57 protein-coding genes, 2 tRNA genes and 3 pseudogenes (2 of these 62 only partly in view) are annotated in these 55394 nt (G+C 69.4%); 33 read left to right on the top strand and 29 right to left on the bottom strand.

Annotated elements, in window-relative coordinates; genetic code table 11:
* The 3 genes from F4554_RS33520 to tsaA form a co-directional block, all read right to left on the bottom strand.
* Window positions 1–1089: the 5' portion of a CocE/NonD family hydrolase gene (locus tag F4554_RS33520; protein ID WP_179786959.1), read on the bottom strand. Its footprint begins 375 nt before the window's first position; 1089 of the gene's 1464 nt are visible here — the first part of the coding sequence; its start codon is at window positions 1087–1089; its stop codon lies beyond the left edge, outside the window.
* A 340-nt stretch (window positions 1090–1429) separates the two neighbouring features.
* Complete coding sequence (locus tag F4554_RS08980) at window positions 1430–2419, bottom strand: SDR family oxidoreductase (RefSeq protein ID WP_179786960.1); 990 nt, start codon at window positions 2417–2419, stop codon at window positions 1430–1432.
* 158 nt (window positions 2420–2577) lie between these two features.
* Window positions 2578–3012 (bottom strand): tRNA (N6-threonylcarbamoyladenosine(37)-N6)-methyltransferase TrmO, encoded by a 435-nt coding sequence (tsaA, locus tag F4554_RS08985; RefSeq protein WP_202889216.1) that lies wholly within the window; start codon window positions 3010–3012, stop codon window positions 2578–2580.
* A gap of 118 nt (window positions 3013–3130) precedes the next feature.
* Here tsaA and F4554_RS33965 point away from each other — a divergent pair, with 118 nt between their 5' ends.
* Together F4554_RS33965 and F4554_RS08995 are read left to right on the top strand one after the other, a co-directional pair.
* The gene (locus F4554_RS33965) at window positions 3131–3607 is read left to right on the top strand and encodes an RNA polymerase sigma factor (protein ID WP_179786961.1); all 477 of its coding nucleotides are present in this window, start codon (window positions 3131–3133) and stop codon (window positions 3605–3607) included.
* Window positions 3538–4023 carry a bifunctional nuclease domain-containing protein gene (locus tag F4554_RS08995; protein ID WP_179786962.1) on the top strand — a complete coding sequence of 162 codons (486 nt, stop codon included), beginning with the start codon at window positions 3538–3540 and terminating at the stop codon, window positions 4021–4023. The genes F4554_RS33965 and F4554_RS08995 overlap by 70 nt, the downstream gene beginning before the upstream one ends.
* A 30-nt stretch (window positions 4024–4053) precedes the next feature.
* Here the strand turns inward: F4554_RS08995 and F4554_RS09000 are convergent, their stop codons facing one another.
* Window positions 4054–4926 carry a class I SAM-dependent methyltransferase gene (locus F4554_RS09000; protein WP_179786963.1) on the bottom strand — a complete coding sequence of 291 codons (873 nt, stop codon included), beginning with the start codon at window positions 4924–4926 and terminating at the stop codon, window positions 4054–4056.
* Window positions 4927–4998: 72 nt separating this feature from the next.
* Here F4554_RS09000 and F4554_RS09005 point away from each other — a divergent pair, with 72 nt between their 5' ends.
* Window positions 4999–5505 carry a GNAT family N-acetyltransferase gene (locus tag F4554_RS09005; RefSeq protein WP_179786964.1) on the top strand — a complete coding sequence of 169 codons (507 nt, stop codon included), beginning with the start codon at window positions 4999–5001 and terminating at the stop codon, window positions 5503–5505.
* Window positions 5506–5545: 40 nt separating this feature from the next.
* Window positions 5546–6121 (top strand): GNAT family N-acetyltransferase, encoded by a 576-nt coding sequence (locus F4554_RS09010; protein WP_179786965.1) that lies wholly within the window; start codon window positions 5546–5548, stop codon window positions 6119–6121.
* Here the strand turns inward: F4554_RS09010 and F4554_RS09015 are convergent.
* Complete coding sequence (locus tag F4554_RS09015) at window positions 6073–6669, bottom strand: ArsR/SmtB family transcription factor (protein ID WP_179786966.1); 597 nt, start codon at window positions 6667–6669, stop codon at window positions 6073–6075. The genes F4554_RS09010 and F4554_RS09015 overlap by 49 nt on opposite strands.
* Window positions 6670–6739: 70 nt before the next feature.
* Here F4554_RS09015 and F4554_RS09020 point away from each other — a divergent pair, with 70 nt between their 5' ends.
* Entirely contained in the window at window positions 6740–7315 is a 576-nt protein-coding gene (locus F4554_RS09020; protein WP_179786967.1) for a dienelactone hydrolase family protein, read from the top strand.
* Window positions 7316–7436: 121 nt separating this feature from the next.
* Here F4554_RS09020 and F4554_RS09025 read toward each other — a convergent pair whose 3' ends face one another.
* Genes F4554_RS09025 through F4554_RS09035 form a run of 3 tightly spaced genes read right to left on the bottom strand, consistent with a single transcriptional unit; the run spans window position 7437 to window position 8601 of the window.
* Entirely contained in the window at window positions 7437–7658 is a 222-nt protein-coding gene (locus tag F4554_RS09025) for an HIT family protein (RefSeq protein ID WP_179786968.1), read from the bottom strand.
* A gap of 9 nt (window positions 7659–7667) precedes the next feature.
* On the bottom strand, window positions 7668–8129 hold the full coding sequence (locus F4554_RS09030) for an NUDIX domain-containing protein (RefSeq protein WP_179786969.1): 462 nt from the start codon (window positions 8127–8129) through the stop codon (window positions 7668–7670).
* 52 nt (window positions 8130–8181) lie between these two features.
* On the bottom strand, window positions 8182–8601 hold the full coding sequence (locus F4554_RS09035) for a DoxX family protein (protein WP_179786970.1): 420 nt from the start codon (window positions 8599–8601) through the stop codon (window positions 8182–8184).
* Window positions 8602–8692: 91 nt separating this feature from the next.
* Between F4554_RS09035 and F4554_RS09040 the strand changes: the two genes are divergently transcribed.
* The 4 genes from F4554_RS09040 (at window position 8693) to F4554_RS31465 (ending at window position 10801) form a co-directional block, all read left to right on the top strand.
* Window positions 8693–9310 carry a TetR/AcrR family transcriptional regulator gene (locus F4554_RS09040; RefSeq protein ID WP_179786971.1) on the top strand — a complete coding sequence of 206 codons (618 nt, stop codon included), beginning with the start codon at window positions 8693–8695 and terminating at the stop codon, window positions 9308–9310.
* Window positions 9311–9342: 32 nt separating this feature from the next.
* Window positions 9343–9942, top strand: coding sequence for a nucleotidyltransferase domain-containing protein (locus tag F4554_RS09045; RefSeq protein WP_238341249.1), 600 nt, complete (start codon window positions 9343–9345; stop codon window positions 9940–9942).
* Window positions 9943–10025: 83 nt separating this feature from the next.
* Complete coding sequence (locus F4554_RS09050; RefSeq protein WP_202889217.1) at window positions 10026–10646, top strand: class I SAM-dependent methyltransferase; 621 nt, start codon at window positions 10026–10028, stop codon at window positions 10644–10646.
* A complete protein-coding gene (locus F4554_RS31465; protein WP_202889218.1) occupies window positions 10643–10801 on the top strand; it encodes a hypothetical protein in 159 nt (52 codons plus the stop codon). The genes F4554_RS09050 and F4554_RS31465 overlap by 4 nt, the downstream gene beginning before the upstream one ends.
* Before the next feature lie 24 nt (window positions 10802–10825).
* Here F4554_RS31465 and F4554_RS09055 read toward each other — a convergent pair whose 3' ends face one another.
* Both F4554_RS09055 and selD read right to left on the bottom strand, forming a co-directional pair.
* Entirely contained in the window at window positions 10826–11968 is a 1143-nt protein-coding gene (locus F4554_RS09055; protein WP_179786972.1) for a permease, read from the bottom strand.
* A 27-nt stretch (window positions 11969–11995) separates the two neighbouring features.
* Window positions 11996–13033 (bottom strand): selenide, water dikinase SelD, encoded by a 1038-nt coding sequence (selD, locus tag F4554_RS09060; RefSeq protein WP_179786973.1) that lies wholly within the window; start codon window positions 13031–13033, stop codon window positions 11996–11998.
* A gap of 143 nt (window positions 13034–13176) precedes the next feature.
* Between selD and senA the strand changes: the two genes are divergently transcribed.
* Genes senA through F4554_RS09075 form a run of 3 tightly spaced genes read left to right on the top strand, consistent with a single transcriptional unit; the run spans window position 13177 to window position 15897 of the window.
* Window positions 13177–14547: a selenoneine synthase SenA gene (senA, locus tag F4554_RS09065; RefSeq protein ID WP_179786974.1), complete on the top strand. Its 1371-nt coding sequence runs from the start codon at window positions 13177–13179 to the stop codon at window positions 14545–14547.
* Window positions 14548–14563: 16 nt separating this feature from the next.
* Window positions 14564–15538: a selenoneine biosynthesis selenosugar synthase SenB gene (gene senB / locus F4554_RS09070; RefSeq protein ID WP_179786975.1), complete on the top strand. Its 975-nt coding sequence runs from the start codon at window positions 14564–14566 to the stop codon at window positions 15536–15538.
* Between the two features lie 53 nt (window positions 15539–15591).
* Entirely contained in the window at window positions 15592–15897 is a 306-nt protein-coding gene (locus F4554_RS09075) for an MFS transporter (protein ID WP_202889219.1), read from the top strand.
* Window positions 15898–16002: 105 nt separating this feature from the next.
* On the opposite strand, the gene F4554_RS09080 is transcribed toward F4554_RS09075, so the two are convergent.
* The 7 genes from F4554_RS09080 to F4554_RS09110 all read right to left on the bottom strand — a co-directional run bounded on the left by F4554_RS09080 (window position 16003) and on the right by F4554_RS09110 (window position 21841).
* Window positions 16003–17070 carry a cation diffusion facilitator family transporter gene (locus tag F4554_RS09080; RefSeq protein WP_179786976.1) on the bottom strand — a complete coding sequence of 356 codons (1068 nt, stop codon included), beginning with the start codon at window positions 17068–17070 and terminating at the stop codon, window positions 16003–16005.
* A 200-nt stretch (window positions 17071–17270) separates the two neighbouring features.
* A complete protein-coding gene (locus F4554_RS09085) occupies window positions 17271–18833 on the bottom strand; it encodes a multicopper oxidase family protein (protein ID WP_179786977.1) in 1563 nt (520 codons plus the stop codon).
* Between the two features lie 89 nt (window positions 18834–18922).
* On the bottom strand, window positions 18923–19417 hold the full coding sequence (locus F4554_RS09090) for a hypothetical protein (protein ID WP_179786978.1): 495 nt from the start codon (window positions 19415–19417) through the stop codon (window positions 18923–18925).
* Between the two features lie 112 nt (window positions 19418–19529).
* Window positions 19530–19808, bottom strand: coding sequence for a DUF305 domain-containing protein (locus F4554_RS33970; RefSeq protein ID WP_420360718.1), 279 nt, complete (start codon window positions 19806–19808; stop codon window positions 19530–19532).
* Between the two features lie 11 nt (window positions 19809–19819).
* Entirely contained in the window at window positions 19820–20455 is a 636-nt protein-coding gene (locus F4554_RS09100; RefSeq protein ID WP_179786979.1) for a class I SAM-dependent methyltransferase, read from the bottom strand.
* 78 nt (window positions 20456–20533) lie between these two features.
* Entirely contained in the window at window positions 20534–21472 is a 939-nt protein-coding gene (locus F4554_RS09105) for a M48 family metalloprotease (RefSeq protein ID WP_179786980.1), read from the bottom strand.
* Between the two features lie 3 nt (window positions 21473–21475).
* Window positions 21476–21841 carry a BlaI/MecI/CopY family transcriptional regulator gene (locus F4554_RS09110; RefSeq protein WP_202889222.1) on the bottom strand — a complete coding sequence of 122 codons (366 nt, stop codon included), beginning with the start codon at window positions 21839–21841 and terminating at the stop codon, window positions 21476–21478.
* A 113-nt stretch (window positions 21842–21954) separates the two neighbouring features.
* On the opposite strand from F4554_RS09110, the gene F4554_RS09115 reads away from it, so the two are divergent.
* The 9 genes and pseudogenes from F4554_RS09115 (at window position 21955) to F4554_RS09150 (ending at window position 29615) form a co-directional block, all read left to right on the top strand.
* On the top strand, window positions 21955–22632 hold the full coding sequence (locus F4554_RS09115; protein WP_179786981.1) for a phosphatase PAP2 family protein: 678 nt from the start codon (window positions 21955–21957) through the stop codon (window positions 22630–22632).
* Entirely contained in the window at window positions 22629–24029 is a 1401-nt protein-coding gene (locus tag F4554_RS09120) for a bifunctional DedA family/phosphatase PAP2 family protein (RefSeq protein ID WP_179786982.1), read from the top strand. Before F4554_RS09115 ends, F4554_RS09120 begins: the two co-directional genes overlap by 4 nt.
* Before the next feature lie 110 nt (window positions 24030–24139).
* Window positions 24140–24592, top strand: a complete 453-nt coding sequence (locus F4554_RS09125; RefSeq protein ID WP_179786983.1) for a GNAT family N-acetyltransferase — start codon at window positions 24140–24142, stop codon at window positions 24590–24592.
* 456 nt (window positions 24593–25048) lie between these two features.
* Window positions 25049–25291: pseudogene (locus F4554_RS33975) on the top strand (arylamine N-acetyltransferase); the annotation flags it as partial.
* 173 nt (window positions 25292–25464) lie between these two features.
* The gene (locus F4554_RS09130; RefSeq protein WP_179786984.1) at window positions 25465–26394 is read left to right on the top strand and encodes a phosphotransferase; all 930 of its coding nucleotides are present in this window, start codon (window positions 25465–25467) and stop codon (window positions 26392–26394) included.
* A 114-nt stretch (window positions 26395–26508) separates the two neighbouring features.
* A complete protein-coding gene (locus F4554_RS09135) occupies window positions 26509–27423 on the top strand; it encodes a phosphotransferase (protein WP_179786985.1) in 915 nt (304 codons plus the stop codon).
* 9 nt (window positions 27424–27432) lie between these two features.
* Window positions 27433–27942, top strand: a complete 510-nt coding sequence (locus F4554_RS09140) for a GNAT family N-acetyltransferase (RefSeq protein WP_179786986.1) — start codon at window positions 27433–27435, stop codon at window positions 27940–27942.
* A 247-nt stretch (window positions 27943–28189) separates the two neighbouring features.
* Window positions 28190–28567: a BlaI/MecI/CopY family transcriptional regulator gene (locus F4554_RS09145; RefSeq protein WP_179786987.1), complete on the top strand. Its 378-nt coding sequence runs from the start codon at window positions 28190–28192 to the stop codon at window positions 28565–28567.
* 1 nt (window position 28568) lies between these two features.
* Window positions 28569–29615 carry a M48 family metalloprotease gene (locus tag F4554_RS09150; RefSeq protein WP_179786988.1) on the top strand — a complete coding sequence of 349 codons (1047 nt, stop codon included), beginning with the start codon at window positions 28569–28571 and terminating at the stop codon, window positions 29613–29615.
* Window positions 29616–29683: 68 nt separating this feature from the next.
* Here the strand turns inward: F4554_RS09150 and F4554_RS09155 are convergent, their stop codons facing one another.
* Both F4554_RS09155 and F4554_RS09160 read right to left on the bottom strand, forming a co-directional pair.
* A complete protein-coding gene (locus F4554_RS09155) occupies window positions 29684–30331 on the bottom strand; it encodes a DedA family protein (RefSeq protein WP_179786989.1) in 648 nt (215 codons plus the stop codon).
* 50 nt (window positions 30332–30381) lie between these two features.
* On the bottom strand, window positions 30382–32478 hold the full coding sequence (locus F4554_RS09160; protein WP_179786990.1) for a glycosyltransferase family 2 protein: 2097 nt from the start codon (window positions 32476–32478) through the stop codon (window positions 30382–30384).
* A gap of 379 nt (window positions 32479–32857) precedes the next feature.
* On the opposite strand from F4554_RS09160, the gene F4554_RS32960 reads away from it, so the two are divergent.
* A complete protein-coding gene (locus F4554_RS32960) occupies window positions 32858–32992 on the top strand; it encodes a hypothetical protein (RefSeq protein ID WP_272955877.1) in 135 nt (44 codons plus the stop codon).
* Window positions 32993–34277: 1285 nt separating this feature from the next.
* Here the strand turns inward: F4554_RS32960 and F4554_RS32025 are convergent.
* Window positions 34278–34399: pseudogene (locus F4554_RS32025) on the bottom strand (transposase); the annotation flags it as partial.
* A gap of 682 nt (window positions 34400–35081) precedes the next feature.
* Between F4554_RS32025 and F4554_RS09165 the strand changes: the two are divergent.
* Window positions 35082–35540 carry a hypothetical protein gene (locus F4554_RS09165; protein ID WP_179786991.1) on the top strand — a complete coding sequence of 153 codons (459 nt, stop codon included), beginning with the start codon at window positions 35082–35084 and terminating at the stop codon, window positions 35538–35540.
* Between the two features lie 302 nt (window positions 35541–35842).
* On the opposite strand, the gene F4554_RS09170 is transcribed toward F4554_RS09165, so the two are convergent.
* Both F4554_RS09170 and F4554_RS09175 read right to left on the bottom strand, forming a co-directional pair.
* Complete coding sequence (locus tag F4554_RS09170) at window positions 35843–37306, bottom strand: DNA-3-methyladenine glycosylase 2 family protein (protein ID WP_238341251.1); 1464 nt, start codon at window positions 37304–37306, stop codon at window positions 35843–35845.
* Window positions 37303–38565 carry an MFS transporter gene (locus tag F4554_RS09175; RefSeq protein ID WP_179786992.1) on the bottom strand — a complete coding sequence of 421 codons (1263 nt, stop codon included), beginning with the start codon at window positions 38563–38565 and terminating at the stop codon, window positions 37303–37305. Before F4554_RS09175 ends, F4554_RS09170 begins: the two co-directional genes overlap by 4 nt.
* Window positions 38566–38967: 402 nt before the next feature.
* Between F4554_RS09175 and F4554_RS09180 the strand changes: the two genes are divergently transcribed.
* Window positions 38968–39867 (top strand): oxidoreductase, encoded by a 900-nt coding sequence (locus tag F4554_RS09180; protein ID WP_179786993.1) that lies wholly within the window; start codon window positions 38968–38970, stop codon window positions 39865–39867.
* 70 nt (window positions 39868–39937) lie between these two features.
* Here the strand turns inward: F4554_RS09180 and F4554_RS09185 are convergent, their stop codons facing one another.
* On the bottom strand, window positions 39938–40699 hold the full coding sequence (locus tag F4554_RS09185; RefSeq protein ID WP_179786994.1) for a hypothetical protein: 762 nt from the start codon (window positions 40697–40699) through the stop codon (window positions 39938–39940).
* A 391-nt stretch (window positions 40700–41090) separates the two neighbouring features.
* A pseudogene (locus tag F4554_RS09190) lies at window positions 41091–41959 on the bottom strand (IS5 family transposase).
* 75 nt (window positions 41960–42034) lie between these two features.
* On the opposite strand from F4554_RS09190, the gene F4554_RS31475 reads away from it, so the two are divergent.
* Together F4554_RS31475 and F4554_RS09200 are read left to right on the top strand one after the other, a co-directional pair.
* The gene (locus F4554_RS31475; RefSeq protein ID WP_202889223.1) at window positions 42035–42208 is read left to right on the top strand and encodes a hypothetical protein; all 174 of its coding nucleotides are present in this window, start codon (window positions 42035–42037) and stop codon (window positions 42206–42208) included.
* Between the two features lie 353 nt (window positions 42209–42561).
* A complete protein-coding gene (locus F4554_RS09200) occupies window positions 42562–43191 on the top strand; it encodes a hypothetical protein (RefSeq protein ID WP_179786995.1) in 630 nt (209 codons plus the stop codon).
* 308 nt (window positions 43192–43499) lie between these two features.
* On the opposite strand, the gene F4554_RS09205 is transcribed toward F4554_RS09200, so the two are convergent.
* Window positions 43500–43573 (bottom strand) — tRNA-Gly (locus tag F4554_RS09205).
* 218 nt (window positions 43574–43791) lie between these two features.
* On the opposite strand from F4554_RS09205, the gene F4554_RS09210 reads away from it, so the two are divergent.
* Window positions 43792–43865 (top strand) — tRNA-Pro (locus F4554_RS09210).
* A gap of 180 nt (window positions 43866–44045) precedes the next feature.
* Window positions 44046–45488, top strand: a complete 1443-nt coding sequence (tig, locus tag F4554_RS09215; RefSeq protein WP_179786996.1) for a trigger factor — start codon at window positions 44046–44048, stop codon at window positions 45486–45488.
* A 148-nt stretch (window positions 45489–45636) separates the two neighbouring features.
* On the opposite strand, the gene F4554_RS09220 is transcribed toward tig, so the two are convergent.
* Both F4554_RS09220 and F4554_RS09225 read right to left on the bottom strand, forming a co-directional pair.
* Window positions 45637–46980, bottom strand: coding sequence for an MFS transporter (locus F4554_RS09220; RefSeq protein ID WP_179786997.1), 1344 nt, complete (start codon window positions 46978–46980; stop codon window positions 45637–45639).
* Entirely contained in the window at window positions 46977–47732 is a 756-nt protein-coding gene (locus F4554_RS09225; RefSeq protein ID WP_179786998.1) for an ArsR/SmtB family transcription factor, read from the bottom strand. Before F4554_RS09225 ends, F4554_RS09220 begins: the two co-directional genes overlap by 4 nt.
* 228 nt (window positions 47733–47960) lie before the next feature.
* On the opposite strand from F4554_RS09225, the gene F4554_RS09230 reads away from it, so the two are divergent.
* The 5 genes from F4554_RS09230 (at window position 47961) to F4554_RS09250 (ending at window position 53133) form a co-directional block, all read left to right on the top strand.
* Entirely contained in the window at window positions 47961–48575 is a 615-nt protein-coding gene (locus F4554_RS09230) for an ATP-dependent Clp protease proteolytic subunit (RefSeq protein WP_179786999.1), read from the top strand.
* A 28-nt stretch (window positions 48576–48603) separates the two neighbouring features.
* Window positions 48604–49293, top strand: coding sequence for an ATP-dependent Clp protease proteolytic subunit (locus F4554_RS09235; RefSeq protein ID WP_238341253.1), 690 nt, complete (start codon window positions 48604–48606; stop codon window positions 49291–49293).
* Between the two features lie 412 nt (window positions 49294–49705).
* Window positions 49706–51007 (top strand): ATP-dependent Clp protease ATP-binding subunit ClpX, encoded by a 1302-nt coding sequence (gene clpX, locus F4554_RS09240; RefSeq protein ID WP_092656288.1) that lies wholly within the window; start codon window positions 49706–49708, stop codon window positions 51005–51007.
* Window positions 51008–51197: 190 nt separating this feature from the next.
* Window positions 51198–52193, top strand: a complete 996-nt coding sequence (locus F4554_RS09245) for a hypothetical protein (protein ID WP_179787000.1) — start codon at window positions 51198–51200, stop codon at window positions 52191–52193.
* A gap of 79 nt (window positions 52194–52272) precedes the next feature.
* Entirely contained in the window at window positions 52273–53133 is an 861-nt protein-coding gene (locus tag F4554_RS09250) for a PhzF family phenazine biosynthesis protein (RefSeq protein WP_179787001.1), read from the top strand.
* Here F4554_RS09250 and F4554_RS09255 read toward each other — a convergent pair.
* Both F4554_RS09255 and glgX read right to left on the bottom strand, forming a co-directional pair.
* Window positions 53122–53547: an RbsD/FucU family protein gene (locus F4554_RS09255; protein ID WP_179787002.1), complete on the bottom strand. Its 426-nt coding sequence runs from the start codon at window positions 53545–53547 to the stop codon at window positions 53122–53124. The genes F4554_RS09250 and F4554_RS09255 overlap by 12 nt on opposite strands.
* A gap of 122 nt (window positions 53548–53669) precedes the next feature.
* A protein-coding gene (gene glgX, locus F4554_RS09260; protein ID WP_337795936.1) for a glycogen debranching protein GlgX crosses the window boundary here: on the bottom strand, window positions 53670–55394 show its 3' portion. It continues 390 nt past the right edge of the window; 1725 of the gene's 2115 nt are visible here — the last part of the coding sequence; the start codon falls outside the window, past its right edge; it ends in the stop codon at window positions 53670–53672.

The following is a 55394-nucleotide window of genomic DNA, read 5'->3' on the forward strand; positions in this document are numbered from 1 at the left end:
GACGACCGCGCGGATCCGGCCGTCGTGCACCGACGCGGCCATCGCCGCCTCGCCACCCCGGCCCAGGCCGATCACCCCGATCTTGGACCGGCGTACGCCGTAGTGGTGGGCCAGAAACTTGACCCCGGCGTAGATGTCGCGTTCGCCGGTCCAGCCGAGGTCCATCGCGTCGCCCTCGCTCAGCCCGGTGCCACGCGGGTCGTACAGCAGGACGCCGTACCCGTGGTCGGCCAGCAGCGCCGCCTGCGGGAGGACGTTGGAGCGGGTCATGCCGGCGTCGGGTGCCAGGACGACCGCGGCGGAGTTGCGGGACGGGATGTACCACCCGCGCAGGAGCACGCCGTCGGAGGTGTGCAGCTCCACGTCGTCGTACACGAACCCCTTGTCGCCCGGGTCGAGCTTGTCCAGCAGCGCGGGCGGCGGGTTCACCGCGGCCACGCCGGCCACGACGGGCGGCAGCAGCAGCGCTGCCGCGACCACCGAGGTGACCAGGACGGGCAGCCGCAGCCACCGGCGCAGAGTTCTGCCGTACGCCAGAACGGACGCCAGCAGCAGCGGGAGCCCCACCACGACCAGGATCACCCCGGCCATCGCCCGCAACGACAGGCCGTCGGCGCTCGCGTGCGGCAGCCCGATCCCGAACCCGGCGGCCACATCAACCAGCCCGACCACGGCGGCCAGCCTGGCCCGCCGGCGCGGTGCACCACCACGCTGGGCACGCAGGACGAGCAGCGCGGCGGCCACGATCACCAGCAGGCGCGCCACCCGGCCGAGGAACGTGCCGCCCGGCGCGAGCACGATCAGCAAGCCGACGGCGGACACCTTCGTCGCCTGGGGGAGGAACCGCAGCGGGGGTTTCGGCTTCCGCCAGACCGGGCGGTGCCCGACCCAGCGGCCCAGCCGCCGGAGCACCCGCCGCCGGATGGGTGTGCGCTTCGGCCGCCCGGCGCGCCTGCCGCGGCGGGCGTGCCAGCGGTGCTTGTCGCTGCTGCCCGGCTTGCCGGCCTTGCCGCGCTTGCGGCGTTTCCAGCGCTCCCGGCGCGACGGGCGTTCGGGGAGTTCGGGGCGTTCAGGTGCGATGACCGCCACGTCCGGCCTCCTTGCGGCGCGATGCCGGGTAGGAGGCACCCACCGACGGGGCGTCGCACGGACCATGTGGGGCTTGGTTCGAGCCGAGCCCGCCTCGGTCGGTCGTGACCGGACCGTCCCCCTCGCGGTGGTCGCGTACCTGAGTCGCCGGTGGGTGCCAAACCCACGATGCGGTCCGGGGCGCGGACAGACCCAGGGGACAAAGGTCGTCCGGAGGACCGGTCCGTCCCGGCCGGCTCGGGACGAGGGTCACGCACACACGACTCACCCGGGTCGGATGTGGTGCCGACCCGGGTGAGGTGCTGGTGCTGGTGCTGCAGGTCTGAGCGGCGGTGCGCGCCTACTGGCCGGCGGCGGCGATCAGCTTGTCGAACGTCGCGTTGAGGTCGTCGTCGACCTGCCGGCGTTCGGGGTGGGCGTCGTACCACTCGACGATCTCGCGGGCCCCGGCCGAGAACGGGATCGTCGCCACGTAGTCGGGCACCAGCGCCTTGACCTTGCTGTTGTCGAAGATCACCGAGTGTGCCTTGTCGCCGAGCAGCGCGCCCTCCAGCGAGGGCTCGGCCGCCACGATCGTGTCGGACGCGACGTGGACCAGGTTCGCCTCGACGCCCAGGGCGGTGCCCATCGCGGTGTAGATCTGGTTCCAGGTCAGCGACTCGTCGGAGGTGATGTGGAAGCTGTCCCCGACGGCGGCCGGCTGTCCCAGCAGACCGACGAACGCCTTGGCGAAGTCGACGTGGTGTGTCAGCGCCCACAGCGAGGTGCCGTCACCGTGCACCACGACCGGCAGGCCGCGGCGCATCCGGTCCAGGTCGGTCCAGTTGCCGGTGAGCGGGATGGCGGTGCGGTCGTAGGTGTGGGACGGACGCACGATCGTGGCCGGGAAGCCGTTGTCGCGGTACGCCTCGACCAGGAGGTTCTCGCAGGCGATCTTGTTGCGGGAGTACTCCCAGTGCGGGTTGCGCAACGGCGTCGACTCCACGATCGGCAGCCGGGCCGGGGGAGTCTGGTACGCCGAGGCGGAGCTGATGAAGACGTACTGCCCGGTGCGGCCGGTGAACAGCTCCACGTCGGTGCGCACGTGGTCCGGGGTGAACGCGACGAAGTCGACCACCACGTCGAACTCACGGTCGCCGAGTGCCGCCCGTGCCGACTCGGGGTCGCGGATGTCGCCCTGAATCACCTCGGCGCCCTCGGGCACGGAGCGGATCGAGGTCGAGCCGCGGTTGAGGATGGTGAGGTCGACACCGGACTCGACGGCGCGGGCGCCGCACGCCGAACTGATGATGCCGGTACCGCCGATGAACAAGACCTTGAGCGACGTCATACGGTCGGAGACTCCTCTGCTCGCTCTGCTCGCGGGCCCCTGAGCGCCGGGGTGGCGTACGGGTCTGGCCCTGCCATCCTTCCACCGCGCGACCGGAGTCGCTTCGGCCGCTTCCGGTGCTGGTCGCCGGCGTCGCGGCTCTGCTCGGCGGTCGGCGGTCAGCGGTCGGTGCCCGGGTCGAGCACCGGCTTCAGGTCCAGGACCGGGGTGCCGTCCAGCGCCTCCAGGTCGGCCACCCGGATCCGGAGGCCGTCCACGGTAAGGATGCGCACCCGGTGCAGGCCGATCGGGTTCGGGCGGTCCGGTGAGCGGGTGCTGAAGACGCCGGTGAGCGGCCTGGTCCGGTCGTCGCGCGGATGGACGGCGAGGACGTCCCGGTCGGCGCGGTGCAGCCACGTGAGTACGAGGACGTCGGTGCCGGGCCGTAGATCGTGCAGGCCGTCCTTGACCTCTGGCACGAACACGAGGGTCGCCTCAGGTGCTCCCTCGTCACCCTGCTTGGGTGCGGTCGCCGGGTCCCGCAGCGGAGACTCCACCCGGCCGATCGGCCTCAAGTCGTACTGGGGACACTCCCCGCTCGTCTCCTGCTCCACCGGGTTGCCTTCCTGTGCTCGGCGCTCGAACCACCTGCGTTCTGCCGTATCGTGCCCGATTCCGGTCACCGGTCCCGCACGGAGCTAACCTGCGCGACCCCCAACCGCACTATGGGGCATGTCCCAGTCCGGTTCGGCAGTCGACGGGCCCGACGACGATCCCGGAGAGGATGTGGCGGACGCTGCGGACGACGTGCTGGTCGTCCGTGCGCGGGCAGGTGACAAGGCGGCGTTCGCCGCGCTCGTCCTTCGCCACGGCGACCAGGCGCGCCGGCTTGCCGAACGCGTGCTGAACGACCCCGACCTTGCCCGGGACGCGAGCCAGGAAGCGATCGTCGTGGCACTGGTGAGCCTTGGGCGACTTGCCAACCCGCGCAGCTTCGGGCCGTGGCTGGGTGGAATCGCGTTGAACGTCGCCCGTCGCTGGCTGCAGGAGTTCAGCAGAAGGCGCTGTCAAGGCGCGCTTGCACCAGGCGCGAGCCGCGCTCGCAGCCACTGTCCGAAACGTCGACACAGCCGCGTTGGGTGGACGTCTCCGTCGCCGGGATCCGGCGGCCCGACGGCGAGGACGCCGCCCTCAAGGTGCACGTCGTGATCCTGCAGGAGAACGGTGGCAGCAGGGAGCTTCCGATCGGCGTTCTCGCCAACGCTGCCGTCGCGCTGACCATGATCGTGGAGAGCGTGGAGATGCCACGCCCGATGACACACCAGTTCACCGCGAACCTGCTCGGCACGGCCGGCGCCCGGGTCACCGAGGTGCGGATCAACGAACTCGCCGGCGGCACCTTCTACGCGTCGGTGCTGCTGGACGGCCCGGCCGGGCAAGGCGAGGTTGACGCCCGGCCGAGCGACGCGTTGTGCCTGGCCTGCATCACGGGTGCGCCGATCCGCGTCGACGAGCGCGTCTTCGGCGAGTCGGAAACGACCGGCAGCAGCTATGAATGGCGCGCTTATCCGACCACCGAGTCCGACCTGGCCGAGGAGATCCGCCGCGCTTCGGGAGCGAAGTAGCCCGGGGTAGTGCCCGGGTAGTGCGGAACCTCAGGCGTGCAGGTGACCCCAGGTGACTCGTCCCTCGACACGTAGGTCGAGCCGGTCACCGACGCGGCCGATCTCGCCCGCCGCCACGAGGTCGTCGATCAGGTCGCGGATCGCCCGGTCGAACTCCGCCACCGTCGCCTCGCCCATGTGGGTGCGGGAGCCGCCCACCTGTGAATGCCGGGCCTCGACGAACTCCTCCACCGTCGGCCGCCAGACCTCGGGACCGCACGATCGCTCACCGAGCTTGGTGAAGTGGCCGTGGCGCTCCAGTTCGCCGGGCACGTCGCGCCGCCGGTAGTCGCGTACGGGGGAGTAGCGAGCGAAGATCTCACCCAGCCGGGAGCTCATCGCGGGCGGTCCGTCCCAGGAACGCTCGACCACGGCGAGCACGGCGTTCGGCGCCGACGCCCGGGCGAACCTCGGCAACGCGACGTCCCAGTCCATCCAGTGCAGGCTCTCGCCGGCGGTGATCAGGGCGTACGGCGGATCGAGTTCGGCGTCCTCGGCCGTGCCCCGACGCCAACACAGCTTGGGGTTGTCGCCTCCGGGAAGCTCCCGGCCACGCGCGAGCATGGCCGCCGACCTGTCCACGGCGTGGACCCGGTCGACCAGCGGTGCCAGCCGTCGCGCCAGCTCACCGGTCCCGCAGCCGATGTCGAGCACGGCCCGCGGATGGTCGCCGGCGAGGTCGGTCAGCTCGGCCAGCAGCCGGATCAGGTCGTCGGGGTAGGGCGGGCGCCGGTCGTAGACCTCGACGATCAGGCGGTCCTGGAACCACCCGCCGTAGTCCGCGCGACCGGTGCCCCCGGTTGTCCGGGCGCCACCAGGTTGAGTGCTGTCATTGCTGTTACCGCCGGCCGACTTCGTGGTCATGACTCTTTCTAGCAAGGGTCGTCCGGGAAGGCCCGTCCCTCGGCGTCGGCGGGCTGCCGTACGGTCACCGGCATGCCTACATGGACGATCAACCCGGAGTCGGTGGACGGGTCCTGGGTGGACGAGGCGATCCGGGAATACTTCACCGAGGTCGGCGCACGGATTCTCGGTCGCCCGGCCACCGACGACGAGTTGCGGACTGCCCTGGTCGACGACCCGCACCACGACCTGCGTCCTCCGCACGGCGAGTTCCTGGTCGCCCGGGATGAGGGTGGCGCACTCCTCGGCTACGCCGGGGTTCGGCTGCTCCCCGCCGTCCCTGGGGCCGCCGAGTTGAAGCGCATGTACGTACGCCCGGCCGGCCGCGGGGCGGGCGTGGGCCGGGGGCTGTTGCTGGCGGTGGAGACGACGGCCCGGAGGCTCGGCGCCGCCCGGATCGTGCTGGAGACGAACGACGAGCTTTCCGAAGCACGCTCGCTGTACGAGGCGCGCGGTTATCACGAAACCGTTCCGTACCAGGCGTCCCACGACGGCGCCGACCACTGGTACGCCAAGCCACTCGCGGCCGATCCTGGTTGAGCAGGCCTCGGATCCAATGGTCCCGGCCTACTCTCTGGGCATGGAGGATGTCGGGGACGTGGCCTTCCGGGTGGCCGACAGCCAGGTAGCGGCGGCCGTCACCCTGGTGTACGAGCGGGCGACCGCGCGCCGGCTCGGAGCAGTTGAGCCCGTTGTGGCCGACCGGCGGCTGGTGGAGGTGCTCCGCGCCCGGCTGGACGCCCCGCGCACTGTGGTGGTCGTCGGCGAACGCGCGGGTGAGACGGTGGCCTGCTGCTTCGGGAGTCCGCTGCGGTCGGCTGACGGCGTTCCGTCCGAGGCCGAGGCGCACGTCAGCCTGGTCGCGGTGGCGCCGCCGTACTGGGGCCTGGGGTACGGCCGGGCCGTGCTGGCCTTCGCCGAGCGAGCCCTGGCGGCTATCGGCTACGAGGGCGCGCAGCTCCACGTGCAGACCGCCAACACCAGGGCGCGGAAGCTGTACGAACGCTGTGGCTGGACGCTGCTCGGCCCGGGCGGACCGCACAACGACGGCCCGCAGGCCGTGTACGGCAAACGTCTTCGCGACGCCGGCGCCCCGGCGGACGTCGGTCAGTCCGCGTCCTCCTCGGTGTCGGACGCCGGCGGCAGGGTCGGGTAGTCGGGCATCGGATAGAGGCCGACGGTGAAGCCGTAGACCGTGTCTCCGGAGCGAGGCAGCCGGTCGAACTCGTGGATCACCTGGTCGACCCGGCGCCAGAACTCCTTCGCGCGCTCCTCCGGTATCCGCGCGCGCCGGATGAAGGAACGCATGCGGCCGTCCTCGTACGCCGCGGTCGACTCCTTCGCCGCGACCTCGAAGTCGTTGAGGTCGGGCGGAAACGTGCTGCCGTCGGGGGAGTGCCGGCCGAGGCCGACGTAGAACATCCGTGCGGTGCGGCCGTAGTAGCGCTCCTCGATGGCCCTGACGCGCCGCGTGCGTACGACGCGCAGCAGACCGGCTCGGGCCAGCAGGTTGACGTGGTGGGCGACCGTGCTCTTCGGCCGCTTCACCGCACCGGCCAACTCCGTCACGGTCGCGGCCCGCTCGTGCAGCAGGCCGAGCAGGGTCGTACGCAACGGGTCGCTGATCGCCCGCACCTGCTCGGCGGTGGTGAGCTCGAGCCGGTCGTCGAGGTCGTAGTCCGGGGCGGGGGTATTGCTCGACATGGTTCGATCAGACTAGCATCGTCGATCGTTCGAGATATTTGGATCATTCGTGTCGAAAGTGAGCAGAGCCATGGCAGAGGTCGTGCTGTTCCACCACGCGCAGGGACTGACCCAGGGAGTGGAAGGCTTCGCGGCCGAGCTGCGCCGGGCCGGCCACACGGTCCATGTGCCGGACCTCTACGAGGGACACACGTTCGAGACCCTCGAGGAGGGCCTGGCCTACGCGCGGCAGACCGGGTTCGGGACCGTCGGTGCGCGTGGACTCGCCGCGGCCGAGGAACTCGGCGACGGACTGGTCTACGCCGGCTTCTCGCTGGGCGTCATGCCGGCGCAGCAGCTGGCCCAGACCCGCGCCGGGGCCAAGGGAGCGCTGTTCTTCCACTCGTGCCTGCCGGCGGCGGAGTTCGGCGCGTGGCCGGCGGGCGTTCCCGCGCAGGTGCACGGAATGGAGGGCGACTCGTTCTTCGCCGACGACGGCGACCTCGACGCCGCACGTGAGCTGGTCGGCTCGGTCGACGGTGCCGAGCTGTTCCTGTACCCGGGCAAGGAGCATCTGTTCGCCGACTCCTCACTGCCGTCGTACGACCAGGCCGCCACCGAGCTCCTGACGCGCCGGGTTCTCGACTTCCTCGACCGGATCCACTGAGCTCGCGGTCTCTTCGCGAGATGCGCGGTCGGCGAGCTGACGCATCACGGTCAGCTCGCCCCGCTCATGCCAGGCGAGGCGTCGCAGGAGTTTGACAGCCGTCCAGGTTCCGCAGGACTCGTCAGTGCGGATCGGCATTGTCGAGCGCGGCGGCGAGTACGGTCGCCTGCCGGGTCAGTTCCTCAAGCTCTACAGGGCTTTCCGCTCTTCGGGGATACCTGTCGCCTGGGCGGCGGGGCACGACGTGGAAGTGCAGATGAGGCACCGACTGGCCGGGTCTGCCGTTGTTCTGAAGGACTGTCGTACCGGTCGCGCCGAACGCTTGTCGGACCGCGACTGGCATGTGTCAGTTCTACAGGTCGGTCGCCCATTCGTGGATGACCAGCGGATCGGCCAGGAGTGAATGCCAGGACGACAGGGACGCGGACTCCTGTAGGCGTTCGGCGAGGGGACGTGGCCGCAGGTCCGCGGCGAGCAGGAAGCCAGTCGGAAGCCACACCGCGCGGTAGCTTCCCGATTCGGAGTCGACCGGGCTGTTCATCTCCGGCCCGTCACCGGTGCCGAACCTACCGCCCACCGAACGGGCGAGGAAGTAGCGTTGTTCGCGGCCGTGGAAGTGTACGACGGCCACCAGTCCTTCGACGCGCACGTCGACGCCCAGCTCTTCGGCCGCCTCGCGTACGGCCGCGTCCACGTAGTCCTCGCCGGGCTCGACCTGACCGCCGGGCAACACGTGATACCGGCTGCCCGATCGCACCCGCTCCACGGCCGCGACGCACTCGTTCTCGACCAGGATCACTCCAGCGCGCGGCACGCGCTCATGGTAGGCGAGAGTCCTGGGGGTGATCAGCTGTCAGAGGCGGCTGTCAGAGGCGACGGTCGGACGGACGCAGGGCCCACGACAGCAGGGCCAGGCCGGCGAACGCGAACGGAACGATGAGGCCGCTGGACGGCTGGTGCATGGCGACGTTCGATGCGATCGCGCCGACCAGGTTGATCATGACGCCGGCGTACGCCCACTCCTTCAGCCGGGGCAGGCGAGGGGCCAGCAGCACCACGGCGGCGGCGATCTTTGCCGTACCCATGATCGTGGCGAGATAGCTCGGATAACCCAGCTCGATCATCACCGGGTAGAAGGGCGGCATCCGCAGCAGGTCCATCGCCCCGCCGATCGCGCATTCGCCGACCACGAGTGCGGTGGCGGACCAGTAGACCCCCGAACGCCAACGGACTCGGGTCCGGGGCAACGGACCCGCCGGCCGGGACGCGGTTGTTGTTCGACTCATCGAGGAACCTCCCGTCGGGACCCGTCAACTCATATCGATACGGACCCGTTCTCTTAAGATGGAACGGTACCGTCTCGATGGAGGTGAGGCAATGTCTTCGGCGAAGCCGGCTGCGACGAGATCGGGGGAGCCGATCTCGCGCGGCGCCGGCGCCCGTCAGCGGGTGCTGCGCGCCGCCCTGGAGGTACTCGACGAACACGGCCTGCCCGGCTTCACCATGGAGGCGGTGGCCCGGCGCGCGAACGCCGGCAAGGCCACGCTGTACCGCCACTGGCAAAGCGCCGGCGCCCTCCTGATCGACGCCATGGACGCGACGTTCCAGCCGTTTCCCGAGCCCGACACCGGCCGGGTCGAGACCGACGTCGCGGAGCTGCTCACCGCGTTCGTCAGGCTGCTGGAGGAGACGCCGTTCCCGCGGCTGCTCGCCGCATTCGTCGACGCCGCCGAACGCGACCCCGCCCTGGCCGCCCTGCACGCCGACCTGACCGAACGCCGCCGTCAACCGCTCCTTGCCGTACTCGACCGCGCCCGCGAGCGCGGCCAGCTGCCCGACCACCTCGACGCGGAGCTGGTCACCGACCTGCTCACCAGCCCGTTCTTCTACCGCCGGTTCGTCGCCCACCGGCCCATCCCGGAAGGGATGGTCGACGACGTGATCGCATGCGTCCTGCCGACCGGGTTCCCGTCGAGGCGCTCCAAATCATCGTGACGAACGTGCCGTGCCGATGGCAGGCTTCCCGCATGAGTACGGATCTTGGGCCGTGGGAGCCGATGTCGGTCGAGGAGGTCGCCGGGCTCTTCGACCGGCTGACGACGCCGTGGTGGATCGCGGGCGGCTACGCGATCGAGTTGTTCGTCGGGCGTACGTTCCGCTCGCACGGCGACATCGACGTACTCCTCCTGCGCCGCGATCAAGCGAAGGTGCACGAGGTCCTGCGAGGCTGGGACATCCACGCGGCGGACCCTCCCGGCACTCTGCGGCTGTGGCTCGCAGGGGAGACACTCCCCGAGTCGGTACATGACATCTGGTGCCGCGAACACCCGGACGGTCCGTGGCGCGTCCAGGTGATGCTGGACGTGGCGGACGGCGAGGAGTGGGTGTCCCGCCGCGATCCGCGAATCCGCCGGCCGATCGCCTCTCTCGGTCTTCGCTCCGCGGACGGTACGCCGTTCCTCGTACCGGAGGTGCAGCTGTTCTACAAGGCCAGGGGTGCGCGGCCGAAGGACGAGACCGACCGCGCCGCCGCTCTGCCCGCCCTGGATCCCGAGGCACGTCGGTGGCTGGACGACGCGCTCGCCCTCACCGCGCCGGATCATCCCTGGCGGGCAGGTCTCGTCTGAGCCGGAGGCAGGCCGGGTGAGACGAGACCCGGCCCGGTGCGAAAGCGGTTGCGGCCCTCGGGCCGTAGCGATTGGGTGTGGGGATGGGAAAGCGCGCGGCCGAGGAGCTGCCCGAGCACGTACGCCGCAACCGTGAGGTGTGGGACGCCGTCCTGAGCGAGGGGTTCGCCGCGCGGGCGCGCGAGCAGTGGGCCGCCGACCCGCACTGGGGCCTGTGGGCTACGCCGCAGACGGACCTTCCCGTACTCCCCGCCGACCTGGCGGGCAAGGACGTCATCGAGCTCGGCTGTGGCACGGGGTACGTGTCGTCATGGGTCGCTCGGGCCGGCGGAAGGCCGGTCGGGATCGACAACTCGGCGAAGCAGCTGGCGGCGGCGCGGGCGATGCAGGAGGAGTTCGGGATCGGTTTTCCGTTGCTGCACGGCAATGCCGAGCAGGTGCCCTACCCGGACGCGAGCTTCGACGTGGCGATCAGCGAGTACGGAGCCGCCGTGTGGTGCGACCCGTACCGCTGGATCCCGGAGGCGGCACGACTGCTTCGTCCCGGCGGCGAACTCGTCTTCATGCGCAACTCCGACCTGCTCATGCTGTGCCTTCCCGACGACGGCCCGGCCGGCACCCGCCTGCACCGGCCACAGTTCGGGCCGACCGGATCGACGACCCGGACGGCGCGGTGGAGTTCCACCTGTCGCACGGCCCGATGATCCGGCTGCTCCGCAAGTGCGGCCTGGAGGTCGAGGAGCTCGTCGAGGTCCAAGCGCCCGAGGACGCGTCCACCGCGTTCGACTACGTCGACCTGGCCTGGGCACGCCAGTGGCCGTGCGAAGAGGTGTGGAAGGCCCGTCGTACCGGCGTCTGACAACCGTGCCTTGACACCTCGGCGTTACAACGCCCAGAGGGCGAGACCCGTCCCGATGCCGACGACCACGACGGCGCCGAGCACGGCGAGCAGGACGCGTGCCGGGAACGAGCGCCGCAGCATGATGAGCGACGGCAGGCTGAGCGCCGGAAGCGTGACGAGCAGCGCCCCCACCGGTCCCGCGCCCATGCCGGCGTGGAGGAGTCCCTGGATGATCGGGATCTCACCGGCCGTGGGAATGACGAACAGCGCCCCGGCGACGGCGAGTGCGACCAGCGCGAGAACACCCCACTCGGCCAGATGCCCGCTGATCGGGAACATCCACGCGCGGACGGCACCGAGTCCCAGAACGATGACGAGGTACTCCGGCACGAGCGTGAGCGACAGCCTGCCGAACGTCCTTGCGAACCGGCCCAGCGCCGCACGTGGGGTCACGCTGGTGTCGGTCTCCTCGTCCGCCGACCAGGTGGGTTCCGCGGTCGGCTGCGGGCTCAACCGCGCGACCAGAGGCGGGACGAGGAAGACGAGGAGGATGCCCGCCACGATCCGCACGCCCACCCACTGCAGGGGCAGCACGACCGCCATGAAGACGAGCACCGCCGGATTGAGCGTGGGGTTGCCGATCCAGTACGCCAGCGCCGAACTGGTCGGCACGCCACGACGGCGAAGCGATGCCGTCACCGGGGCGGTGCAGCAGGTGCACATCATCGAGGGCATCGAGAGCAGTCCGCCGGCCAGCGACCCGCCGAGGCGTCGCGGCCCGCTGGTGAGCACCCGGACCAGCCACTGGCGCGGGAGGAACGCCTCCACCGCGGAGGCGATGACCAGCGCGGCGAGCAGCGCCATCCACACCGACTTGAAGTACGCCAGACCGAACGACCAGGCCGCGTGCCATGAAGGCGCCGGTGGCGTACCGGAGCCGTCGGTGACCGAGGAGGTGGCGTCCAGTTTGCCGGTGTGGAGCACCCCCGCCGTCTTGTGGACGTACGGCAACCACTTGGCCCACGTCAGTGCGATCACCAGGACGACCACGAAGACGGCCAGCCCGACCAGCATCCCCTTCCCCGAGGGACCCGACGGCGCGGACGCCTCGGACCGTCCGGTGTCGGGCGGGGATGGCGGCGCCGGCCGAACGTCCCTTCCCGCGGCCCTGGTGTGTTCGCTCATGCGTCCCCTCCAGCGGTGCTCCGGGTGTCACGGTCGTAGGCGCAGCCGCCCTGTTCCAGGTGTGGCGCGCCCCACGACGGCGCAGGTGTGCCCGGTGGACCCGAGCCGGTCGAGCACCTCGGGTACGGCCTCGGGTGCCACGCCGAAGAGGAGGCCACCGGAGGTCTGCGCGTCGGCGAGCAGGCTCACGGTCAGTTCGTCGGTGCTTCCAGGGTCCAGCCGGTCGCGGATCCACTCCAGGTTGCGCGCGGAACCCCCGGGCAGGTGACCTTCGGCGGCCAGGTCGCGCGCGCCGGGAAGCACCGGAACGGCGGCGGCGTCGAGGTCGACGTCGACCTCGGACGCCCGCGCCATCTGACCGAGGTGGCCGAGCAGGCCGAAGCCGGTCACGTCCGTACAACCGTTGGCTCCGGCGTCGAGCGCCACGGTCGAGGCGTCGGCGTTCGTACGGCTCATCGACGCCACCATCGCGGCCACCGCTTCGTCGGACGCCTCACCGGCCTTGGCCGCCGTCGAGATGACCCCGGTGCCGATGGGTTTGGTGAGGACGAGTACGTCGTTCGCGCGCAGGCCGGAGTTGCGCAGCACGCGGTCGGGATGCACCTCACCGACCACGCTCAGTCCGAACTTCGGCTGGGGGTCGTCCACCGTGTGACCGCCCGCGATCACGAAGCCGCACTCGTCGGCGACCTCGGCCGCGCCGGCGAGCACCTCGTCGAGCAGGTCGTGGGAGAGTTCGCCCGCGTTCCAGCAGACCAGGTTGAGCGCGAACAGCGGGCGGCCGCCCATCGCGTACACGTCGGACACCGAGTTGACCGCCGCGATCCGGCCCCAGACGCGGGCGTCGTCGACGATCGGGGTGATGAAGTCCGCGGTCGACACGAGGGCGCGGTTGTCGTCGAGTCGCCACACCGCGGCGTCGTCGCCTGTCTCGGTCCCCACGATCAGGTCGGGGTGACCGGCGTGTAGGTGGCGCAGGACCTGCGCCAGCTCGCCAGGAGCGAGTTTGCCAGCTCAACCAGCGCGGTGGCTGTAGCTGGTGAGCCGCCTCGGCTGCTGGTTCATCGCCGTCCCCTTCGGTAGGTTCGCTCCCGCAGCCTAACCACGACAGAGCCGTTCGGCCGAGACCTCGTGTCCCTCGTCGGCCGGAGTTGTCGGCCGGAGTTGTCGGACGGAGTTGTCGGACGGAGAGACCGGAGGAGCGCCTCGTGGGCGGTACGAAGGATGCGCGGTCGTCGACGGCGGAGGAGCTGGCCGGCTGGGTCAGGGACGCGAGCAGCCGGCTGGCCGAGCTGGTCGCCGACCTGTCCGACGAGCAGCTGATCGGACCGAAGATCCCGACGATCAACCCGCTGATCTGGGAGATCGGGCACATCACGTGGTTCATGGAGACCTTCGTGTTGCGGCGTGCCCTGGCAGAGCCGCCGATCTTCGACCACGCTGACGCGATCTGGGACTCCGGCACCATTCCGCACGACACCCGCTGGTCGCTGGTCCTTCCGTCGCGGAAGGAGACGCTCGCCTACATCGACGAGGTTGCCGAGCGGGTGGCGGACCGGCTGGGGCGGCCGGAGTCGACCGCGCAGCTGCGGTACATCACCAGGTACGCCGTACACCACCACGACATGCACACCGAGGCACTCACGTACACGCGGCAGACGCTCGGCTACCCGGCACCCACGCTGCCCGGGGCGGCGGTGCCGGGCGAGGTGCCCGACGCGCCGGGGGAGGACGGCCCACTGGCCGGCGACGCGCCGATCCCCGGTGGCCGGTTCCTCCTCGGCGCCGACCGGGACGAGGAGTTCGTCCACGACAACGAGAAGTGGGTCCATCCGGTCGACCTGGCGCCGTTCGCGCTGGCCAGGGCGGCGGTGCCCCAGGCCGAGTACGCCGCCTTCGTCGACGACGGCGGCTACCGGCGTCGCGAGGTGTGGGGTGACGACGGCTGGGCCTGGCGTCGTGGCGCCGACGCGGACACTCCGGTCTACTGGCGGCACGGCGCGAACGGCTGGGAGCGCCGCGACTTCGACCGCTGGGTCCCCCTGGAGCCGCACCGGCCGGTGAGCCACGTCTCCTGGTACGAGGCCGAGGCGTACTGCCGGTGGGCCGGTCGGCGGCTGCCCACCGAGGCGGAGTGGGAGGCCGCGGCGATCGGGCAGCCGGACGGGTCGGGCGGACTCTCTCCGCGCAAGCGGCGGCTTCCGTGGGGAGCCGGCGCGCCGGAGGCCGAGCACGCCAACCTGGACTGGCGCCACCTGGGCACCGCCGACGTCGGTGCCTACCCCGCGGGCGACAGCGCGTTCGGCTGCCGGCAGATGGTCGGCAACGTGTGGGAGTGGACGGCCTCCACGTTCGAGCCGTACCCGAACTTCGAGCAGGACCCCTACCGCGACAACTCCTGGCCGTGGTTCGGCAGCCGTAAGGTGCTGCGCGGCGGGGCCTGGGCCACCCGGTCGCGGTTCATCCGGGGGACGCTGCGCAACTACTTCACGCCCGACCGGCGCGACGTGCTCGCGGGGTTCCGGACCGCGGCCGCGGGCTCGGCAGGCTCGGCGGGCTCTGCTGACTCCGCGAGCTGACAGGCTGGGTGGACCGATGCGGATCTGCCTGGTCACCCCGGCTCCGCCATGCAGCTACCACGGCAACCGCGTCACCGCGCTGCGCTGGGCGGACCTCCTGCGCGGGCTCGGCCACTCCGTCCAGGTCACCCAGACCTACGACGGCACCCCGATCGACCTGCTGATCGCGCTGCACGCACGCAAGAGCGCCGATGCCGTACGACAGGTCCGGGCGCAGCACCCGGCCACTCCGGTCGTGCTCGCGCTCACCGGCACCGACCTGTATCCCGACCTGGAAAGCACCGGCGTCGACCCGGGAGTCCTCGCGGCGGCCGACCGGTTGGTCGTCCTCCAGTCGCTCGGGGTGGAGCAGATCCCCGAGCACCTGCGTGGGCGGGCCCGGGTCATCGAGCAGTCGGCGCAACCGCCTCCGCCCGAGAACCTTCCCTCGGACGAGAGCCACTTCACCGTCGCCGTTCTCGCGCACGTACGGCAGGTCAAGGATCCGCTCCTCGTCGCCGAGGCCGTACGCCTGCTTCCCGCCGGCTCCCGGATCCAGGCCCGGCACGCCGGTGCGGTCATCGAGCCCGAACTCGGCACCCGGGCCGAGGAGGAGACGCGGACGAACCCGCGTTACACCTGGCTGGGCGAACTCCCGCCTCCGGACGCCCAGCGGTTGCTCGCCCGCAGCCGCCTGCTGGTCTGTCCCTCGCGGCACGAGGGCGGGGCGAACGTGGTCTCGGAGGCGCTGGCTGCCGGTGTGCCGGTCGTCGCCTCGAGAATCCCTGGTACGCAAGGGATTCTCGGCGCTGACTATCCGGGCTACTTCCCGGTCGGCGACGCCGAGGCCCTTGCCGAGCTGTTGAGCCGGGTCGAACGCAACCGTGAAGGCTTCTACGACGACCTCGTACGGCACTGCGCGCGGCTGGCCGATCTCGCGTCACCGGCGCGGGAGCGAGAAGCGTGGGCCGCACTTCTGGCCGAGCTCGGCGGAGCGGCCACGCGCGGGTAGGTCGCCCCGGCTCCTACGACGGCCTGACCCGTTTCGGCGTACGGACGATGATCGTGGCCGGACTCACGCTGCTGGCCGTCGCGATGGGGTGGCTGTCGTTCGTCCGCCCCGACGGGAGTTTCTGGGTGGACGTCCTTCCCGCCAGCCTGCTCGCCGCGCTCGGTATGAGCCTCGCGTTCATCCCGTCGCTGGGGACCGCGATCTCGGCCGCGCCGCCGGAGGACGGCGGTCTGGCGTCCGGCATCGTCAACGTCAGCTACCAGGTCGGCTCCGCGCTCGGTCTCGCCGTCGTCACCATCCGGGGCAATCGGTCCGCGGCGCCGACGGACGCCGACCCCGCTGAGAAGGTCACCGCCTGACCAGCAGTCGCTTCACCGTTCGAGGGCCGGTGGCCGAAGCACGGTCACCGGCCCTGACCCGTCGGCGAAGTGGAGCGACCGGCTACGTGGCCACGCGGAGACAGGTCATTCGTGGTTGTGGTGCGCGGTACGGCTGTGCGCGAGCTGACCTTGCGGGCCGAGGGGATTGGTGCGGATGTTGGCGCGGGCGAGGCGTTGCACCGCGTGCAGCAGGCGGTGTTCGGCATCGTGGGCGATGCTGTGGGCGTCGACGACGCTCAGCCGTGCATCGACGGCGATGTCGATCTCGGCGTGGAGGGCATGTCCTACCCAGCGCAGACGTACGGTCTGAACCGCCGCGACGCCCGGAGTCTCGGCGGCCACCTGTTCGGTGAGGTGCACCAGGTCCGGGTCAACTCCGTCCAGCAGCCGGCCGAAGACCTCGCGGGCCGCACCCCACAACACGCTCACGATGGCGAGGGTGATCAGCAGGCCGACCACCGGGTCGGCCCACGACCATCCGGCCGCGATCCCTCCGGCGGACAGCAGGACGGCGAGGCTGGTGAACCCATCGGTGCGGGCGTGCAGACCGTCGGCGACCAGGGCGGCCGAACCGATCTGCCTGCCGACCTTGATGCGGTAGCGGGCGACGAGTTCGTTGCCGGCGAAACCGACCAAGCCGGCCAGAACGAGCCAGCTCAGGTTCGTGACCTGCCGCGGATGAGTCAGGCGGTCGACGGCCTCCCAGGCAGCGAGCCCGGCGGAGGCGGCGATGACGAGGACCACGACGAGCCCGGCCAGGTCTTCGGTGCGGCCGAGTCCGTAGGTGAACCGTCTGGTCGCGGCGCGGCGGCCCAGGAGGAACGCGATCGCGAGGGGAACCGCGGTCAGCGCGTCCGCTAAGTTGTGCAGGGTGTCGCCCAGCAGAGCCACCGAACTGGTCACACCGACCAGGACAGCCTGCGCGATCGCGGTGACCATCAGGGCGGCGAAGGAGATCCACAAGGCACGCATGCCTCGCTTACTGGCCTCCAGCGCCCCGTCGATCACGTCGGCGCTGTCATGACTGTGGGGTGTGACGACGTGGTGGAGCCTGGCGAGCCACGATCGAGACCCGTGTCCGCGCCCATGGCTGTCGTGCCCGTGCCCGTGCCCGTGTCCGTTGCCGTGGTTGCTGGTGGGAGCTGAGGTCACCCACCAAGGATCACACCCGATTCCGATTGCAGCACCCCCTGAACAGCCACGCCTGCGCAACCGCGAATCGTGTGCAGGACGCCTGCAACCGCGACTCCGGCCAGGCGCCGCGGCGGGGCCGCTCTCGGGCGACCGGGCCGCGACGGTTCGGTGCGATCCGTCGCGGCCCGGGTAGCCCTGAGTCCCCGTCCGGAGGGTTCCTACGTCCGGTATCCGAGGAGGGTCATCATGCCGGCCTCGGCGTGGTAGACGTTGTGGCAGTGCACCATCCAGATTCCTGGGTTGTCGGCGTCGAAGTCGACCGTGAGCGTCTTGTGGGGCAGGACGATCGCGGTGTCCTTGCGCAGGCCGTTGCCCAGGGCGAAGGTGTGGCCGTGCAGGTGGACCGGGTGCCACATGGTGGTGGTGTTGACGAAGTTGAGGCGTACGCGTTCGCCGGCCCGCACCGGGGTGACGTGTGACAGGTCGTAGGGCTCTTTGTCGAAGGCCCAGTCGTACTTCATCATCGAGCCGGTCAGCTTCAATGTCTGCGTACGGTCGGGGGCGCGGTTGGCGAGCCGAACGTCCTCGGCAGGTTTCAGCTCGCGGTAGGAAACCACGTGGCCGTCGAGTTCACGGGGACGGGTGCGTGCCGTCGGCGCGGACCCCGAGTTCGTACGTACGACCGCGAGCGCGGTGGCCTTCTTGCCCTCGGCCAGGGCGGCCAGCGGGAAGACGCCGGAGTCGAGGGTGACGAGGACGTCGTAGCGTTCGCCCATGCCCAGCAGGAGAGCATCCGTCTGCGTCGGCTTCACGGCGTACCCGTCGGTGTGGGTGACGGTCATCCGGTGTCCGCCGAGGGCGACCCGGAACGCGGTGTCCCCGGAGGCGTTGACGAACCGGATACGCAACCGGGTTCCCGGCTTGCCGCGATAGGACGCCGGTGCGCTGGGCAACCTGCCGTTGACAAGGAAGTGTGGGTAGCGCACGTCACCGGCGTCGCCACCGAGCAACGGACTCGTGGCCCCCATCATCATGTAGCCGCTGTCGCCGCTCATGCCCCCACCCATGCCGCGGCGGAGTTCGGCAAGGACCTGTTCGGGGGTTCCCGTGACGCCGTCGAGCCAGTCGTCGAGGACGACGATCCATTCGTCGTCGTAGTCGAGCGGCTCGTTCGGGTCGTCGACGATCAGTGGCGCGTACAGGCCGCGGTCCAGTTGGGGGCCGGTGTGGGGATGGAACCAGTACGTGCCAGGGTTCGCCGCGGTGAACTCGTAGGTGAAGTCCTTCCCAGCCGGAACGTTCTGCTGGGTGACACCGGGTACGCCGTCGGCGTCGTTACGCAGGGAAAGTCCGTGCCAGTGCACGGTGGTGGCGGCGGGGAGCCGGTTGGTCAGCCGAGCGCGGACCACCTCACCCGCCCTGACCCGGATCGGTTCGCCGGGGAGTTGGCCGTCGTAGGTCCAGGTGGTGACCGTCTTCCCGCCGAGGTCGATCTCACCGGCGGTGGCGGTCAGCCGGAAGTCGCGGATCCTGCCTGGCTTGCGGGCGGCCTCGGCTGCCCGGACCTGCGGGCCGTCCGGGTCGACGAATCCTGTCGGCAGGCGTCCGGATGGATGAGCGGTGGGGGTGGCGGCAGTGTCGTGGCCCATGGAGCCGTGGCCCATCGACTCGTGGTCCATGGAGCCGGCGGATCTGTTGTCGTCGCCGCAGGAGGCGAGCAGACCGGCGCCGGCGGTCACCAGCGCGGCGCGAAGAAGGGTGCGTCGATCAACGGGACGCATGGTGGTGTTACCTCACGATCGTGGAAGTACAGCGGTCTGGGAGTACGCCGAAGTCCGGCCACGACGAGATCGCGACCGGGTTGGCGTTCCTAGATCCGCTGCACCGACAGACCGGCGAGGTGAAGACCGACAGCAGGGCACCCGGGTGGTCCGCGTGTCCCGGATCCGCCGACGCCGATGCCGACGCGGCGCCGGGGCACCATGACCTCGTCCCGGCGAAGCCGCACCAGGCGTACCGCGATGATCAGGCCGAGCATCGTGAGTACGCCCAGGCAGACCGACAGCGGATCCAGCCCCATGCCGGGCCCGCCCGACTTGTGGGACGACACGGCGAGGTGCATGCCCGGGATGATCGAGGAAACGTTGCCGCCAACGGCGTTGGCAAGAGCCGTGTCGGCCGTCGCGAGGTCGACGTGCGTGGAGGAGTGGCTCGAGTGAGCGGAGTGAGCGGGTACGGCGTGAGCGCCCATCGCCGGAGCGTCGTGGGAGGAGGGGTGCCCGAGCGTGTGCATTCCCGCAACGCCGAGCGTGAGCAGGCCGAGAACGAGCAACCGCACGGCGGCGGAGCCCGACCTGCCGACCATCACGTTCTCCCTGCTCTCTCGGCCTTGCCCGCTTCACGGTAACTCACCCGACTGAGAGCTCGGTGGTCTACCTGACCGCCATCTCGGGCGCCGGGTCAGAGGTTCTTCAACATCACGCGCATCTGTTTGATCTCGGCGGTCTGGCTGGTGGCGATGTGCGCGGCCATGGTCCTCGCCGGTGGGTAGAGCCCTTGCGGAGTTCGACTTCGGCCATCTCGATCGCACCGGCGTGGTGGCGGATCATCATCTGCAGGAACATCCGGTCGAACCCGGTCCCGGAGGCGTGGCGCATCCCGTCCATGTCGTGTTCGTCCATCATGCCCGCCATGGCGGTGGCCCCCAGGACCAGCGCCTGATGCGGGCGCCGAACACCGCTCGGTGACCGGCTCACGGTGCATCCGGTTACCCAGGCGGCGCAGACCCGACACTTCCGGCGTTGGCTGCGGCCTTGCGTGCGGTCAGCTCGACGGCCGGGCTGTTCCTGCGGCGAGGGCGCAGGCTGAGTGTCACGCGGTCGAAGCCCGCTTCCTCTGCCGCATTCCGCAACTCCCCCGGTTGCCGGCCGAGGACGTGGCGATGGACCGTGAGCACGAGCCGCCCGTCGGGCCGCAGCACCCGCGCGAGCTCGGCGAATCCGTCGTGCACTTTCCAGAGCATGACGTTGTTGACGGAGATGACGACGTCGAGACTTGCCTCCGGGGCACCGGTGACCTCGGCGGTCCCGCCGCGAAGCTCGACGACGCCCTTCCGGAGCTCGTCGGCGCAGCGCGCTGCAGCCATGCGGCGCATCGTCTGGGAGGGATCGACGCCGAGCACGTGTCCGGTGGCCCCCACCGCAGCCGCTGCGAGCGCCAGTCCGACGCCCGGGCCGTGGCCGACCACCAGAACCCGTTCGCCCGGCTTCAGCTCACCGGAAGCGACCGCCCACCGCTCCTGTTCGGCGTTGCCGCGGGCCATGAGCCGGCCGCCGAGCCGGCCGAGAATTCCCCGCGGATGTCCGAACGCGGGATCCACGATGCGCATCAGCAGGTTGCCCATGTCCAGAGCCCACCACAACGCCGACCCGGGTGTGACAGAAAACCCCGGATACACGGGGAGAGTTCGATACGGCGTACGTCAGTGGTGTGGTGCCGACGTCGCGGTGGCTTGTTCGAAAAGGTGCTCGCCCTGGCGTTCGACGGTCGCTCCACCCACGGTCACCACGACCAGCAACGCGACGAGTGCGGCGACCCCGGCGCGGACGTGCCGGGTGGGCGGGTGGATGAGAGCCTGAACCCTGGTGGGTACGTCACCTCCGACCGCGGCGGTCGCGACACTGCCGGACCGTGCGGAGAAAGCCCGGGTGTGTGCCTGGCGGGTGAGGGCGGCACGTGCCAGGGCGCGGGCCACCAGGCGCCGGTCGGCCACCTCCGCGGCGGCGTCCTCGTCGGCCCAGCGCTCCACCGCATGGCGTACTGCCTTGGTCGTACGAGAGAGGAAGGGGTTCGCCGCGGCCGCGACGTCGGCGGCGAGGATCCACCAACTGTGCCGGTGCCGGACGTGGGACCGCTCGTGTGCCAGCAGAGCAGCTCGTTCGTCGTCGGTCAGCGTCGCCAGCATGCCGCGGGTCACGATGATCCGGCCCGCGGCCTCCGGTGTGGTGAACGCGTCCGGGACATCGCTGTCGACCACCACCACCGCGCCGGGTTCGCCGAGCCGGCCGCAGTCGCGGTGGATCCGCAGCAACGCGCGGGTTCGTGCGACCACCCGCAGGATCGTTCGTACGCACACCACAGCGAGGACGCCGAGGGCGACCTCGGCGACCGTTGGCGCGATCGGCGCCAGTGCTCGTAGTCGCTGTGGCGACCAGGGGCCGAGCTCGGCGATCTCCGCGTACTGTCCGATCCAGGTGAACGCCGTGACCGCGAGAACGAACCACGCCGCCGCGCTGACCGCCATCCCGGCGGGGACGAGCAGCCTGGTCGCCATGGCCGGGGGGAGGCTCCGAGCCAGCGCGGGCGCGGCCCAGCCGAACGTTCCGGCGCAGGCCAGGACGAGGAGTACCGAGGTGATCACCGGTCACTCCTGGTCGGTCGAGCGGAGCAGTTGGGTCAGCAGTTCCTCGTCTTCTGGAGAGAGGCTGCCGACGAACCGGGTGAGAACCGCACCGCGGTCGGTGTCTCCATCCAGCAGTCGTCTCATCTGGAACGCCGTCACCTGGGCCGGGTCGCGCACCAGCTGGTAGCCGTAGCCGCGCCCGACAGGAGAGCGGGTGACCCGTCCCTTGCGGTGGAGGCGGCCGAGCACGGTCGTGATCGTGTTGTACGCCAACGCGTCGCCGAGCCGCTCGCGGACCTGGCCCGCGGTCATCGGACCGTCGGACGGGTCGAGGGCGGCGAGGATCTCCTGTTCGAGATCGCCGTGCCCGCGTCGAGGCAAACTCACGTATCCTCCGTACCTACAAATGTTGTAGTAGTACTCTCCACCTACAAGGACTGTAGGTGACGCCAGGTGATCTCGAGGCCGCGGCCGCAAAACCAGGAGGAGAACGCCGTCATATGGGCACAGAGATGATTGCCTCCGCCGCCGGGCAACTACCGGACGATTCGGCGTGGTTCCGAGCCGTCAACGCCTTCTCCCGCGCGACGGGGTGGCTGCACGCGCCGGTCACCGCGTACGCGAAGTTCGGCGTGGTGTTGTTCGCCCTGCTGCTGCTGTGGGGATGGTGGAGCGCCCGCGGCACCGGCGACCTGAGCAAGGTCGCGGCGGCCCTGTGGGCGCCGGTGGGGACCCTGGTCGCCGTCGGGCTGAACCAGCCGATCGTGAACGGCGTACACGAGGCGCGTCCTTACACCGCGTTGCCGCACGTGCTGGTTCTGGTGTCCCGCAGCACCGACTCCTCGTTTCCCAGTGACCACGCGACGATGGCGGGCGCGGTGACGGCGGGCTTGTTCCTGGTGAGCCGCCGGCTCGGGCTGGTCAGCCTGGTCGCGGCCCTGGCGATGGCGTTCTCCCGGGTCTACGTGGGCGCTCACTATCCCGGTGACGTCCTCGCGGGGCTGGCGGTCGGAGCGGCCGCGGCACTCGTGGGCTTCGCGGTGTTCCGGCGGGTACTGGTGTGGCTGGTGGGGACGCTGGTGCGTACGCCGCTGCGTCCGTTGCTGACCGCGGCGCCGAGCGAGGAAGACGCGCCCCGCGGTCGCGTGACCCCGGATCAGCGCGTCAGCAGTTCATGATCGACACGGTCGCCTCGCACATCCTGGCGCTGCCCGCGTGGGTGGCGCTGGTGGTGGTGTTCGCGCTTCCCGCGTTGGAGTCGTCGGCGTTCGTGGGGTTCGTCTTTCCCGGCGAGATCGCGCTGATCCTCGGTGGCGTACTGGCGTTTGAGGGCCGGGTGAGCCTGGCCGCGGTGCTGGTCGCCGGGATCGGCGGCGCGGTGGTCGGGGACTCCGTCGGCTACCTGATCGGACGCCGGTACGGCCGGCGGCTGCTCGAAGGAACCCTGGGCCGGCTGGTCAACCACAAGCACTTTGACCGTGCGGAGCACTATCTCGCCGAGCGTGGAGGCAAGGCGGTGTTCCTGGGGCGCTTCACCGCCGCGTTGCGGGTGATGATTCCGGGGCTGTCGGGCATGTCGCGGATGCATTATCCGAAGTTCGCCGCCTTCAACGTCGCCGGCGGCCTCGCCTGGGGCGCCATGTGCGTACTGCTGGGCTACCTGGGCGGAAGCAGCTGGCGGCACGTGGAACACCTCGCGTCGCGCATCGGCTTGGGCGTCCTGGTCGTGGTCGTACTCCTGGCCCTGGCCGGTTACCTGCTCCGAAAGACGCGTGGTGACTGGTGGCTACGGCAGGGGGAGCGGATACGCGAGAGCCGGGCCGCCACGTGGGTGGTGAACCGGTTCCCCGGGCAGGTGGCCTGGATCGCTGCGCGGCTCGACCCGGGCTCCTCGACGGGGCTGGCGCTGACCGTCGCCGTGATCGTGGCCGTCGGGTCGACGTGGACGTTCCTCGGCGTCACCCAGGACGTCCTCGCCCACGAGGAACTCGCCACCATCGACCCCACCGTCCACGCCTGGGTTCTCCACCACCGCGTGGCCTGGCTGAACGACGTACTGCGGGTCGTCACGTGGCTTGGCTCCAACCTGGTACTGCTGCCTGGCCTGGTGATCGCGGCCGTCGTGTTGGTCCGTCGGCGCCGATCGTGGGGGCCGGCCATCACGATCGTCGCGGTCTACGGCTCCGCCGTGCTGGTCCACGCGGTTGTCCGGCAGTGGGCGCACCGAGCACGGCCGCCGGCTGCGGACTGGCTGTCCGGTGCCGGTGGCTGGTCCTATCCCTCCGGCCACACCATCCAGGCGACCGCGGCGTGGGGCATCGTCGCCATTCTCGCCATGGCTCACGTCTCGGTGCGCACCCGCGCTCTACTGGCTTCCGTCGCCGCGACCGTGGTGCTGTTGGTGTCCGCCAGCAGGATCTACCTCGGCGTGCACTGGCCCACCGACGTACTCGCCTCGCTGGCCCTCGGAGTCGGCCTGCTGAGTGTGTACGGCATCGTGCGCCTGGCGATGCTCGCCCGACGCGAAGTCGAACGAGAAGCCGAGCGAACAGGCGGGCAACTCGAACCCGCCTGAACCTTCCAGACGGACGCGAACCGCTGCTGCCGTACGACGGGCTGGGTTGGTGGCCGCGGGTCGCGTCAATTCTGTTGCCGGCACTCGCCGAACTAGCCATGGTGAGCCACATGATCTTCGCGATCAGGCCTGTCGAGCTGACCGACTACGACGACCTGCGCCCGCTGATGGACCCGCGTGACCCCGAGCCGAAGGCGCGGGAGGTGTTCGCCCAGCTCCTCGGAGACGACAGGTGGGCGATCATCGGGGCGTACCGCGACGACGTCGCTGTCGGATACGTTGCCGCCCAGGACTACGGACCACACCTCAGACATGGCGACTTCCATCGGACCGTCCGGATGCACGACCTGATCATCACCGAGTCCGAGCGCGGCAACGGTGCGGGTACGCAACTGCTGAACGCGGCGATCGAGTGGGCCAGAGGTCGCGCGCGGTACGTCGAGTGGCAGGCCCACGAAACTCGTTCCGCACCCTTCTACACCAAGCTCGGATACACCGGGCTCGCCTGCCCACAGCCGGACTACCCGACGTTCACAGTGGACCTGCGTCCTGAGCACCAATGACCGGACTCCGCGTGTCGTCGCCCAGCGCACCGCTGCAACGGTCACGACTGCAAGGCCATGCGACCGGGAAGACCTGGCTGCACCGCGTCGTCTGATTCGGGAGTGAGCACGTGAGGTTCCAAGCCTGGATGCAGATCTGGCCGACCGATACCTCCGTCACCTCGGCGTCCCGCGTCAGCACACGCCCTCACTTCAAGGGCTCACCGTCCTGCACCATGCACATCTGAATCGCGTGCCGTCGAACGGCAACCGGTCGCCGTCCCTGGGGCAGCCATCTCGTCGTACTCGTTCGGTCTCCGCAGGGGCCATGGCTCGCCGACGTGGGTCTGGGCGACGGCTTCTACGATCCCGTGCAACTGGCCGCCGCCGGCATGGTCGACCAGCCGCCGTTCTCCTACCGGGTCGAACACCTCGACGGACCTGTCTGGCGGTTCCGCCACGACCGGGCGCTCGTCGATCGCGGGATTCGACGTCGATGTTCAGCCCGTTCCGCTGGCGGAGTTCGAGCCGATGCACGAGTGGCTGTCGACCGCTGCCGACTCGTCGTTCGTACGGAAGTTCGTCGTCCAGGCGCGGCGAGCTGACCACACCCTTGTCCTGCGCGGCTGCGTCCTCACCCGGGTCGACGCCGGTGGGCGAACAGACCGGGACGTGCTGGAGGAAGAAGGCTGGTACGCCCTGCTGTGTGACGAGTTCGGCCTACGCCTCGATGCCGTCGAACCCGAAGCACGTCGCCGGCTGTGGCACCGGGTTCGCGCCTCCCACGACGCCTGGCAACGCGCGGGACGGCTGCTTCTCCTTGTTCGATTGCGCCTCCGGCAGCGGACCGAAACCTGTTGCATACGTTCGGCCACGCACGTGAGGATCGCGCGGTGGAGGATCTGCGCAAGGCTTTGGATGCTGCCCTTCCGGATGTCCGGGTGCTCACTGTCGGCCGGCGGGTCGAGGGATATGCGAACGACCGTTGGACTGTCGAGTCCGACGTCGGCCGCCTCCTGGTGAAGGTGCGCCGCATTCCCGAGGAGGATCCCCGTCAGGTCGAGGGACAGCTCCGTGCCCAACGCTGGCTGTCGGAGATCGGCTTCCCTACACCTGAGCTGCTGTGTGTGGTGTGGAAGTGCCCGCAGTTGGGTGGGAGACAGCTGTCGGTGCAGCGACATGTCGACGCCGTTGACGAGACCGGCGAGGTGCTCGAGGCGACGCCGGCCGACCGACGTGCGGCGTACTTCGAGGGGCTCGGCCGGGCTGTGGGCATGCTGCACAGCTTCGAGCTCCCGGAGTTCGGTGGGTGGCTCGACGACACCGGCACCCGCCACGACACATGGGCGGAGGCGATCCACCCCGGCGACGCGCTCCGGTCCGTCAGTGCGCACCCGTCGGTGGTCCCGCCGGACGCGCTCGCCGAAGCCGAACGCCGGATCGAGAACGGCCTTTCGGCACTGCCGGACATCAGGCCACGGCTCGTTCACCGTGACCTCCACGTCGACAACACTCTTCTCGGCCCGGGAGGCGGGTTCGGCGCGATCATCGACTTCGAGATGGTGCGCGAGTGGGACTTCCCGTACGACTTCAGCTGCCGCCTCGACGGGGTCCTCGACTTCTTCGCCGGCAGCAAGGAGCCGTTCATGGGCGCCTACAGAGAGGTCGCCGGAGAGTTGCCCGAATCGTTCGCCCTGAGGAACTGGCTGTACACCGGCATCTACCAGATCCTTGCGATCGAGGAGTTCATCGGCGGCAACGAGGGCTACGCCCGGATACCGCAGGCACTCCTGGCGTGGCTGGACAAGCGCGCCCCGGTTTAGGTTCTGCCCCACGGATCGAGGGGTGAGGTGTTCCCAGTCGTGGCTGCGGACGGCCCTCTTCCTCGTGGTGTCATCCTGGGTTTGCATGTCATGCCGCCAGAACGGGAGGTTGTCGTGGATCTGTGGAACGGCGAGGCCCTGGTGGACGCACCTGAGGTCACCGAGTTCCTTCACGAACAACTCGGGCGTGAACCCTCGCTCGCGGCGCTGTCGGAAGTCGAGTACCAGCCGCGGACGACCAACGAGATCGGCACGATCTTCCGGGCGGTCTGGGCACCCACGGGCGAGTCAGTCGTGGTCAAGCTGAACGCCACCCCGATCGAGCTTGACTGGATGCTCGAGGTCTCGCGACGTGCGCCCGAACTGGTGCCTCAGGTGTACGCCAGTGGCCGGCGTCTTGGCGCTGTGGACCTGGGTTGGCTCGTTCTGCGGCGAGCGCCGCATTGCATCGACTTCGGCTGCCCTGATGACTGCCGCGAGCTGATGTTCGCGGCGGCGCGCTTCCAACAGGTGGCATGCGACATCGACAAGGTGACCTACCCGCCGATCGATGCCGCGTTCTTCGAGTGGTGCATGCCCGAGGCGATCAAGGCTGCCTGCCCGGGACCGGCCGAGGAAGTCCTTGCCAGGTTGCATGACGACCTCAGGTGGGTGGACGAGCAATCACCTCGCGTCCGGTCTCACGGCGACGTGTACTTCGACAACGTGCTGTCGGAGATCCCGGGAGGCCCACTCCTCCTCATCGACCCGACTCCCCGGACCGCCAACTGGGCGTGGGATGCCGCCTACGCGCAGGTGCTGTCGGGCAAGGAGAGTACGCCTCGGCTGGTTCCGCTCCTTTCCGAGGCGCGACACTCGCTCGGTCTTCCCACCGGACACCCGGCGACTCTCGAGCGGCTGGAGACGATCCTTCTCGCGTGGTCGTCGATGCTCTGGTGGGGGATCAAGCCCGTACGGCGTACCGACCCGTGGTTCGCGAGGCGGGTCAGGCGGAACCTCGAACGCTGCGTCAGTGCGCCGCCTGGGTAAAGTCGGGCGATGCCCGAGCTGAAGCCTTTGAGTGCTCGCCATGCCCCGGCGGTGCTGGCGTTCGAACTGGTCAACCGCGCGTACTTCGCTGCCTTCGTCTCCGACCGTGGCGACGGCTACTACGAACAGTTCGCCGACAGATACACCGCTCTGCTTGCCGAACAGGAGGGCGGCACCTGCGCCTTCTACGTGCTTGTCGACGAGGACGGCTCGGTGCTCGGCCGGTTCAACCTGTACGACCTCCAGGACGGCACCGCCGACCTCGGCTACCGGGTCGCGGAGGATGTCGCCGGCCGCGGCGTGGCGACCGAGACCGTCCGGGAACTGTGCACGCTGGCTGCGGCGCGGCATGGGCTGCGTACGCTCAGAGCGGCCACCTCGCTCCAGAACGTCGCGTCCCAGAAGGTGCTGACCAAGGCCGGGTTCGTCCCGGTCGGGCCGGCCGATCCCGCCGACGTCGGTGGCAAGCCGGGCACGTGGTACCAGCGCGAGCTGGGTCGGCCGAGCAGCCCCCTCTGACCTGGGTTGTCCTTCGGCAGTCATCCATGGAAACGCTGCGGAGCCGGACACTCACTCAGCTTGAGCCTCCGCCGGCCCGACGGGGGGTGCGGGCCGGCGGAGGGGCCGGGACACTTTCCGCTTCCTGGTGTGGGAAGAAAGTCTCGGGCATCATTAGCCTTTGGCCATGAAGATAGTACTACAAGATTCGTAGTAGGTTCTGGCGGGAAGCTCGGACGACTGGAGGCCTGACTTGGCGGGATCGCAGATGCGTCCCCGCGGGGGACTGGAGCGCGAGGTGCTGGCGTGTCTTGCGGCGGCCGACGGGGCGTTGTCGGCGAACGAGGTGCTTGCCGACCTCGGCGGCGGTTTGGCGTACACAACCGTGATGACCACGCTGGGCAGGCTGCACGCCAAGGGGCTGCTGTCGCGGGAACTGGACGGTCGCGCCTACATCTACACGCTTGCCTCCGATCTCGGAACGGTCGACGAGGCGATGGCAGCGCACCGGATGCGTCGTGTTCTCGACAGTGGGGGCAACCACGCCGGTGTGCTGGCGCGGTTCGTCGAGGACCTCTCGCCGGAGGACGCCCGGGTGCTCGCCGACCTGTTGAGCCCGAAGTCCCGAGACGAACGCAAGGGCTGACGTGGATCACGCCGCCTACCTGCCGCTGATCGTCAGTGTCCTGCTCTGGCTCACCGGCGCCCGGCTCGGGCGATGGTTGCCGCCGCCGACAGCCGTTCGGTTGTTGACCGCGGCCGCGTTGGTGACGGCCTTGTCGACGGGCTTCGTCCTGGCCGTCGTGGCGTTCCTGGTGCTCGCCCGCATTCCGTTCGTGGCAGCTCTTGGGCACTGGTCGGTGGCGAAGCTCGGGCCGGGCGATCGGATACCCGCGGCGATCGGTGCGGCGGCTGGGGTCGTCGTGGTGGTCTTGCTCGCTGCCGCTGTCCGGCGCCTCGTCCTCGCCGGGCGCGACCTCGCCGTGGCCGCCATCACGTGCCGGCAGCTCGGGCCCGCGGCGGACGGGCTCGTGGTTGTTCAGGACGAACGACCCGACGCCTACACCCTGCCCTCTGGCCTCAGCGGCCGGGTCGTCGTCTCCACGGCCATGTTGCGTGCACTGCCCGCCGGTGAACGCCGGGTCCTTCTTGCGCACGAGGCGTCCCATCTGCGCCACCGGCATCACCTCTACGTCCAAACTGTCGAACTGGCTGCCGCCGCCAACCCGCTCCTACGCCCGCTGGCCGCCGCCGTCCGTGCCGCGATCGAGCGATGGGCGGACGAGGACGCCGCCGAAGAAGTCCGCGACCGCCGGCTGGCGGCCCGGGCACTGGCCCGGGCCGGACTTGCCCGCACCGGCTCACTACCGGGCATCGCGCTGGCCGCCGCGGCGTCAGCGGTCTCCGACCGTGCCCGCGCGTTGCTGAACGAGCCACCCAGACGCCGCCGGGGCCTCGCACTGGCGGTCGCCACCCTCACCGTCGTCGCCCTCGCTGCATCGGTGGAGACCGCCAAGGACACCGACCAGCAGTTCGAGATCGCCAAGGCCGCCTACATTCGTACACAACCCTTTTCCAGACACGCACCCTGCACGGGGGCCAAGGCACGCGTTGCCGACCCCCAGGACGTCCCGAGCTGGACGATCTCCGGGGTGAGCCACTCATGCAACAGCCGGTGGCCTCTCCCAACCTGACGGAACAGGGATCTGTGAGGCGGCGTCTCGATCACTCGAGGCTGGTCCTCGACGGTGTCGGGATCTGCTCACGTCCGGGTGCCGTCGGCGGAATGCGAGCGTGCGGCCGCGGGTCGGCGCGCCCGGCGGACCTCGAGCAGAACCGGCACCAGGGAGAGGACGACGATGACCGCGACGATCGGGAGCAGGTAGTGGTCGACGTTCGGGACCGAGGAGCCAAGCAGATAGCCCGCCACGGTGACGCCGATCGTCCAGACGGTGCCACCCAGCACCTGCCACGCGGTGAAGGTACGGGTGGAGACACCGACGGTCCCTGCGAGGGGGTTCATCACGGTGCGCACCAGCGGGATGAACCGTGCCAGCACCAGTGCCTTACCCGTCCCGTACCGGTCCAGGGCATGGCGTGCTCGCTCGACCGCCTGCCCCAACCTTGGACGGTCCGGCCGATCCAGCAGCCTGGGGCCGATCGTGCCTCCGATCCAGAACCCGGTCTGGGCGCCCAGCAGGGCTCCCGCAACCGCGGCGGGAAGCACCGTGGTCAGCGAGAGATGCGCTGCGGAAGTCGAAGCCGTGGCGCACAGCAGGCCGGCGGTGAACAACAGGGAATCGCCCGGCAGGAAGAACCCGACCAGTAGCCCGGTTTCGGCGAACAGCACCAGGAACACACCCAGCGCGCCCAGGCTGGCCAGCAGGCTGTGCGGATTCAGAAGGTTCATCCAGCTCCTCTCGGCTCACCGGCCCTGACTCGAGCCACGGCGATGTGGGCCTACTGCGCGGCGCTGCTCCTGGCCCAGCGCCGGACGCGACCCGCGAGTCGACGTCCGGTGAGGACCGATCGCTTCCACGCATCGCCACCCGGCGTTTTCGCTCCGGGGGTGCGCCGCGCCGGAAGGGACAGGGCTTCCACGGTTGGTACGCCGTCGGTCGTCGTGATGACCGTGGCCGGAAGTCGTACGAAGGCGGTGCCGGCGGTGAGGCGGACCTCCACCGACCAGCGCCCTGGATCAAGCTCACCGTGGTGGCGGGCCAACAGGATCGAGCCTGCGGCGGCGGTCGTCTCGGCAGGGGTGAGCGCTGCCGGGATGGTGACCACGGAACCGGCGACCGTGTTCTGCGTCAGTCGCAGGGCGCTGCTGCCGTTGACCGGCTGTGGCACGACGGCCGTGAGTGGGACGGAGATGTGCAGGTCCAGGCTGTTGTCGCCGTAGCCGATCTGCGGCAGCTCCCTCATGATGTGCAGGCTGTCGAGGCGGTTGGTGTGGTTCCCGACGTCGAGGGTGAGATTGCCCTTGTCGGTCCGGTAGGGCGTCACCACCGTGTCCGGGTTGGCGAGTACGGCGGGGACGCAGTGGTACGTGGCTGCGTCGGAACGGTGCGATCCCAACCGGGTTTCCTTCGTCCAGCCACAGCTGGTGAGGCGAACGAAGAGGTCCCAGGTTCCCGTCGGGAGCGGCCGTCCGCTCGCGGCAGTGGCGATGTCGACGGCGGCCTTCGCCTGGAACACCTGCCCGAAGACCGCACCCTGCTCCGCGACTGGGTGGCGGACGCAGTTGAAGGTGGTCGGGAGCAGGTATTCGGCCCTGGTGTCCCGGTCCCTGGCGAGTACGTCGACCTTGCTCTTCTGTAGCCGGGACGTGCAGTCCAGGTCGGCTTCGGTGAGCGCGGCCTGTCCGGCAGGCGACAGCGTGGAGTACACGCCGAGTGCGTCGCGGCCGTCGCGGTGGGCGAACGTGAGCAGCTCGCCACCGTTGCGTAGCTCCGCGGTCAGCGTCAGCTGGAGGGTGCCGGCCTGCCAGCCGACGTCGTCGAGCTGGGCCGCGGCGGCGATGTCGTTCTCCCAGTTGGCGAAGCTGACCAGGTCGTCCAGGAGGCCTGCTTGGGCGAGGCTGCCGATGACCCGGTGGGTGGGGGCGAGAGGCGCCGCGACGCCGGGCCCGAACCGTTCGGCGACCACCTTCCGGATCTCGTGCAGGAGGGGGCCGCGTTGGACGGCGGGGGTGTCGAGCAGTCGTTTGCCACGGAGCCGTTCCAACATCTCCACCCGATACCAGCGGCGGTAGAGGCGGTCGCGTAGCGGTCCGGGTTCGGTGTTGGCCTCGACGACGTCCAGAGCCTCGCGCAGAAAGCCGAAATAGCTCTCGGGCTCGAGGCGCTCGAACCCGGCGTTGGAGTCGTCGTCACGGCGCACGTGGTAGTAGCAGACATAGTCGCTGAGTACGGAGATGGTGTCGGCGGCGAAGTAGGCGGCGATCACGAAGACGTGGTCCTCGAGCCGGCGGCGGCCTTCGGGAAAGCGGAGACCGTGCTTGTCGAGAAACGACCTGCGGAAGAGCTTGTGTGGGGTGAGGCTGTCGATGAGCGGCGCGTCGGACAACGTCGCGGTCGGGTAGGTCTTGCGGAACAGTTCGCGGGGGACGCCACGTCCCTTGCCGACCATCTTGCCGACAACGATGTCGGAGTCGTTGGCCTTGGCAAACGCGTACATGCGGCGCAGTGCCTGCTGGCCGAGCAGGTCGTCGTTGTCGAGGAAGAAGACGTACTCGCCGTGGGCTGCCTCGATGCCGACGTTGCGTGGCTTGCCGGACCAGCCGGAGTTCGCCTGGTGGATCACCCGGATGAAGGGGTGTGTCGCGGCGAGGTCGTCCAGGCGGCGTGGGCTGCCGTCGGTGCTGCCGTCGTCGACGAAGATCACCTCGAAGTCCCCGGCCGGCATGTCCTGGTCCATCAGCGAGGCGATGCAGTCCTCCAGATAACGCCCCGGGTTGTACACCGGGACGATCACGCTCACCTTCACAGCAGCCTCCCGCGAGGGGACGGCCTCCGGTGTCGAGGGGCCAACGGCGGGCGATGTCTGGAATGTCATGTCGGACCCTCACTCATCTGGTTGCTGGTGGATCGGCGGGACCAAACCGGGTGCCGTGCGCGACGGTGACGGACCGAGTGCGGGTGAGCGGTCGGGCTGGGCAGGTTGATGCCCGTTCGAACATGCGTTTGCCCGCTTCGGGTACCTGGCTCACCTGCTCGTACTACTACTGTTGTGGTAGTTTCCAGAGACTACTACAGACTTTGTAGTTGACAAGCCGGAGTGTACGAAAGACGCGCTTGACGAGGCTTGACGATGACTGGGCTGCCCGATGGATGGCTTCACTGCAGGAGACCCGACGTGTCAGACCCGATCGCGCCAGACATGACCGGAGTGGCGGCCGACCACTGGGAATCAGGGCAGCGGAACTGCCACTGACATGTGGAACGACTTCGACAACATCCTCGAACTGATCATCGGCTTCACCGGTGGAGTCGCGGCCTTGTTGTTCCTGCTCGGCTGGATCGAGGATCGGCTCGAACGTGATCCGGGTCGACGCCGACGCTGGCGGTGAGATTCCGTCGTACGGGCATCTGGTCAGGAGGACGCCTCCGGCGAGCCGGCTCTGACCGGTGGTGGTGCGGGGGAGCGGGTGACGGGAATCGAACCCGCAGGACCAGCTTGCCTCTGGCGACGCTTTCGGCGCAGATTGGTCGTCCAAGTCTTCTGACTGCGGTGTCTGGCGCAGGCCGACGTCGCATCCGCGAAACAGGGCGGCAAGGTGCATGCCGCTGTGCGTGACCGCGCGAGGTTCGGTTACCTCGGCCCTGGCAGCGGTCGACCAAAGTGAATGAGTACTTGCCGCATCTGCTGCAAAGCTGCAGGTCGACAAGTGTGCTCCCCGCGTACGCGGGGGTGATCCGGCCGATGCCGCGCCGCTCGGCAAGTGCCGTGAGGATGGCAAGCGCCTTAGACGAGGGATGCTGCCGCGCGGCGTCGATAGGCCCATGCCAGCACCAGGAGCGATGGGCCCCAGAGGTTCAACGGGGCATAGCAAGCGGTGAAGACGGCCGTCCACGGTCCGCTCGTCATGCTGCCCGGACCATGACCTGTCCAGACCCTCCAGAAGCCCACTGTCCAGATCAACACGAGTGCCATCGATCCGAGCGCGGCGACGAAGAATACGGCCTTCGGGTGAACCCCTCGACCGCCGAAGTGGGGCACCCATTGCGGAATCTCGTTCCCCAACGGCTGGACAAGTCCGAACGCGGTGAGCGCGACGACCTCCGACAGCACACTGATCAGAGCGATGTAGACCGAGCTCCACCCATGCGAGACCCAGGGGTGGCCAGAGGCGTCCAGCTGGCCCATGGGAAACCCGAACGCCGCGGCCAGTCGCCAGAGACCGGAGGGGAGTACCAGGAAGGGAATCGCGTGTGCCAACCTTTTGGCCCATCGGGGCGCTGATCGCTGTGCAACGTCGTCACAGGTCCGAACCTGGTTCGAGCTGGTGGCTGTCGTCATTCCCTCACATTCGAGGATGCAACTTAGCCGGCCATCCCTCGGCCGAGGGGGACCTCGTCCCTCGATCGAGGGGGGCTTGCGCCTGGCACCGCAGCCGATCTTGGGGAATTCAGCTCGGCGCGGTCGACGCTGCGAGCACCCGATGGCCGAGCCGACCGTGGGCGTGGAGGAGTCCGAAAGCGTCAAGGCGGATGGGCTGTCCAGCCCGACAGGCAGCTACGCGTCGACCAGTCGCTCGAGGGTCGCCACGCCGGGCCGGAGTTCGTCTGGAGGTGACGTCCCGTGGAGTGGTGTAGCTCGTCGCGTGGTGCTCTGCGAGTGCGAGCAACAATGCCGTAGCGGCGGTGGCTGTCCTGCCATTCGTCGTGGGCCTCGATCAGCACGCAGCTCGAGAGCCGGAGGAGGGCGGCGGGGTTGGGAAGATCGCCACGACGTCGGTGCGTCTCTTGACCTCTCGACGAGAAGACCCAGGTCGAGCCGGTGCCTGCTCTGACCTGGGCCTTGTGGTGTGGAGCGGGTGACGGGAATCGAACCCGCATGACCAGCTTGGAAGATGCGGAAACGACCCTGGACGGGCGGCCTGGAGTGACCTCCGGTCACCTCGTGGAGCCGAGGTGTTGGCGTCGAAGCGCGGACGTGGAGGAAGCATGCGCGCAGTGCGATATTCGCTTGAACGAGAACACAGTGGAACGTTCTTAACGCCAACAGTGCTCGACTCTCGGCGGCTGGTAACGTGAAAAAGAAGATTGACTCATATCAAGATAACGGCAAGATTTCTGCCGGTGAACCGGGACGCCGACCGACAAAGAGAGAACTGGAGATTGCGCAATACTGCGGTTCTGGCGTTCGGTCGAGCTATTGGGTGCACCTCGATTGAACTCCCAAAATTCCGATGAGCGTTGGCACCTGGTGCGGCCAGGGCAACTATTGCCGTGGAGTGAGCAGCATCCGCTGTGCCGACAGCGCCTAAATAGAGACAAGGTGTGGAGACACACGGTCTATGGCGGCGTATTTCGTCTGGACCAGTTGCACGCCGCCCTAGAGCAGGCGTTCGGTCCGTCTGGGCCCGATGTGGATGAGCGTGTCCCGCGCGGAGAAGCGCACTCTTCGCCGTAATTGTGGGCGAGGATGGTCGGCTGTTGTTGGACACGTTGGTGTTATCAACTGCTGCGTGGGCGGTCGGGCGAGCGCATCGGCCAAGCTCAGGCGGAAGGTCTTGGCTGGAAGGCTTCGAGCAGGCCGCCAACCGATTCACCGACGCCGTGCGCGAGATACTGACTGCCACTGAGGACGACAAGGATGCTGCGAACCTCAGTGAGGACGAAAGACCGCTGACCAAACCGGTAAACGGCTCGGAATTGACCGCACTGGTTCGGTTGGCAGCTAATCAGCTTGGCATAGGGAATATCCTCAATCCTTCGGATCTTCGAGTCCACAGTGAGATCGTGAACCGTGAACAGGTCTCGGGTACAGCTTCAGGCTTCTTGAATAGTTTCTACATCGACGACCTTGCGAGGGTCGCGAACGCGGTGAAAGAAGGTGATAGGCCCGGGTGCCGACCGATCCCTTCCGCATATCCATACATGATGGGTTGTTGAACCAGCTGACCGGCTGGGTGCTGGAGACCGCTCTTGAGGAGGAGATGAGCGATCACCTCGGCTATGACAAGCACCAGGTGGCACTCCCGGCGAGCAGTCGCAGCTTCTCCGCCGGAGGAAACGACCGCCGCCGTGGCCGGTCTGATCGAGGTCCTTCCGTCGCCATGACCCCATCGTTCCTGACGGACATATCTGTGCCGGGAATCGTCATCGAAGGAAGATCCATCCTCGCCCCGAGAGGGCTACTTGCTCTGAACCACTGGACTCACCCAACCCTGACACCCAGGGATGCGCGGCCGCGGCTATCGGCCTCGTGCCAGCTGTGGATTGCCCGGCAGGACGGATGTCGACTCCGCTCGCCATAGCAGGTGCGCCCCGTAGCCGCGCCACGGTCGCCATTGGTTGGCTCGTCGCGTGAGGCCGGCTGCGTCGGCGGGTAGCTGGTGCGCCCCAGCGGCCGAGCGCAGGCTGTGGTCGGCGGCGGGGAAGGAGTCTGGATCACCGAGCGCGTGCAGCATGAGGTCCTCGACCTGGGCGGGACCGAGACCGGGTACGGCGAGCAGGCCGCGGCGGACCTCAACGCGGTCGGCGCCCTCGTCCAGGCGTAGCTCGCCGGTGGCGAGCTGCTGCGCCATCTCCCGCACCGTGCTCGCTCGGGCCGCGGGCATAGCGAGGTCGGCAGCGGCGATGGCTGCGGGGCCTGGAAACGTGTGGGTCAGTCCGCCGTCGGGGCCGGGCAGCGGCTCGGCGAGCGCCGCGACCAGGGTCTGCGCATGTGGGCCGAGCACGGTGCGCAGCGCGGTCTCTGCACCGTCCACTGTGCCTGGTAACCGCAACCCTGGCGTCGCCTCGGCAAGCGGCGCGAGGGCCGGATCTGTGGCCAGCACCGGAAGATAGCTGCCAGGATCGGCGTCGAGGTCGAGCAGGCGCCGGCAGCGGGCCACGGCGGAGCCCAGATCGGCCACGGTTGCCAGCCGGAGCGTCGCGTGCACATGGTCGGGCGTTGGGTGCAGCGTTACCGTGCCCGGGCCGCCGGGGAGCCGGAGCACCCGCCGGTACGCGCGGTGGGCGTACTCCTCGATGCCCGGCAGCGCGCGGGCCGCCAGCCATTCGACCACCCCGTGCGGGTCATACGGTTGCCGCAGAGCCAGCCGCAGTGTGAGGCCGCCTGGGTGCGGGGCGCCGCGGCGGCGCACGGCCGCGCGTAGTTGTGACGGTGTGGCGTCGAAGATCTCGCGGAGCGTGTCGTTGAACTGCCGGATGCTGGAAAAGCCGGCGGCGAAGGCGACCTCGCCGAACGGCATCCTGGTGGTCTCGACGAGTAGCCGTGCCTGGTAAGCCCGCTGGGAGCGAGCCAGCGCGAGCGGTGGGGCGCCGACCGCGTCCACCAGCAGGCGGTGCAGATGTCGGACGCTGACCGCGAGCTGCCGGGCCAACCCAGGCACGCCTTCGCGGTCGATGACGCCGTCGGCGATTAGCCGCATCGCCCGACCGACGACGTCGGCCCGGCTGTTCCACTCCGCCGATCCGGGCGCCGCGTCCGGGCGGCAGCGCTTGCAAGCGCGCAGCCCCGCGAGCTGAGCGGCAGCGGCGGTCCGGTAGAAGGTGACGTTGGCCGGCTTCGGGCAAACCGGCGAAGGGCAGCTCGGCCGGCAGTAGATCCCGGTGGTACGTACCCCGACAATGAACCAGCCGTCGAAGCGTGGATCGCGGCTGCGGGTGGCCTGGTAGCAGCTCTCGAAGTCGAGGTCCATCTCGGCGATCATGCCTGATCCCCGGCGCCGACCCTGTCGGGTGTCCTGCCGTCGGCGGCCCGATATCGCGCCCCAGCGGCGGCTAGGTCCCGGGCGAAGGCGAGGGCGGGCATCGCCATCAGCGCGCAGATCGCCAGCACAGTGGCGGCGACGCCGTCCCGCAGGGTCAGCGCAGCCAGCCCAGCGCCCAGCGGCGGAGTGGCCTGCATCAGCGTCCGCAGCACCGCGAACAACCGCCCGTGCACATCGGATGGGGCGGCAGCCATTCGTAGGGTCTGCGCCCAGGTGGTCATCGCTGCCGCGCAGCCGCCCAGCCCGACCAGGCCCACCACGGCAACCCACGGGGACGGGACCAGCACGGCGAGGACGGCCATCGCGGCCACGAGCGACGCCAACACCACCGAGCGCGTCAGCGACGGCCGCCAGGACCAGCGCAGCAGAACCAGCGCGGCGAGCAACTCGCCCCCTGTCACCGCGGCCACCAAGTAGCCGTACCCGCCAGCGCCGAGCCCGTACTCGACCGCCCGCTCCGGCAGCACCACCAGCAAGGCACCCTCGCCGATGTTGAACAACGCGAACATGAACGTGGTGTCGCGCAGCACCGGCTCGCGCACCATCAGCCGCAGCACCGGCCCAAGCCCACCGCCACGCCGGGACACCGTGGCCGGCCGGGTGACCGCCCGCGCCGGACCGGCGCCTATCCGCGTGCCGAGCAGGCACAGCGCGAAGATCACGTAGCTCAGTACGTCGAAGGCCACCACGTACCCGGCCCCGACCGTAGCCACCGCGACGCCGGCACCGACGGCGCCGACCAGGCCCGCGATCCCGAAGCTCACCGACTCCAGGGCGTTTGCGGCCATCAGCTGCCCTGGCGCCACCAGTTCGGGAATCAGCGCCGGGAACCCGGCCAGGCTGGTCATCTTCAGCAGCCCGTACACCCCAGCGACCATGTACAGCTGAACAGCGGTCAACCCGCCCCACACCGCAGCCAGCGGCACCGTGCCGAACACCGCCGCCCGCACCAGGCTGTCCCCGACGAGCAGCCACCGGCGGTCGTACCTGTCGAGGGCCCATCCGGCGACCAGCCCACCGACCGCCACCGGCGCTGTGTAGAGCACGGCAAGGATCGCCACGCTGCCGTGGGCCAAACCCAACGCGTATGCCACCAACGCGACCCAGCTCGCCGCATCTCCGGCCGCCGACACGGTGGCCCCGATCCACACCCGGCGGAACGCGGCGTTGCTCAGTGGGGACTCGCTCTTGTCGATCACGCGTCCATGCTTCAGGTACGCCGCCGGCCGACGCTGGCGGAAATCCGCCAACTCGGTCCAGCCGGCGCAGTCCAGATCATGGACCGGCATCGCGGCGCTATCAATGCACTTCGCTGCTTCGATGGGCTGGTGCTCAAGGGGTCCCCGCCCGGGGCTAGCGCCGTCAAGCCCGCCGAGCGGTGCCGCCCGCCTGGCCATCGAAAGCTGAAGCAGTTCAGGGTCTGTGGCAGTTCGAGCGTCCATAATGACAACCCGGAGTGCCTATTGGGAATTCCCGATCCCGCTGTGACATTTCTTCACTGCTCCGCATCTTCCCGCCACGGCTGTCCCCTGCGCATACTCCAGGACCGCCGCCCTCGAGGCATCGAAGGGCGACGGCCGATCGGATGGAGCTGATGGAAAATGACGTCGCACCCAGTCTTTGCGGCAGCCGCCGGCACGTGGCTGCTCGGTGACCTCAAGGTCAACAGGATCGGTTTCGGCGCCATGCGCCTGACCGGCAGCGGCGCCTTGCACCAGGGCACCCCCAGCGACCGCGGCCAGGCGATCGGCGTGCTGCGTCGCGCAGTCGAGCTCGGGGTGAACCACATCGACACCGCGGCCTTCTACTTCTCTCGGCTGCGCTTGGCCAATGAGCTGATCAACTCGGCGCTGGCGCCGTACCCGGACGATCTCGTCATCGCCACCAAGGTCGGCCCGTTCCGCGACGCCGCCGGCGAGTGGACCACCCCGGCGCGGCCCGACCAACTACGCGGCCAGGTGGAGGAGAACCTGCGTCAGCTCGGCCGCGACCACCTCGACGTGGTCAACCTGCGCCTCATGGGCCAGGACTCCATCAGCGAGCACTTCGGGGCCCTCGCCGAGGTGCGCGACGCGGGACTCGTCCGCCACCTCGGCATCTCCGACGCCCGCCCGGAACACCTTGCCGAAGCCCGGGCGATCGCACCGGTGGTATGCGTCCAGAACCGCTACAGCATCGACGCACCCGGCGAGGACGAGATGCTGCGCGCATGCGAGGAGCTCGGCATCGCGTTCGTACCCTTCTTCTCCATCGCCGGGAAGGGACGCATGGCGGGAGCCGCCCGGGCCGAGCACGACGAGGTCCACGCCGTGGCCCGTGCACACGGTGTCTCACCGGCACAGGTACGCCTGGCATGGATCCTGCAAAAGGGCGCCCATGTGCTGGCCATCCCTGGGACCGGTGACCCGGATCACCTCGTCGACAACGTGGCAGCGGGCGCGCTTCGGCTGACGGAGGAAGAACTTCAGCTCCTCGATGCGATTGGCCCCTCCGACTCCTGACGTCGGCCACGTCAACCGTGCCGCTCCGCGGCCAGCGAACGTCAGCTCGCGGAGGGGTGCTCGTCGTGGGTTATGGCGTGGGTGGACCGCAGATGCCGACGATGTTGAAGGATCGTGGTGCTGGTGTTCCGGAGGTGTCGAAGGTGGAGACGAGGATGTCTTTCGGGAAGCCCGACCGGGTGCCGTTGACGATGACGGTGCCGGGATCGGTGTTGCCAGCCAGAGTCGCGGTGAAGGTGCAGTTGCCGACGCTTCGGGTGAAGTGCACCGCGTAGGAGCCGGTGGCCAGGACGTCTGCGCCGGCGAGGTAACGGGCACCTGGGATGAAGGTGGCTTGGGTTGCTGGTATCCAGCCGCCGACGAGCTGGTCCTCCTGGATGTCTCGGGCGTCGTTTTGGGACTTCGTGTAGTAGGCGTCGTCATGGGTGTGGCCGCGGTAGTAGCCAGCGACATCGGCGATGACATGAACCGAGCCGGCGTGGTTATAGATCTGGACTTTGCCACCAGTACCAAGCTTGACGGTAGCCTGCGTTGCGGTCGTGGTGCCCGCCTGGAAGTTGCTGGTGCTGGTCGCCGGACGAGTTTGGCCGGCCGGCCACACGGTGAGGTAGCTATCGGCTGTCGACCCGGTGGCGGTGAGCGTGAGTACCACCGCGACCGCATCGGATGCGACTCCGCCCCGACCGCTGACCTGGAGGGTGATGGTCTGGGCTGGGCCGACCTTGCCGGTCGTGCCGCCGTCGCCGGTACGGGTGTCGAGAATGCGTGTGGGCGTTACTGGTTCGAAGATGGCCCGGTCACCCGCGCTGGTGGTGGCGCCGGCCAGCCCCATCCCGCCAGCTCCCAGAACAGCACCGCACAAGGCACCAACGACAAGGAATACCGCGCCTGATGTGCGGGCACGCCACGGCCGGTGAGCCATCATGGCTCCTTTCCGAATGACCTGCGCTAGGGGATGTACGCGAGATCAAACCGCAACAGCTGGAGCAAGTGGATGTGCCGACATCACCGAGTTGAGACCGGCCCGGAGAGTGTGCACGAGCACAGCAATCGGGAAGAGCGTTTTCCAACACTGCGTCCGGTTCCGGCCAGCTAAGCCAGAAGGTCGTCATCGGCACGATGGTCGGCGAAGGAGGCCGACTTCCGCGTCCACCCCCTCAACTAGTACGACAGCTGTAGATCGCGATCTACAGCTGTCGTACTAGGGCGTGTCCTGCGGATCTTCATCGCAGGAGCAGGATGAGGCAGGCGATAAGGACTTCGGAGCGGTAGTAGGCGGCCCGTTTGGCGTAGCGGGTGGCCAGACTGCGGAATTGTTTGAGGCGGTTGAAGCAGCGTTCGACCACGTTGCGGTTGCGGTAGAGCTCGGGGTCGAACGCTGGTGGGCGTCCGCCGGCTCGGCCGCGTTGTTTGCGGCGCTGGATCTGGTCGGCACGCTCGGGAATGGTGACCTTGATTCGCCTGTGCCGTAAGGCTTTGCGGGTGGAGGGATGGGAATAGGCCTTGTCGGCCAGCACCCGCCCAACCTGCACCCGCACCCCGTCGATGCGCAGGTCGGAGATCTCATCCAGCAGCGGCAGCAGTTGAGGGTTGTCACCCGCCTGACCGGGGGTGAGGATCACGCTGACCGGTAGCCCGGCGCCGTCGACGGCCAGGTGCAGTTTGCTGGTCAGCCCGCCCCGGGATCTGCCCAGGGCCTCTCCTGGCACGGCGAGGTTTTCGATCCAGTCCGCGCAGCCCCCTTTTTCCGGGCTCCAGCGGCATGCTGGTGTGCCCGGATGTGGGTGGAGTCCACACTGATCACCCACTCGACCTCACCGACGGAGTCGTCTTTGGTGACGACCTCGCTCATCAGCTTGTCCCAGGTGCCGTCCGCGGTCCATTTCCGTAACCGCTCATGGGCTGTCTTCCATGGCCCATAACGTTCTGGCAGGTCACGCCAGGGTGCCCCGGTACGCAACTTCCACAAGATGGCGTTGACCACCTGCCGATGCTCACGCCACCTGCCACCAGGTGCTCCCGCACCCGGCAACAACGGCTCTATCCGCGCCCACGCCCGGTCAGTAACCTCACCCCGTCCAACCACCCACACATCGTGACCGAACGATCACCCAAGATCCGCAGGACACGCCCTAGTCGGGCGAGCACTCGTGACCTGATGGTGCGCATGGGGCACGACTCCATGAGGGCAGCTCTGATCTATCAGCACGCGACGGCGGAGGCGGGCCAGTTCATCGCCGACGCCCTGGACGCGCAGATGATGACGGTCCGAGCTCTCTTGGAGGACCCACGCCGGCTCACCAATCCTGACTCGGGGGACACGGCTCGGGCGGAGGAGTAGGGGAGTTTGACAAGGTGCCCGCCGGTGATCGGTGACGGCAGGCCGTGTGCGGCCGCCCACGCCCCCCGCCGTACGAACATGGCCGGCAATGGGTTTCACGCGGGATCAGGAGCCATCGACGGAAGATGTGACGCTCCTGGGTGGGCGAGTTCGATACCGCCAGCTGGCGACGAACAGATATCTCTGTCTATCCCAGCGGCCACGCGCCGCGTCGCAGAACTCTGCGACGCCACACTGTCTGAGTCGCCGAGGAACTCCGGCTGGTACCCGTAGGCTGCGACCGATAGCCAGCACCCCCGGACTCAGGGCGACCCTGACCGGGGGTGTCGTCGCTTCTGGAGAGGACTTTGCAGATGGCCGAGTGGAGCGCCCTGAAGCGGTGGCAGGCTCACTTGGCTGGCCACTATGTCGGCGAGGACGGCCGGCCGCTGGAGTTGACCTACACCGGCGACCCCGAGCCCGGCACTGGAAAGATCCACATTCTCTGCAGCCCGCAGCCGTGGGCGGAAGGGGTGGGTTGGTTCGACCGCAAACACGTTCCGGACTTCCTGCTACGCCCGATGTGGTCTGCGACGTGGACGGCCGAGGGCAGGCGTGAGCTGATGCATTGCCCGGTTACCCATAAGCGCGGCGTGTATGAGTGGGCCGCTCGACAGCCGGCCGCCGAGGCTGTTGAACTCATCGAGCACACGTCGGAAGAAGTGCCGATCGAATTGCCGCCTCCGGTGAACCGGACCCCTGACCCGGGGTGCGGCATCCTGGAGATCACCTTCGACAAGGGCAAACCACACTGGCAAGGCGCCTGGTACGACGAGTACACGGGCCTGGCGACGAAGGTCTCCGACGACCTACGCGAGGTAGTCCAGTGGGCTCAGGCCCAGCCCGCCGAACGGAAGGTGTTCTACGACGTCGGCAGGTCGGGCCCCGTCGAGCTGGACAAGTTTGTTGCCAACCCCGACCGCTACCTACACGAGCCCTTCTGACATGCGTAGCCTCACGTGGCCTCGCTGGGGCGGCTCGCGCTTGGGTGACAAGCCAGGCGCAACGGTGACTCCGACCCGGGGCAGGGCAAGTCCCACTTCGTGGAAGCGGCTCGCGAGGTCCTCCCTGCTGGTTCCGCCCAGTGAGCCCGAGGACGGCTGCGTCGCGTCGGCCGGTAGGGCGCTTATGACGACCCGTGCACCTGAGGCGACAGCGCCGAATGGCCCGTAGGTGGCCCGATGGGCGACCAGAGGGAGATATGAGAAGGCCCAGGTCGAAGCCGAACCTGCTCTGACCTGGGTCTTCTCGGTGGAGCGGGTGACGGGAATCGAACCCGCATGACCAGCTTGGAAGGCTGGAGCTCTGCCATTGAGCTACACCCGCGTGTGCCGGCCCATGTTCCCATGACCCCGCACAGACCGGCTCGGTGACTCACCCGTCGTGGTCCGTGGACTAAACTCCGGGCGGCACCGCGAAAGTAAGCGTAGTGCCAGTCCGTCCCGGTGCGCTCCGGGGTGGGTGGAAGATGTCTCACGTTCCGTCCGCGTCCGGCCCGGTGCACGACTGTGTGTCCGGGGCGAGCCGGTGCCGGGACGTGTCGGCGGGGAGTGGCGCAGCTTGGCAGCGCGTCGGCTTTGGGTGCCGAAGGCCGGGGGTTCAAATCCCCCCTCCCCGACGTACGACGTACGGCGTGCCCCCGTCGCGCTCACCGCGGCGGCTGGGCACGCCGGCCGTTGGCGTACACTGCCACGCGCGTCGGGTACGTCCACCATCGGCCGTCCCGAGGTCCCGAGCCTGCTAGCGCCGTCCGGCGTATTCGGGCGATCCACGCCGCATCCGGAGGAGATTCACGATCGTGAAGAGCGCCGTCGAGACCTTGAGCCCCACCCGGGTTCGGCTGACCGTCGAGGTGCCCTTCGAGGAGCTCAGGACAAGCCTCGACACCGCCTACCGTGAGATCGCGAAGCAGGTGACGATCCCCGGCTTCCGCAAGGGCAGGATCCCTCCCCAGATCATCGACCAGCGGGTCGGCCGGGAGTTCGTGCTCGAACAGGCCGTCAACGAGGCCCTCCCGCAGCTCTACGTGAGCGCCCTGCAGGAGAACGACGTCGAGCCGCTCGGCCAGCCCGAGGTGGACGTCACCAACTTCGCCGACGGCGCCGACCTGACGTTCACCGCCGAGGTCGACGTACGGCCCGACGTGACCCTGCCGGAGTACAAGGGCATCGAGGTCAGCGTCGCCGACGCCGAGGTGACCGACGAGGAGGTCGAGGAGCAGCTGACCTCCCTGCGGGAGCGGTTCGGGTCGCTGAGCACCGTCGAGCGGGCCGCCGAGGACGGCGACTTCCTCACCATCGACCTGGCCGCCAGCAAGGACGGCCAGCCGATCGAGGACGCCCAGGCGACCGGGCTCAGCTACAAGATCGGCAGCGGCTCGATGCTGGAGGGCCTCGACGACGCCGTAACCGGCAAGTCCGCCGGTGAGTCCGAGACGTTCGTCAGCCAGCTCGCCTCCGGTGAGTACGCCGGCCAGGACGTCGACGTCACCGTGGTGGTCGACAGCGTGAAGGTCCAGGAGCTCCCCGAGCTCGACGACGAGTTCGCCCAGATGGCCAGCGAGTTCGACACCCTGGACGAGCTGCGCGCCGACGTGCGCGAGCGGCTGATCCGGCAGAAGCGGCTCCAGCAGGCCCAGGAGGCCCGCGACAACGTGCTGGAGAAGCTCCTCGACCAGGTCGACGTGCCCGTCCCCGAGGGCGCGGTCACCGACGAGATCCAGGCGCGGCGCGAGGCGATCGGTCACCAGCTGCAGCACATGGGCGCGACCGAGGCGCAGTACCTCCAGAGCGAGGGCCAGACCGAGGAGGAGTTCGTCGCCGACCTCGACCGGCGTTCCCGCGAGGCGCTGAAGTCGCAGTTCGTGCTGGACAAGGTGGCTGACACCGAGGAGCTCAACGTCAGCGAGCCCGAGCTCACCCAGGCGCTGCTCCAGCGGGCGCAGCAGGCCGGCGTGAGCCCGGACGAGTACATCCAGCAGGTCGTCCAGAACAACTACGTCCCCACGCTGGTGCGCGAGGTGCGCCGCGGCAAGGCGCTCGGCTTCGTGGTCGAGCAGGCCGTGGTGACCGACGCGTCCGGCAACCAGGTCGAGCTGAGCCGCCTGCAGGCGGACGGCACGTACGCACCTGAGGGGTCCGAGGAGGCCGAGGGTGCGGAGTCCGCTCCGGCCGAGGAGTCCGCGGAGGCGGCCCAGGCAGAGCAGGGCGAGCAGGGCGAGGGCGAGAAGTCCGAGTCCTGAGGTCCCCGAGTACGTCACTGTCGCCCCGGACGCCGGCCGATTCGCCGGCGCCGGGGCGACAGTCTTTCCAGGACCGACCCGGGAGACCCGGGGGGGCAGACCCTGGGCAGGACGGCCGGGCGGGGAGGGGGCCCCGCTCCCGAGGCGGTCAGGTGACTGGCTCGGACGCCGTGCCGACCTCCACGGTGGGGTCCGCGGCGGTTGCCGGGCGGTGGGGATCCCCGCCGGGTCCGACGCCCGCCCGGGGCCGGTCCAGCTCGTGCCACTCCGGCCGAAGCCCCGGCAGCGTCGTGACGAGGAAGTAGATCCCGCCGAACACCAGCATCACCGGTGAGAGCCCGACCAGCCCGATCAGCGCGCCACCGAGCAGCCCGCCGAACGGTATGCCGGCCCAGGCCACCGCGTCGCCCAGCGCGTTGACCCGGCCGAGCAGCCGGCGCGGAATGCGTTCGAGCACCACGGCGCCGATGATCGGGTTGATGAACCCGGACCCGAACCCCGCCACCGCGTGCACTCCCAGCACCAGCCAGACCGGCGCGCCCAGGGCGAGTGCGACGAACCTCGGCGCGCCGGCGATGAAGTACCCGAGCAGGTACGTCGTACGCCGGGGGAGCCGGTGTGCGAAGGTCGCGGCCAGCAGACTGCCGCCCACCGCGAACGCGCTCAACACCGCGGCGACCAGGCCGACCGCTGCCGGACCGCGACCGGAGTCGCGCGCCCACACCGGCACCAGGACCGCGAACATCGCCGCGTCCAGCAGGTTCGTCACCGCGACCATGCCGATGATCGACCGGAGCAGGCGTTCGCGGCGCAGGTAGTCGAACCCCTCGCGCAGTTGGTGGACGTAGCCGCCGACCGACTCCTCCTCGTGCCCCTCCGCGGCGACGTGCCGGCGGGGTGCGGTCGCGGCGATGATGATCGCGGACAGCGCGAACGACACCGCGTCCAGCACCAGGGCGCTCAGCGGGCCGAGCAGCCCGACGATCGCTCCGGCCACCGCGGGCCCGATGGTGGAGGCGAGGCGTTCGATCGTCCCGGTGAGGCCGGTGACGCGTTCGGTGGGCACCTGCGCGTCGGCCACGATGTCGGGGATCAGCACCTCCTTGGCCGAGTCGGCGGGACCTCGCAGGGCGCCCAACAGCGCGACCAGTGCCAGCAGGACACCGAAGTGCAGGAGTCCGAGCGTGTGCAGCAGCGGGATGGTCGCGACCGTCACCGCGCTGGCGAGGTCGCCGGCGACGTTGACCCGGCGCGGTCCGAGCCGGTCCACGAGCGGGCCGGTCAGCGCTTTGACGACGACGTACGGAGCCATCTCGCAGAACGCGACCATGCCGGTCTTGGTGGCGCTGCCCGTGGAGACCAGCACGAACCACGGCAGCGCGATGGCCGAGATCCGGGTGCCGGTGAGCGAGATCGCCTGGGAGGTGAGCAGTCCGACAAGACCGCGCCGGGAGCGTGGCCGGGTCTCGGCGCCGGTGGCGTTGGTGCTCATGCGTCCCCCATGGAGTCCGGGTCCGATGCCGGGTCGGATGCCGCGCCGGAGCCCGAGGCGGGGTCGGTGCCGCCGAGCGCACCGGGCAGCGGGAAGAGTCCGAACTGGAACATCGTCGGAGCAGTGCCCTCGGGGGCCGCTGCTTCCGGATCGGCGCGGCGGTAGGGCCGCAGCACGTCGAGGATCTGGGTGCTCAGCCGCTCGGCCTCCGCGGGTGTCAGCTGGAGCACGAAGTCGCTCATGGTGCTGACGTCCTGCCATTCCGGCGGCAGGGTCGCCCGCTCGTCCACGGCGCGCAGCAAGGTGTCGGCGTAGATCCGGGCGACGCTTCGCAGGTACGCGTCTCCGGCCTCCGCGTCGGCGGTCGTGGCCCGCATGTCGTACCACGTGGACCGGTGGGCCGCCCGCCACCAGCGGTCCCGGCCGGTGCCGAGGTCCGTGGCCTCGACGACGAAGCCGTGGGCCGCGAGCTGGCGCAGGTGGTAGCTCGTCGCGCCGGAGTTCAGGCCGAGGCGGGCCGCGAGACGGGTCGCGGTGGCCGGGCCCTCGGTGCGGAGGATGCCGAGCATCTGCACCCGGACGGGGTGTGCCAGACCGCGCAGGGACCTGGCGTCCAGGGCGAGGTCGTGCTCGGGGTCGAAGTCGGGAATCGAGGCGGCCCGGTGGCCGGCGGCCGCGGCATCCTCGCCGGGTCCTGGCGCCGGCGCCGACCGGGACTCCGGAGTCGGGGGGGAGTCGGGAGGTTCGGACATGACCGACACGGTAGACCGCAAAGAGAACTTTGCAAAGAGGTGTTTGCAGTTATCGTCGGTGCAGAGGTATTCCCTCGCCCGTCACCTCTGCGCCGTGAGCGAACACCGGCGGCTGCCTCGGGGTAACGGGTGAGGCGTTGGCTAGGGTCGGTGACAGGTTCCAGGGCGTACGGATCGACCAGGCCCGTACGCCACCCACCACGAGTCACGAGGACGTAGGCGGAGGACGTGAACGAATACGCGCAGGAGGCGCAGGGCCCGAACGGCCAGGGCGGCCTCGATGACCACATCTACCAGCGGCTACTCAAGGAACGGATCATCTTCCTCGGTTCCGAGGTCCGTGACCAGAACGCCAACGCGATCTGCGCGCAGATGCTCGTGCTCAACGCCGAGGACCCGAACAAGGACATCTGGCTGTACATCAACAGCCCGGGCGGCTCGGTCGACTCCGGTCTGGCGATCTACGACACGATGCAGTTCATCTCCAACGACGTGGCGACCGTCGCGATGGGCCTCGCCGCGTCCATGGGGCAGTTCCTGCTCGCCGCCGGCACCAAGGGCAAGCGCTACGCGCTGCCGCACTCGCGCATCATGATGCACCAGCTGTCCGGCGGTCTCGGCGGAACGGCGTCCGACATCAAGATCCAGGCTCAGCAGAGCCTGCACCTGAAGCAGCAGCTGCAGGAGCTCACCGCTCTGCACACCGGTCAGTCCGTCGAGCAGATCGAGCAGGACGCCGACCGCGACCGGTGGTTCACCGCGGAGCAGGCCCGTGAGTACGGCTTCATCGACCACGTGGTGAAGTACGCCGGCGAGGTCACCTCCGTCGGACCCGTTTCCTGACCCGGCTGCTACCTGGAGGAAGAAGCACATGCCCACGATCCCACCGCCCCTCCCCACGCCGGGCCTGACGACCCCGGGGCTCGCCACCCCGGCCGAGCGGCTGCCGCGCGCGGACTACTTCATCCCACGCTGGGAGGAGCGCACTCCCTACGGCTACCGCCAGATCGACCCCTACGCGAAGCTGTTCGAGGACCGCATCATCTTCCTCGGCACGCCGATCAGCGACGACATCGCCAACGCGGTGATGGCCCAGTTGCTGTGCCTTGAGTCGATGGACCCCGAGCGCGAGGTGCAGATCTACATCAACAGCCCCGGTGGCTCGATCACGGCGCTGACCGCGATCTACGACACCATGCGCTACATCACCCCCGACGTGCACACGGTCTGCCTCGGGCAGGCCGCGTCCGCCGCGGCGGTGCTGCTGGCGGCCGGTGCCCAGGGCAAGCGGTCCGCGCTCCCGCACAGCCGGATCGTCATCCACCAGCCCTACACCGAGGGCGGGTACGGCCAGGCCAGCGACATCGAGATCCAGGCCAACGAGATCCTGCGCATGCGCGGGATGCTCGAGCAGATGATCTCGGAGAACACCGGCCGGCCGCTGGAGGAGGTGGCCCGCGACATCGAGCGGGACAAGTACCTCAGCGCCGAGCAGGCGGTCGAGTACGGCCTGATCGACGAGGTGCTGCTCAGCCGCAAGAAGAGCCTGGTCGAGGTCTAGGTCCAGGTCCCAGGTCGATCGCTGGTGCGCCGGGCCACGGCAGCCTCGTGGCTTCACGCAACACGCCCGTGCCGACCCGCGGATCCGTTCCGGCGACATGCCGGTGCGCGATCCCCGCGGGTCGGCGGGCGCGGAGCGGGTATGCCCTTGCTGACCAGCACCGTCGGCCACGCTGCGGTGATGACCCCGGACCGTCGGGAGTTCCCGATTTCGCCAGGGGCGTACACATCGCGAGGTTGAACACGACCGTTCGCGCCGAGAACGGGGTACCGTCGGTCTCTGTACTCTCAGGTGCGCGGCTGACGGGCTCACAAGGCCGGGGCGGCGACGAGGTAGGCGACCCGCCCGGGTCCGAGGCAGGTTCGACACGCGCCCGAGCATCGGGCGGAGCAACCTAAGGAGACGTTCCGGAGTGGCACGCATCGGTGACGGCGGCGACCTGCTCAAGTGCTCGTTCTGCGGGAAGAGCCAGAAGCAGGTCAAGAAGCTCATTGCAGGTCCGGGCGTCTACATCTGCGACGAGTGCATCGACCTCTGCAACGAGATCATCGAGGAGGAGCTCAGCGAGTCCTCCGAGGTTGGGCTGCAGGAGCTGCCCAAGCCGCGGGAGATCTTCGAGTTCCTCGACCAGTACGTCGTCGGCCAGGACGCCGCCAAGAAGGCCCTGTCGGTGGCCGTGTACAACCACTACAAACGCGTGCAGTCCGGCCTCTCCGCCGGCGGCCGCCACGCCAAGGACGAGCCGGTCGAGTTGGCGAAGTCCAACATTCTGCTGATCGGCCCCACCGGCTGCGGCAAGACCTACCTCGCCCAGACGCTGGCCAAGATGCTCAACGTGCCGTTCGCGATCGCCGACGCCACCGCGCTCACCGAGGCGGGCTACGTCGGTGAGGACGTCGAGAACATCCTGCTCAAACTCATCCAGGCCGCCGACTACGACGTCAAGAAGGCCGAAACGGGCATCATCTACATCGACGAGGTCGACAAGATCGCCCGCAAGAGCGAGAACCCCTCGATCACCCGGGACGTCTCCGGCGAGGGCGTTCAGCAGGCACTGCTGAAGATCCTGGAGGGCACCACCGCGAGCGTTCCTCCCCAGGGCGGGCGCAAGCACCCCCACCAGGAGTTCATCCAGATCGACACCACCAACGTGCTGTTCATCGTCGGCGGCGCGTTCGCCGGCCTGGAGCGCATCATCGAACAACGCGTCGGCAAGAAGGGCGTCGGTTTCGGCGCCAACGTGCGCACCCGGGAGGACCGGGAGAAGGAGCACACGTTCGCCGACGTGATGCCGGAGGACCTGCTGAAGTTCGGGCTGATCCCGGAGTTCGTCGGCCGGCTCCCGGTGATCGCGACCGTCCAGCCGCTGGACCGCCCGGCCCTGATGCGCATCCTCAGCGAGCCCCGCAACGCGCTCATCAAGCAGTACCAAAAGCTCTTCGAGATCGACGGGGTCGAGCTGGAGTTCAGCGAGGACGCCGTGGAGGCGATCGCCGAGCAGGCGCTGCTGCGCGGCACCGGCGCACGCGCCACCCGCGCGATCATCGAGGAAGTCCTGCTCAACGTGATGTACGAAGTACCCAGCAGAGACGACGTGGCCCGGGTGATCGTCACACGCGAGGTGGTACTCGACAATGTCAACCCGACGCTGGTTCCGCGCGAGCAGCCAGGTCGCAAGTCCCGCAGTGGGGAGCGCCGCGAGAAGTCGGCCTGACGGCGTACGGCCCCCGCTGGCACGCACCCTCTCGGCGCTGTTCCTCGCCGCTTTCCTGATCACCTTCACGGTCCCGGTCGCCGGCGCACGTGCTTCGGCAGCTCCGAAGTCACCGGCACCGGGCCGAGGCGTCGCCCCGCCGGGCTTCAGCCCCTCCTCGACGTCGTGGACGACACCGCAGGACGGCTGGGTGTTCGGCTACTCCCTGTGCTGGCCGACCGGCCCCGGTGAGGGCGGGCAGTGCCCGGTCCTGCTGCACACTCCAGACGGCGGCGCGCACTGGAGCCGCGTACCGGCGCCGCCGATCCGCAGCTCGCCCAGTCACGCCCAGGTGCGCGTCCTGTTCGCCGCTCGCTTCGGTGACTTCCTGCACCACCGCACGATCGGCCTGGTCACCAACGGCCTGGAGCTGTACGCCACCTACGACGGCGGTCGCACCTGGCAGGCCGAGCAGCTCGCCGGTGACGGCCGGCCTGCCTTCGTCGGAGACCTGGCCGCCACGCAGCGGACCGCGTACGTCCTGCTGGCGTCCGGGTCCGGGCAGGATCAGCGCACCGAGGTCTACCGCACCCCGATCGGGGAGCGGGCCTGGTCGGCCGTGCCGGGAGTGAGCATCACCGACAGCGGCGGTGCGGCGTACGCCAGTGGCGCGCTCGGCACCCGTCGGTCCTCGGTCGCGGTGAGCCTGGGACCGGTGTTCTCACCCACCCGTTACTGGACCTCCCCGGACGGCGCCGACTGGACGTCGAGGAGTACGCCGTGCCGGCAGGAGGCCGCCACCGACCTCGGGCTGGCCGCGCCGACCGAGGTGTACGCGCTGTGCAGCTCCAACCCCGGCCGCGGCCGGATGGACAAGGTCGTCCGCCTGGCCGGCGAGGGCGGTACGTTCACCACCGTCGGGACGGCCCCGGCCACCGGCATCACCACCGGCTTCGCGGTGTCCCCGGGCGGCACGCTGGCGGTCGGCGCCACCGGCGGGGACGAGAGCTTCGTGCACACGAGCTTCGACGGCGGCGCCACCTGGCAGACGACGCTGGCCGTGCCCGAGCGAGGCCCGGTGTACGACCTCGCGTTCACCGACGACCTGCACGGCACCCTGCTCGCCGGCTACGCCGACCTGCACACGTCAGAGCTGTACCGCACCGACGACGGCGGCCACACCTGGGAGCCGTTCACCGCGGGCTGAGTTCGTCGCGGGGCCGAGCCGATCGCCGCAGGGCCGAGCCGATCGCCGGGGGACAGGCGTGCCTGCGATCATGGGAGCCATGCCCAGCAGACCGTACGAGATCGTCGACGTGTTCACCGACCGCGCCTACGCCGGCAACCCGCTCGCCGTCGTTCTGGACGCCGAGGGCGTCAGCGGAGAGGCGATGCAGACGCTGGCGAAGGAGTTCAACCTCTCCGAGACCGCGTTCGTGCAACCTCCTGAGGAGGGCGGCGACTACCGCGTACGCATCTTCACCCCCGGTGCGGAGTTGCCGTTCGCGGGGCACCCGAGCGTGGGAACCGCGGTGACGCTGGCCCGGCTCGGCCGCATCCGTTCCGGCGACGTCGTACAGGAGTGCGGCGCCGGCAACCTTCCGGTGCACGTCGAAGGTGACGTCGCCACCATCACCGGTGGCGAGCCGGTACTCGGTTCCACGCTCGACCCCGGACCGCTGCTGGCCGCCGCCGGACTGGGCTTCGCCGACCTGCTGGTCGGCCCGCCCGCCCAGACCGCCGCCGCCGGCACCGACCACGTGTTGCTGCCCGTCACCGAGGACGCGGTCGCCCGCGCGAGCCTGGACTCGGGGGCCGCCCGGGCGCGAGGGGTGAAGAAGGTTTATCTGTTCTCCTGGGACGCCGACCTGCGGCTGGCCCACGCCAGGTTGTTCGTTTCCGAGTTCGGCATCGCCGAGGACCCGGCCACGGGTTCGGCGGCGCTGGCGCTCGGGGTGTGGCTGGTGGGCAACGGCCTGGTCCCCGGTGAGGGCGAGACGGCCTACAGCGTGGTCCAGGGCGCGGAGATGGGCCGGCCGTCGCGGCTGGACTGCGTGGTGCGTGCGCAGGCGGGGCAGGCCTGCGAGACCAGGGTCACCGGGCAGGTCGCGCCGGTGGCCGCGGGTGAGATCCGGCTACCCGGCTGACGCCACACCCAGCGTCAACAGGAGGTTGGCGTACGTCCGCTGCTCGCCGGTGGCGATGACCAAGGCCACGTCGTCGGTCTTGGCCGCGTCGTAGAAGTCGAACCGGTCCAGGTGCTCCACGGGCGTCCCGGCGGGAAGCAGGTCGTCGAACTCCGCGAAGATCTCGGGCGTCGGCTGGTCCGGCGGCGGCTGCATCACCGCGGCCGCCTCGATCGGTGCGGCGTCCACCAGCGCGGTCAGCACGTCGGTGACCGACAACTTGCCGGGGGACAGGTTGAGGAAGACGTGCGTGGCGTTCGGGCCCGCCGCGGTGGCGAACGGGTAGTGCCCGTCGGCGATCAGCACCCGCGAGCCGTGCCCGGCCGACGCCAGCGCGGCCAGGATCTCGGGGTGGATCAGGGTGTAGCGGAGCATGGACAACCTCTTCGTCGGCTTCGGCCTCGGACTATAACGGTTGGAAACCGCCCTCAGCCGATACTGCCTGGCTGGTGGCCGCGCGCTGTCCGCGGTCGGCCCGCGGCGTGGCCACCGCGAGGTCACACCGCGCGCAGGACCACCGCCGTGTGCGGTGCGAGCCGCAGGTGTTCCCCGGCGGCCACCTGGTCCGAGCCCACGCAGTCGCTGGTGTCCAGAGCGACGGAGTACGCCATCGCCCACGGCGGCCCGGGCAGGGTGACGTCGACCGGGGTGTCGCCGCCGTGCAGCCACAGCAGGAACGAGTCGTCGCGCACGGGCTCACCGCTCGGCGCGGTCCGGCCGGTGTGCTCGCCCGCGAGGTACATCCCGAGGGTGCGCAGGGAGGAGTCGTGCCAGGCTTCGGCGTCCATCTCCTCACCCCACGGCGCGAACCAGCCGACGTCGCGCCGCCCGCCGGCCGGGTCCAGCCGCCCGTGGAAGAAGTGCGGCCGGCGGAACACCGGATGCTCCCGGCGGATCCGCAGCAGTTCCCGCACGGTGTCGCGCAGTTGCGGCCAGGTCTGCTCCTCCGCCCAGTCCAGCCAGGAGATCTCGTTGTCCTGGCAGTAGGCGTTGTTGTTGCCGTGCTGGGTGCGTCCGCTCTCGTCGCCGGCCATCAGCATCGGTACTCCGGTCGCCAGCAGCAGGGTGGTGAGCAGTCCGCGTACCTGACGCAACCGCAGCGTGACGATCTCCGGATCGTCGGTCTCGCCCTCCACCCCGAAGTTGACCGAACGGTTGTCGTTGTGCCCGTCGTCGTTGGCCTCGCCGTTGGCCTCGTTGTGCTTGCCGACGTAGCTCACCAGGTCGCGCAGGGTGAACCCGTCGTGTGCGGTGATGTAGTTGATGGACGCGAACGGCCGCCGCCCGCTGCGGCGGTAGAGGTCGCTGGACCCCGACAGCCGGGAGGCGAGGTCGCGTACGCCGTCGGCCGAGCCTGCCCAGAACTCGCGTACGGCATCGCGGAAACGGTCGTTCCACTCCGACCACGGCGCCGGGAACCCGCCCACCTGGTAGCCGTCGAAGCCGAGGTCCCACGGCTCGGCGATCAGCTTGACCCGCGACAGCACCGGGTCCTGCCCGACCGCGGCGAGGAACGCGCCGAACATGTCCACGTCGCCCACACCGCGGGTGAGGATCGGCGCGAGGTCGAACCGGAAGCCGTCGACGTGCATCTCCTGCACCCAGTAGCGCAGCGAGTCCAGGACCAGCCGCACGATGTCGGGATGGCGCAGGTTGAGGGTGTTGCCGGTGCCGCTGAGGTCGCGGTAGCGGCGCCCGCCACCGTCCAGCCGGTAGTAGGCGGGGTTGTGGATGCCGCGGAAGGAGTACGTCGGGCCGAACTCGTTCTGCTCGGCGGTGTGGTTGTAGACGACGTCCAGCACCACCTCCAGGCCGGCCTCGTGCATCGCCTTGACCATCCGCTTGAACTCCGCGACCTGCTGGCCCTCGCTGCCGGCGCTGGCGTACCCGGCGTGCGGTGCGAAGAAGCCGAGGGTGTTGTAGCCCCAGTAGTTGGTGAGTCCGCGCCCGCGCAGCACGAACTCGCTGACGAAGTGGTGGACGGGCAGGAGTTCGACGGTGGTGACGCCGAGGTCGCGCAGGTAGCCCAGCACGGCCGGGTGCGCGAGCCCGGCGTAGGTGCCGCGTAGCTCCGGCGGCACGTCCGGGTGCCGCATCGTCGCCCCGCGTACGTGGAGCTCGTACAGCACCGTGTCGCTCCACGGGACGTACGGCCGCGGGTCCTCGCCCCAGTCGAAGCCCGGGTCGACCACGACCGAACGCGGGACGTACGGCGCGGAGTC

Source organism: Actinopolymorpha rutila, assembly GCF_013407855.1.
Classification (GTDB): Bacteria; Actinomycetota; Actinomycetes; order Propionibacteriales; family Actinopolymorphaceae; genus Actinopolymorpha; species Actinopolymorpha rutila.

Excerpts from the sequence above, each read along its gene's own strand:
- F4554_RS08980 (WP_179786960.1), bottom strand. The coding sequence starts at position 2,419 with ATGACGTCGCTCAAGGTCTTGTTCATCGGCGGTACCGGCATCATCAGT.
- F4554_RS09050 (WP_202889217.1), top strand. The coding sequence starts at position 10,026 with ATGGGAAAGCGCGCGGCCGAGGAGCTGCCCGAGCACGTACGCCGCAAC.
- F4554_RS09225 (WP_179786998.1), bottom strand. The coding sequence starts at position 47,732 with ATGTCCGAACCTCCCGACTCCCCCCCGACTCCGGAGTCCCGGTCGGCG.
- F4554_RS09015 (WP_179786966.1), bottom strand. The coding sequence starts at position 6,669 with ATGTCGAGCAATACCCCCGCCCCGGACTACGACCTCGACGACCGGCTC.
- F4554_RS09000 (WP_179786963.1), bottom strand. The coding sequence starts at position 4,926 with ATGACCACGAAGTCGGCCGGCGGTAACAGCAATGACAGCACTCAACCT.
- F4554_RS09255 (WP_179787002.1), bottom strand. The coding sequence starts at position 53,547 with ATGCTCCGCTACACCCTGATCCACCCCGAGATCCTGGCCGCGCTGGCG.
- F4554_RS09235 (WP_238341253.1), top strand. The coding sequence starts at position 48,604 with ATGCCCACGATCCCACCGCCCCTCCCCACGCCGGGCCTGACGACCCCG.
- F4554_RS09155 (WP_179786989.1), bottom strand. The coding sequence starts at position 30,331 with ATGAACCTTCTGAATCCGCACAGCCTGCTGGCCAGCCTGGGCGCGCTG.
- F4554_RS09100 (WP_179786979.1), bottom strand. The coding sequence starts at position 20,455 with ATGGGCAACCTGCTGATGCGCATCGTGGATCCCGCGTTCGGACATCCG.
- F4554_RS09160 (WP_179786990.1), bottom strand. The coding sequence starts at position 32,478 with ATGACATTCCAGACATCGCCCGCCGTTGGCCCCTCGACACCGGAGGCC.
- F4554_RS33965 (WP_179786961.1), top strand. The coding sequence starts at position 3,131 with ATGTCCCAGTCCGGTTCGGCAGTCGACGGGCCCGACGACGATCCCGGA.
- F4554_RS09090 (WP_179786978.1), bottom strand. The coding sequence starts at position 19,417 with ATGGTCGGCAGGTCGGGCTCCGCCGCCGTGCGGTTGCTCGTTCTCGGC.
- F4554_RS09040 (WP_179786971.1), top strand. The coding sequence starts at position 8,693 with ATGTCTTCGGCGAAGCCGGCTGCGACGAGATCGGGGGAGCCGATCTCG.
- F4554_RS09185 (WP_179786994.1), bottom strand. The coding sequence starts at position 40,699 with ATGGGGCTGGCCGGCGCCACCACCAGCGCGGGTGACCGGGCCATCTTC.
- F4554_RS09220 (WP_179786997.1), bottom strand. The coding sequence starts at position 46,980 with ATGAGCACCAACGCCACCGGCGCCGAGACCCGGCCACGCTCCCGGCGC.
- F4554_RS09055 (WP_179786972.1), bottom strand. The coding sequence starts at position 11,968 with ATGAGCGAACACACCAGGGCCGCGGGAAGGGACGTTCGGCCGGCGCCG.
- F4554_RS09120 (WP_179786982.1), top strand. The coding sequence starts at position 22,629 with ATGATCGACACGGTCGCCTCGCACATCCTGGCGCTGCCCGCGTGGGTG.
- F4554_RS32960 (WP_272955877.1), top strand. The coding sequence starts at position 32,858 with ATGTGGAACGACTTCGACAACATCCTCGAACTGATCATCGGCTTCACC.
- F4554_RS09005 (WP_179786964.1), top strand. The coding sequence starts at position 4,999 with ATGCCTACATGGACGATCAACCCGGAGTCGGTGGACGGGTCCTGGGTG.
- F4554_RS09020 (WP_179786967.1), top strand. The coding sequence starts at position 6,740 with ATGGCAGAGGTCGTGCTGTTCCACCACGCGCAGGGACTGACCCAGGGA.
- F4554_RS31465 (WP_202889218.1), top strand. The coding sequence starts at position 10,643 with ATGATCCGGCTGCTCCGCAAGTGCGGCCTGGAGGTCGAGGAGCTCGTC.
- F4554_RS09145 (WP_179786987.1), top strand. The coding sequence starts at position 28,190 with ATGCGTCCCCGCGGGGGACTGGAGCGCGAGGTGCTGGCGTGTCTTGCG.
- F4554_RS09045 (WP_238341249.1), top strand. The coding sequence starts at position 9,343 with ATGAGTACGGATCTTGGGCCGTGGGAGCCGATGTCGGTCGAGGAGGTC.
- F4554_RS09035 (WP_179786970.1), bottom strand. The coding sequence starts at position 8,601 with ATGAGTCGAACAACAACCGCGTCCCGGCCGGCGGGTCCGTTGCCCCGG.
- F4554_RS09250 (WP_179787001.1), top strand. The coding sequence starts at position 52,273 with ATGCCCAGCAGACCGTACGAGATCGTCGACGTGTTCACCGACCGCGCC.
- F4554_RS09025 (WP_179786968.1), bottom strand. The coding sequence starts at position 7,658 with ATGCCAGTCGCGGTCCGACAAGCGTTCGGCGCGACCGGTACGACAGTC.
- F4554_RS31475 (WP_202889223.1), top strand. The coding sequence starts at position 42,035 with ATGGGGCACGACTCCATGAGGGCAGCTCTGATCTATCAGCACGCGACG.
- F4554_RS09200 (WP_179786995.1), top strand. The coding sequence starts at position 42,562 with ATGGCCGAGTGGAGCGCCCTGAAGCGGTGGCAGGCTCACTTGGCTGGC.
- F4554_RS09085 (WP_179786977.1), bottom strand. The coding sequence starts at position 18,833 with ATGCGTCCCGTTGATCGACGCACCCTTCTTCGCGCCGCGCTGGTGACC.
- F4554_RS09010 (WP_179786965.1), top strand. The coding sequence starts at position 5,546 with ATGGAGGATGTCGGGGACGTGGCCTTCCGGGTGGCCGACAGCCAGGTA.
- senB (WP_179786975.1), top strand. The coding sequence starts at position 14,564 with ATGCGGATCTGCCTGGTCACCCCGGCTCCGCCATGCAGCTACCACGGC.
- F4554_RS09140 (WP_179786986.1), top strand. The coding sequence starts at position 27,433 with ATGCCCGAGCTGAAGCCTTTGAGTGCTCGCCATGCCCCGGCGGTGCTG.
- F4554_RS09180 (WP_179786993.1), top strand. The coding sequence starts at position 38,968 with ATGACGTCGCACCCAGTCTTTGCGGCAGCCGCCGGCACGTGGCTGCTC.
- F4554_RS09170 (WP_238341251.1), bottom strand. The coding sequence starts at position 37,306 with ATGATCGCCGAGATGGACCTCGACTTCGAGAGCTGCTACCAGGCCACC.
- F4554_RS09115 (WP_179786981.1), top strand. The coding sequence starts at position 21,955 with ATGGGCACAGAGATGATTGCCTCCGCCGCCGGGCAACTACCGGACGAT.
- F4554_RS09125 (WP_179786983.1), top strand. The coding sequence starts at position 24,140 with ATGATCTTCGCGATCAGGCCTGTCGAGCTGACCGACTACGACGACCTG.